The sequence below is a fragment of the Chromobacterium sp. ASV23 genome, from assembly GCF_016428945.1.
In the GTDB taxonomy this organism is placed as follows: Bacteria; Pseudomonadota; Gammaproteobacteria; order Burkholderiales; family Chromobacteriaceae; genus Chromobacterium; species Chromobacterium sinusclupearum.
Window position 1 is genome coordinate 1 of sequence record NZ_JAELTR010000019.1, and the last position, 57,671, is coordinate 57,671.

Here is a 57,671-nt window from a genome sequence, read left to right on the forward strand (position 1 = left end):
GCGCAGCCATGCTGGCGCTGGCCTATGCCATCATGTTCCTGCCGCTGGCTCTGGTCAGCGTGCGCAGCGCCTTGATGCAGGCGGAAAGCAAGCTGGAGGAACTGGCGCGCTCGCTGGGACTCAACTGGTGGCAGGCGCTGTGGCGCGTGGTGCTGCCGCTGGCCGCGCCGGGCCTGGGCGCCGCCGCCAGCCTGGTTTTCGTCTCCGTCATCACCGAATTGACCGCCACACTGCTGCTGGCGCCCATCGGCACCGAGACGCTGGCCACCCAGGTGTGGGCCGATACCGCAGCCCTGGCCTTCGCCGCCGCCGCGCCGTACGCCGCCATTCTGATCGTGCTGTCGCTGTTCTCCACCTGGCTGCTGATGTCCTGCCTGGGACGCGGCGCCGTGCTGGGCGCGCAGACGCAAGCTTGGAAATCACAGGAAACGCCGTCATGTCGGAATTGAAAATCGAAAAGCTGGGCAAACGCTTCGGCGAACACCGGGTACTGGACGACATCAACCTGACCGTCGAACAAGGCTCGCTGCTGGCGCTGCTGGGCCCGTCCGGCAGCGGCAAGACCACGCTGCTGCGCCTGCTGTGCGGCTTCGAACGCTGCGACGCCGGCAGCATCCGCATCGGCGGCCGGCTGGTCAGCAGCGCGCAGCTTCATCTGCCGCCCGAGAAGCGCCAGATCGGCTATGTGCCGCAGGAAGGCGCGTTGTTCCCGCATCTGTCGGTGGCGGACAACATCGTGTTCGGCCTGCCGCGCGCCGAGCGCCGCGAACGCCGCCGCGTGGCCGAGTTATTGGACATGGTGGGCCTGCCGGCCAACTTTGCCGAGCGCGCACCGCAACAGCTGTCCGGCGGCCAACAACAACGGGTGGCGCTGGCCCGCGCCCTGGCGCCCAAGCCGGCGCTGGTGCTGCTGGACGAACCGTTCTCCGCGCTGGATGCCGCGCTGCGCGCCGAAACCCGCCAGGCCGTGGCCGACGCGCTGGCCGCCAGCGGCACCACCGCGCTGATGGTGACGCACGATCAGGCTGAGGCCCTGACCATGGGCCGCCAGGTAGCGGTGCTATGGCAAGGCCGCCTGCTGCAAGTGGCCACGCCGCAAACGCTGTACCAGCGTCCGGCCAGCCCGGAACTGGCCGACTTCGTCGGCGACGCCGTGCTGCTGCCCGGCCGCGCCCAAGGCGGCGAAGCGCAGTGCGCGCTGGGCCGGCTGCCGCTGCTGGACGGCATGCCGCAAGGCGAAGTCAATGTGCTGCTGCGGCCGGAACAAATCCGCCTGCTGCCGCCCACCTCAACTGGCCACGCGCCGCAAGCCAGCGTGCTGGACGTCAGCTTCAGCGGCCACGATGCCTGCGTGCGGCTGGTATTGGAAAACGGCAGCCTACTGGCCGCCCGCGTGCCCGGCTACAGCTGCCCGCAACCGGGCCAAACCGTCGCGCTGCAAGTGGAAGGGGCCGTGGCCTGCTTCGCCGCGCCCGGTGGCTCAAGCAGCGCAGGCGGCAGCATCGCCGCCACCCGCCTGCAACACAGCCCGGCCTTGTTTCGGCAGGGACGTTGAGCGGTCCCCTCTCCTCCGCAACGAGGGAGAGGCTCCCCGCCTCCCCTCATACAGCGGCCAAGGCCGCTTGCAGCTCTTGCTTGTTAAGCGGCTTGCAGTAAGCAGGCGTGCCTGGTTCGAATCGCGCCCCTTCAGACAACACGCCTGCATCCACGACATCAAATCCAAATTGTTCATAAAGCATGGCTAGAAGCGCCTTATCGCTTTCAAGATCGCCAGCAACGGGTAGTGCGCGGCGCTTCGGTGTTCCGACAGGCTGGCCGTCATTTTCCAGATCATTCATTGGGATGGCGTTAAACGCCTTAACGATCCGTGCTTGCGGAAAATAGTTGGCAATCAACTCGCTCGAGCTTGTCTTCTTCAAGTCCAGCGCCTCAATGCATCCGTCCCGCTCGGGATAGTAGTTGCAGGCATCTACCACCAGCTTGTCAGCTAGCAATGAAGGCGGAAGGGTGTGATAGGCATACAGTGGCACTGCCAGTACAACCATGCTGCCAAACTGCGCAGCTTCTTCCACGGTACCCAGCGTGCAACCTGTGGAATAAGGCAGGCTAAACATAGACCTCGGACCGCGCGAGTTGCTGACCATCACCTCATGGCCGGCGTTGACCGCTAGTTTGGCTAAAGCCCGGCCAACCACGCCCGCACCAATGATTCCTATCTTCATGACGAGTACTCCATATGAAAGTGACATTTGGAGTATATTTACCCATTCCTGAGAGATAAATGGTCCAAAAATTGGATAACAAACAACTCAGAAGAGAGAATCATGGACAAGTTGACCAGCATGGCGGTCTTCGCTAAGTCTGCTGAACTGGGTTCATTCGCAGCAGCGGCGCAGGCGCTTGAAATGTCATCGCAAATGGTGGCAAAACACGTCGCGGCACTGGAAACCAGCCTGGGCATCACATTGCTCAACCGGACAACCAGACGACAAAGCCTGACCGATATCGGCCGCGCCTATTACGACCGCTGCAAAATGGTATTGGCCGAAGTCGATGCCGCCGACTCCCTCGCCCAGGAAATGCACTCCCAACCCAAGGGCTTATTACGCGTTAGCGCACCCATGACTTTTGGATCTTTCAGCCTGGCGCCCTTCGTCACACGCTATTTGGCTCGTTACCCGGAAGTGAAAATAGATTTGTCTCTCAGTGATCGCTATGTGGATCCGCTGGAGGATGGATACGAAATCCTGATACGCATAGGAGAGCTTGAGGACTCATCCCTGATCGCCCGTCCCCTGGCCCCATACAGACTGATTGCCTGCGCCGCGCCTTCCTATCTGGCTCGGCACGGGGCACCAGAGATACCGGCAGACTTGTCTCTTCACGATTGTCTTGCATATACCTACGGAGCTTCAACGATTCGCTGCCGCTGGATATTCACCCAGAACGACATGACTCATGAAATAGAAGTAAATGGACGCTTGCGCAGCGACAACTGGAAAGCGCTGCTGCATGCGGCCACCGAGGGCTTCGGTATTATCTTGGGGCCAGAGGATGTAATGGAGCCAGAAATAAAGGCTGGGCGATTAGTCCGCATCCTGCCGGACTATGTGGGTCCATCTCGTCCCATGCATGTGCTTTACCCGTCTCAACGGAAGCCAACGGCAAAAATACGCAGCTTCATTGAAGCACTGATAGACGAGTTCGGAACGGAATGCCTTGCTCGAGAACCATGATGCGTGGTTTGAATGGAGGTCCGGTCAAAACAAAACCCTCCCGGATGAGGAGGGCTTGCTCTGCTTGGGGCTGGCGGGATCAGTGCTGATGCCCGTGCTCGCCATGCACATGCTGGTGGGCGATTTCCTCGGCGGTGGCCTCGCGCACGTCCATCACTTTGAGGGCGAAGCGCAGGGTTTTGCCGCAGAGCGGATGGTTGCCGTCCAGCAATACGGTCGGGCCCTTGATCTTGGTGACGAAATAATAGCGCGGCTCGCCATCCGGACCCAGGCGTTGGATCTGTCCGCCTACCTTGATGCCGGGCGGGAAGTCGGCCTTGGGCATGGTGGTGACCAGGGCTTCGTCGCGCGCGCCGAAGGCGTCTTCGGTAGCAAGCTCCACCGTGGTTTGAAAGCCGGCTTCCTGGCCTTCCAGCGCGGCTTCCAGTTTGGGGAAGAGATTGTCGTAATCGCCGTGCAGGTAGGAAACCGGGTGTTTGCCATCGTCGTAAACCAGGCCCTGGCTGTCGGTGACTTTCATGCGCAGGGTGACGGCGGTGTTGGCGGTGATTTTCATGGCGGGAAATGGCAAAAAAATTGAAGCCGGAAGGTTGGCAGTTAAGCGAATCAGTGTCAACTGAATCGCCCCTGGCTTGCCAGATGCTTGTGTGCCAGCGCCCCATGCGAAAGCAGCCATTTTTGATGCGACACCAGCCCCTTTGCCAATCCGGCCACCTAACCTGGCCATGCTCTTCAAAGCCCGCGCCAAGGAAAACGACGGACCAACAGGCCCGCCGTCCTTTACCCGTCAAATAACGCAGGCCATCAGGCCAGCGCGTTCAAAACGCCGCCGGCGCCCGCGCCCCATGCCCGCTCACTGCCAGGACAAGGCCTCCACCCGGCCCACGCGGCTGCCGTCCTGGCTCACGCCGCGCCAGTAATCGGCCTGCACCTGCCGGCCTGGCTGATAGGTTTGCCAACTGCGGCCGTCGGTCGAGTACTGCAGCCGCGCGCCCGGCCATTCCGTGGTGACGGCATACGGCCCGCTGCCCGGCTGCACCGCCGGCATCGGCAGGCGGTATCGCACGCCGGCTTTTTCCAGCTTCGGCGCTTCGCGCCAGCCCAGCACGGCGGCAAACTGTTGCCAATCGGCGTTCAGCGCCGCCTTGTCCACCAGGTGGGTGACGCCCAGCTGGTAGGTTTCGCCGGCCTGGTATGGCCGCTCCCACGCCGCCTTGTGCCAGGCGCGCTCGGCCAGCGCCAGCATGCGCGGGTAGACGCGCTGCTCAAACTCGGCGTCGGTGCGCACGATCTCGCTCCACGCCTGTCCTTGCATGCCGGCAAAACGCGCCGGCGCGGCAGAGCTGGTCACGGCAAATGGCTTGCCCTGGCGATCCGGCATCACTTCGGCGTTCTGCGCCAGGTTGTCCGGCGCGAAGCTGAACACCTTGTAGCTGTCGGTATCGCGCGAGGCCCAGTAGTAGCCGTGTTCGCGCGGGTTCAGCTCGTAGGGGAAGTCGAAGTACAGATAGTCCGGCATCGCCAGCACGGTCTTGAATCCCCTGTTGGCCAAATCGCTGGCAGACTGCGCGGCGCCCCAATACAGGGTGTCCCATTCGGTGACCAGGGTATGCGCGGTGGCGAAGTCCGACGCGCCAGCCGCGCCGTGCACGCCATCCTGCCAGGCGCCCATGGCGGCGATGCCCTGGCCGGCCACGATGCCGCTGGCCTGGCGGGCGAACCTCAGCGGCAAGTCGTCCACGCTCTTGATCTGGCCGCTGCTGACAAGCGCCTGGCAGGCCGGCGAGCGGCCCCACGGCTTGTCCTGTTGCGCCATTTTTACCTTGCCCTTGCCCGGATCGCTGCCGCTGACATCCTGAAAACCGCCGCCCAACAGGATATTCTTGGCCTCGTCGCCGCCAAAGTGCCAGGTCTGTAGCGGCTGGCCGGCTTCGCGGTGCATGGCCGCCACCTCGGACACCAGCTTGCTGACGAAGCGCTGGCTGCCCGGCACGCAGGGGTTCAGGTAGGTGTGGCGGTCGTAAAACTGCACCGACAAGGTGTTCGATTGGTCTTGCGGGTCGAGCAGGCGGTATTCGCTGGCTGCCTGCGGCTGGCCTGCCGCCATCAGCTTGCGGTAACGCGCTTCCATGGACACCACGGCGGCGCGGGCGTGCGCGGGCATGTCGAATTCCGGGATCACCTCGATGAAATGCGCCTGGGCGTAGCGCACCAGATCGATGTAATCGGCGCGGGTCAGATAGCCGCCGCCAGACTGGTTGTCCGGGCCGGAACCAAGTTGCGGCAGCAGGCAGCGGGTTTCGCTCAAGTCATGGCAGCGCCGCGCGCCGACGTCGGTCAGCTCCGGCAGGCCCGGAATCTGCACGCGCCAGCCTTCGTCGTCGGACAGGTGCAGGTGCAGCTTGTTGAGCTTGTAGGCGGCCATCTGCTCGATCAGCCGCCGCACGGTGGCCGGCTGCTTGAAGTTGCGCGCCAGGTCCACCATCATGCCGCGATACGCATAGCGCGGCGCGTCCTCCACCGTCATCGCGGGGATGGCGCCGCCGCCTTGCGGCGCCAGGCCCAACAAGGTTTGCACGCCATAAAACACCCCGGCCGCATCATAACCTTCCACCGTGGCGCCCTGTTGGCCGATTGACAGGCGGTAACCGCCGGACACGGCGATGTCTGCCGGCAATTTGGTCCCGGCCACTCCCCCCGCCACCGGCGCCCCATTGGCGCGCAGCCCCAACTGCGCCGCGCGCTCTGCCAACGCCTGCCGCTGTGCAGGATCGAGCCCGGATAGATTCAGACTGAGCCCGCTCACCTGCACCTGGCCGCTGCCCGCTTGCTGCCGCATCACCGCGGGGATGGTGCGTTTTGCCACCTGCGCGGCAGACAGCGGCAACCCGCGCGGGGTAAAGGTGTGATAGCGCTGCTCCGGCGTGGCCAGCGGGCGCTGTTCGCCGGCCGGGTTCTTCCAGTTGTCGCCGGTCAGCGGCAGCAGGTAGCTGGCATCGTCGCTGCTGTCATGCTGCAGCAGGGCTGGCGGCTGGCCATCCACCACTACATAAGGCCGCGGCAGCACGTCGCTTTCCTGCAGCAGCCAGTATTCGTCTATCAGCGGCAGTTCCAGCTTCTGGCCGGCGGCCAGCCCCTGGAAGCCGGCCGTGGGCGTGAGCTGGTACAAGTCGCCAGTGATATGGCGGATGGCGAAGTCTGGCGAATCCAGCTTCAGAATGCGGCGGATGCTGTGCAGATACAGGCTCCATCCGCTGCCGGCCGGCACGGCTTCACCGCCACGGTTCTCCAGAATCAGCCGGCCCTTCAGGCAGGAGGCCCAGTCCGCGCCCAGGTCGGCGCAGGGCGCGCCGGCAGCTGCGCCCTTATTGGTATCCACCGCCATTTTCAGCGACAGGCTCTGCCCCAACGCCGCCGCATCCGGCGCCGACCAGGCGGCGGACGACAAGGCTGCCAGCACAGCCATGCTCAGTAATCGTTTCAGGTTCATCTTCCTCTCCTCCTCCACAGCCATGCGAAGCCGACCCATCCAGCAAGGGCTCGGCAGGAATCATTTCAGCGCCAGATGCCAGCGCCATTTGGTATTAGATTGGTATTATTGGTGACATGCAATAGGTATTAACAACGCGGCTTGATGCAAAACAAATTACCCATCGCCAGGAGCCCCCATATGCCTGGGCTTTCTGGCTCGACTCACAATTAATATTGATTCTCATTAATATTAAGTGCTAGCATGCGCCTGCTTCGACAGGACATCCGAATCCGCATTCGGCGCCGGTCCAGCCTTTGTCATCCACATCGCCGCTTACCATGAAAAAATCCCCCATCCTCGTTGATTTCAGCCTGCTCAGGCTCAATCCGCATTTCCGCTGCATCTTCATCGCCCGCCTGATCTCGGTGTTCGCCTTCGGCATCCTGATGGTGGCGGTGCCAGTGCAAATCCATCAGCTGACCGGCTCCCCGCTGCAGGTGGGCATGGCCATGGCGCTGGACGGCATCGGCATGTTCGCCGGCCTGATGTGCGGCGGCGTGCTGGCGGACCGCATGGACCGCCGCCGGCTGATTCTGCTAGGCCGCTCTTCCTGCGGCCTGGGCTTTTTGGCGCTGGCGGCCAATGGGTTTCTGGAGCAGCCGTCGCTGGCCGCGCTGTACGCGGTATCGGCTTGGGATGGTTTCTTCAGCGGCATAGGCATCACCTCGCTGATGGCGTCCATTCCGGCCATCGTCGGGCGGGAAAACCTGCCGGCGGCCGGCGCGCTGAGCATGCTGACCATGCGTCTGGGCGCGGTGCTGTCGCCGCTGCTGGGCGGCGCCGTCATCGCGGCCATCGGCGTCAACTGGAACTACCTGCTGGCCGGCCTCGGCACCTTGCTGACCCTGGTGCCGCTGACCCGTCTACCCAGCCTGCTGCCGCAAGGCGGCGAGCTCGCCCATCCCTTGCGCGCGCTGCGCGAAGGCTTCGGCTTTCTGCTGCAGGACAAGGTCGTCGGCGCGGTGGTGGCGGTGGGCACGCTGCAGGCTTTGCTGGCCTCGGTGCGGGTGCTGTATCCGTCGCTGGCGGAGGATGGCTACGGCAGCGGCGCTTTCGCCGTGGGCCTGATGTATGGAGCGGTGCCGCTGGGCGCCATGCTGGGCGCCTTCACCAGCGGCTGGGTGGCCGGCTTGCGCCGTCCCGGCGCCGCCATGCTGGCCGCCCTGCTGGCTTCCGCGCTGGCCCTGGCCTCGCTGGGCTGGATCCCTCACCTGGCAGCCGCGCTGGCGGCGCTGGCTGTAGTGGGCTACTTCGGCTCCATCGTCTCTTTGCTGCAGTTCACACTGGTGCAGGGCCGCACGCCGGACCACCTGCTGGGGCGCGTCAACAGCCTGTGGAACGCGCAGGACGTGACGGGCGACAGCCTGGGCGCTTTCGGCCTGGGCGCGCTGGCGCGGCTTTTGGCGCCGATGGCCGCCACCGCTGCGCTCGGCCTGAGCGCGGCGGCAGCCGGACTGGCGATGCTCGCCGGCTTTGGCCAACTGCGCCGGCTGCGGCATGGCGCGGGCAGCGAATCCCCGACGCCTAAAGCGGCTCCGCAACAGAGCTGATCCCAGCGTCGTTGCGTCCGGCGGCGCGCGATAGAAACCAGATTTCTGCACGCGCCGCCGCTTTATTGAGAATGATAATGCAAACAATTCCTATTTACATTAAGGTAGATTGGTGCGACAATACGTCAACCATTTGACATTGATTGCGCAAATATTCCGCTGGCCTCAATAAAACCTTGCCACAGCGCCGCGCCTGCCAAGTGGACAACCGTTCCGTGATGAACTCTGGGTTTAGACAATGAAAAACAATCGCCTCCCACGCCAGGGCTTCCGACTGGCGCTGCTCTCTGCTGCCGTCTGCAGCCTGCACCTCCCCGCCGCCTATGCTGCGGAAGCTGAATTGCCGACCGTAGTCGTCACCGCCACCGGTTACGAACAAAAGATCAAAGAAGCGCCCGCGAGCATTTCCGTGATTACGAGAGAGCAGCTGGAAAAGAAGCCTTACACCAATTTGACCGATGCCCTCAGTGATCTGGAAGGCATCAACATCAATGGTTCCGGCCCGGGCGACAAGGACATTTCCATCCGTGGCCTGCCCGGCGAATACACGCTGATCATGGTGGATGGCCGCCGCCAGAATACCCGCGAGACACGCAGCCGCGGCACCGGCGGCTTCCAGCAATTCCAGATTCCGCCGATGGAAGCGATTGAACGCATTGAAGTCGTGCGCGGTCCGATGTCTTCGTTGTATGGCTCCGACGCCATGGGCGGCGTGGTCAACATCATCACCCGCAAAGCGCCGAAGGAATGGCACGGTTCGATGACGCTGGGCGGCACCATCACCGAACACTCCAATGAAGGCAACACCGGCCAGAGCAGCTTCTGGGTGGGCGGCCCGCTGGTGAAGGATCTGCTGTCGCTGCAACTGTATGGCGCGCTGAATAATCAGGCAGAGGACAATATCTTCTACGCCAACAGCGGCGATGGCGGCAAAGTCGGCACACACTTGGGCGACATCAACGCCAAGCTGAGCTTTACCCCCAACAAGGATCACGAGATCACCTTCGAAGCCGGCCACAATGAGCTGCGTCAGACCACCACGCCCGGCAAGAGCGTTGGTCTCTATTTGAAGGGAACCACGCCGAATACCAAGGACGATTATTTTGACGTCCGCGACCACTGGAGCCTGAGCCACAACGGCAAGTACGGCAATATCCGCTCCAATCTGGCCCTGTATCAGGAAATCGAAAAACCCAGCCACAGCGTCAACAACGTCGATGACGGCAAAGGCCTGAAGCTGACCAATACCACGCTGGATGGGCAACTGACCTTCCTGTTTGATCGCCACACGTTCAAGGTAGGCAGCCAGGTCGGCCAGCAAGTCGGGGACAATATGGCCGCGCAGGAAGCACTGCTGCCCCCATTCAAATTCACCGGCACGCCCAACCCTAACAAGATTACCGTCAATACTTGGGCGTTATTCGCGGAAGACACTTACGACCTAACCGACACCCTGAAGCTGACCGGCGGCGGCCGTCTGGACCATCACAGCGTCTTCGGCAGCCACTTCACGCCGCGCCTGTACCTAGTGGATCAACTGAACGCCAACTGGACATTGAAAGGCGGCGTGGGCAAGGGCTTCAAGGCGCCGACCATCCGCCAGAGCACCGATGGCTACTGCATGCGCACCGGCAGCCAGGTGGAAACCGGCCTGCTGTGCGGCAACTCCAAGCTGAAGCCGGAAGAAAGCACCACTTACGAAGCCAGCCTGCACTTCGACGACAACCAAGGCTTGAACGCAAACGCCACCGCCTTCTTCAACCGCTTCCGCAACAAGGTGGTGAGCTACGGCACCGACCAATTCACCAACGAATTGATCGCCAAGGGCAATCCGGCTCGCATCTACGTATACGACAACGTGGACAACGTGGACATCCATGGCCTGGAGTTCTCCGGCAGCTGGGCGTTTGCGCCGCGCTGGACCGTGTCCGGCAACTACACCTACACCAAGTCCAAGCGCCACGGCGGCAAGGAAACCAGCTACTCCGGCCAATCGCTGGAAGGCATGCCGCTGGACAAAACCCCGGAACATGCCGGCAACGTCAAACTGGCTTGGAACCCGGTGGAAAAACTGGATGTGTACAGCCGCCTCAACTTTGAAGGCAAGCAGTACTACACCGGTTTCCGCAACGGCGCCAACGTCGTCCGCACCCGCGGCGGCTCCAGCACCTGGGATCTGGGCGGCACCTACCAGATCAACAAGACCTTCGACGTCAACTTCGCCGTGCTGAACGTGGGCGACCGCAAAGTCGCCATCGATGACCGCGCACGCGACAACGGCCTCAACGGCAACTGGATGGTCGACGAAGGCCGCCGCTATTGGCTGACCTTGACCGGCAAGTTCTAAACCCCGCCCTTCCCGTCCGCTTGGCTCAAGCAGACGGGAAGCCGCGCACGGCAGTTGCCGGACCCCATCGGTCCGCCAACTGCCTGTTCCCGTTTATGCAATAGGAGAAATCAAGATGCTGAGCAGCCGCGCTTCTTTGACCACCGCCCACGCCGACAAGGTGCTGTACAAGCTGTGCAAGCACTACGCGCTGAAAGTGCCGGTGGATTTCGACACCCATCGCGCCCACGTGCAGTTTCCCATCGGCACCTGCGACATCCTGCGCCAAGGCGACACGCTGGACATGGTGTGCGCGGCGGACGCGGCCGACAAGCTGGCCAAGATCGAATTCATCATGGACGAACACCTGGGCTTGATGGCCAAGCAGCCGGAACTCAAGCTCGACTGGCAGAAGTAAAGGATTCCCGATGACAACCCTATTCTCCCGCCTGCTGCTGGCCGCGCTGTTCGCCACAAGCGCGCTGACCGCCCAGGCCGCCGTCATCACCGACATCGCCGGCCGCAAAGTGGACGCGCCGGCCAAGACGCAGCGCATCCTGCTGGGCGAAGGCCGGCTGTTCTACGCGCTGGCGCTGCTGGAAGGCAAGCAGCCGCTGGCCCGCATTGCAGGTTGGCAAGGCGACTTCCGCCAACTGGACCCGCAGACCTACGCCCAGTACAAGAAACGCTTCCCCGAAATTGACCGCATCCCGCTGATAGGCGGCACCAGCGAGAACTCGGTCAGCGCCGAGAAAGTGCTGGCGCTGAAACCGGACATCGCCATCTTCAGCGTCTCCGGCCACGGCCCCGGCCTGAACAACCCCATCGTCAAACAGCTGCAAGCCGCTAAAGTGCCGGTGGTGTTTGTCGATTTCCGCAACGCGCCGCTGGAGCACACCGTGCCCAGCCTGCGCATCATGGGCCAGGCGCTGCAGCGCGAGGCCGAGGCGGAGCGCTTCATCCGCTTCTATCAAAGCAAAATGGACGCCATCCGCCACACCGTGGCTGCCATCCCGGCGCAGCAGAAGCCCAAGGTGTTTCTGGACCTGCGCGCCGGCGCCTTCCCCAATGTCACCAGCGCCGGCAAAGGCAGCCTGGGCGAGCTGGTGGATGCCGCAGGCGGCGTCAATATCGGCGACAAGCTGATTCCGGGCGCGGTGGGCGAAGTCAATATGGAGCACATCCTGGCCGCCAAACCGGACTGGTATATCGGCACCGGCAGCGCCGCGCCCGGCGACAAGGCCGGCATCCAGTTCGGCGCGGATATCGCGCCGGCCCAGGCGCGCGCCTCGCTGGCCGCCGCCGCCGCGCGCAAGCCGGTGGGCGCGCTGGCCGCCGTGCGCGAGGGCCGCACTTTCGGCGCCTGGCACCACTTCTACAACACGCCTTACCACATCGTGCTGCTGGAAGCCTTCGCCAAAACGCTGCAGCCGCAGCGCTTCGCCAAGCTGGACCCCGACGCCAGCTGGCAACAACTGCACCGCGACTTTCTGGCGATCCCGCCGCAGGGCACGTACTGGGCGAGGGGCGGCAAATGATGGAACACGCCATGGCGGCGCCCGCCGCCTCGGCCATCTCCGCCGACTACCGCCGGCGCTTGCTGCGCCGGCTGTTGCTGATCGCGTTTTTGATCGGGCTGATATTCGCCTCGCTGACGCTGGATGTCACCACCGGCGCCAGTGGCCTGCCGCTGGCCGAGTTCTGGCAAACGCTGCTTGAGCCGGCCACGGCTGATCCGTCCACCGCCGTCATCGTATGGGACATCCGCCTGCCCTACGCCCTGATCGCCGTCGCCGCCGGCCTGGCGCTGGGCCTGGCCGGCGCGGAGATGCAGACCGTGCTGCACAATCCGCTGGCCGACCCGTTCACGCTGGGCCTGCAGCCGGCGGCGGCGTTTGGCGCGGCGCTGGCCATTCTGCTGAACCTCAGCCTGCCCGGCGTGCCGGCGGCGTGGATGCTGCCGGCCAACGCCTTTGTCTTCGCCCTCGGCTCCGCGCTGCTGCTGGACGGCGTGGCGCGTGTGGCGCGGATGGCCGCCAGCGGCGTGCTTCTGTTCGGCATCGCGCTGTTCTTCAGCTTCAACGCCCTGGTTTCGCTGCTGCAGTTCGTTTCCACCGCCGACGCGCTGCAAGACCTGGTGTTCTGGCTGATGGGCAGCCTGTCGCGCGCCGACTGGCCCAAGCTGGGGCTGCTGTTCGGCGCTTTCGCGCTGATTCTGCCGTGGTCCATGGCCAACGCCTGGCGACTCACCGCGCTGCGGCTGGGAGAGGACCGCGCCGCCAGCTTCGGCATAGACGTGCGCCGGCTGCGCCTGGCGTCCTTGCTGCGCGCCAGCCTGCTCACCGCGCTGGCGGTGGCCTTCGTCGGCACCATAGGCTTCATCGGCCTGATCGCGCCGCACATCGCGCGGCGGCTGGTGGGCGAGGATCATCGCTTCTATCTGCCGGTCAGCGCGCTGACCGGGGCGGCCATCCTGTCGCTGGCCTCCTGTGTCACCAAGAATCTGATCCCCGGCGTCATCGTGCCGGTGGGCATCGTTACCTCGCTGGTGGGCATTCCCTTCTTCATCGCCATCGTGCTGCGCAACGGAGGTCGGACATGAGCGGGCATCTGTCGCTGGAAAACCTGTCGGTGAGCTACGGCAAACACCGGGTGATAGACAAGCTCAGCGTGCCCAGCCTGGCAGCCGGCGAAGTCGCCGCCCTGCTCGGCCCCAACGGCAGCGGCAAATCCACGCTGCTGCGCGCGCTGGCAGGCCTGCAGGCTTGCGACGGCGCGGTGCGGCTGGGCGATAGGCCATTGAACCACCGCCACGGCGAGGCCGCCTATCTGCCGCAAACGCTGCCGCCCTGCGTGCATCTGACGGTGTTCGAGTCCTTGATGGTGGCTGGCCAGGCCACGGCTGCGGGTCTGTTTCGCCGCCATGGCGACGACGAGGTGGTGGCGCTGCTGGAGTCCTTGGGCATCGCCCACCTGGCGCGCCATTATCTGGACCAACTGTCTGGCGGCCAGCGCCAGCTGGTGGGCATCGCCCAGGCCTTGATCCGCGAACCGGCGGTGCTGCTGCTGGACGAGCCGCTATCGGCGCTGGACCTGAACTACCAGTTCCACGTCATGGACCTGCTGCGCCGCGAAACCCGCCGCCGCGGCATGGTGACAGTGATCGTGCTGCACGACCTCAACGCCGCGCTGCGCCATACCGACCGTGTGCTGATGCTGAAAGGCGGCCAGTTGCTGGCCAATGGCCGGCCGGAGCAGGTCATCGATGCCGCCACGCTGCGCGCGGTCTACGGCGTGACAGGACGCGTGGAGCGCTGCCCGCAAGGCGTGCCGCATATTCTGGTGGATGGATTGGCAGGCCGCGCCGGCTAAGGCGCCTGCTCGCCGCGGCCCGCCGGCCGCGGCAGTCATCGCCGTAAATTTTGCAGATTTCCGCATAGTTAATTGCAATTGATACTCAATCGCATTTATTATGCGGCATCATCATTCCGCAAGCCGCCTGCGCGGCTCATCCAGCAGCACATCATGAACCCGACACCGTCCCGCCTCCCCGTCAGCGCCGCCCAGCACGGCATCTGGATGGGCCAGCAACTGGCAGCGCACAATCCATCCTACTGGACCGCAGAAGCGATAGAACTGCGCGGCCCTCTCCTTGCCGAGGCGCTGCTCGAATCCGCGGCGGAAGTGCTTGCGCACTGCCCGGCGCTGAACATGCAGTTCCACTTCGACGGCGAATCGCTGTGGCAACAGCCGCATGCGGAACGGTTTTCTCCCCCTGGCCTGCATGACCTGAGCGGCGCGGACCATCCGCGCGCGGCCGCCGATGCCTGGATGCGCGAGTCCCTGTCCCGCCCCTGGCAAACCGATTCCGAACGCCCGTTCCGCGCGGCGCTGCTGAAACTCGGCCCTCGCCATCACCTGTGGTATCTGCAAACGCACCACATCGCGCTGGACGGCTACGGCTACGGCCTGCTGGCCAAGGCGATCGCTGCGCGCTACAGCGCGCGGGCATCCGGCCAAGCCATGCCTCCCCTGCCCGACTGGTCGCTGCAAAAAGTGCTGGCGGAAGACCAGGCCTATCGGGCATCGACGGATCGGGACCATGACCGCGCCTTCTGGCAACAGCGGCAAGGCCATCTTCCGGCCGCGGTAACGCTCGCGCCGCCGCAGGCGCTGGCCGATCATGTCGCCAAGGCCGGCGGCATGGTGGACGCGCGGCAGATCGCCAGCTGGCAGCTTGCCGCCAAGACATGCGGCGCCAATTGGGGAGGCTGGCTGCTGGCCGCGGTTGCCGCCTGGCTGGCGGAACACACCGGCCGCCGCGACATCACCCTGGGCCTGCCGGTGATGAACCGCATCGGTTCCGCCGCGCTGGACATCCCCTGCATGGCGATGAATATCGCCCCGTTCAGCCTGCGGCTGACGCCAGGCGACACGCTGGCGGAACTGGTGCGCCAGTCGGAAGATGGCCTGCGCGCCATCCGCCCCCGCCAGCGCTACCGCTACGAATGGCTGCGCGGCGACCTGGGCAGGCTGGCCGGCAATGACCGGCTGTTCGGCCCCGTCGTCAATCTGATGCCGTTCGACCGCCGCGCGCCGTTCGCCGGGCTGGAGGCCCGCATCCTGCCGATCAGCGCCGGGCCGGTGGAGGATCTGTCCATCAACCTCAGCCTGCTGAATACAGAATGGCGTTTCAGCCTGGAGGCCAATCCGCGCGCTTATCCGCCAGAGCGGCTGCAAGCGCTGTGGCAATCGCTGCTGCACTGGCTGGACAAACTGGCCCAAACGGAACCCGCCACGCCGCTGGCCGAGCTGCTGCCCCATCTGCCGCCCTTGTCCGTGCTGCACGGCCCCGCGCTGGCGCGCCCGCCGCAGGACGTCATGACCCGCCTGGCCGAGCAAGCCGCCAGCCAGCCGGATGCGGCGGCGCTGGTCTGCGGACCGCAAACACTGAGCTATAGCCACTTGCTGGCCAGAGTCCAGGCCCTGGCCGGTCAATTGCGCGCCCAGGGCCTGCAGGACGGCGAGCGCGTGGCGATTCTGCTGCCGCGCGGCGTCGATGCGATCGTCGCCATTCTGGCCACGCTATGGGCCGGCGGCTGCTATGTCCCGCTGGACCCGCACGGCCCGCCGGCGCGCCTGCAAATGGTATTGGACGATGCCGCGCCCAAGCTGGCGCTGACCTGGCAGTGCTGGGCGGCGCAGCTGGGCGGCATCGCCACCCTATGCCTGGACGAGGCCTTGCCTTTCGCGCCATCGCAGATGCGCGCCATGCCCGCGGCGGCGCATCTGCCCGCCTACCTGCTGTACACCTCCGGCTCCACAGGCAAGCCCAACGGCGTGCTGGTAGGCCGCGGCGCCTTGGCGCATTTCGTCTCCAGCGCCGGCCAGTTCTACCGGTTTGCCCAGGGCGAACGCATGCTGCAGTTCGCGCCGCTGCATTTTGACGCCAGCGTGGAGGAAATTTTCCTCGCGCTATGCCATGGCGGCACCTTGCAGGTGCGCGACGAGGCCATGCTGGAGTCCATGCAGGCCTTTGTCGATGCCGTATCCGGGCTGGGCATTGACGTACTGGACCTGCCCACCGCCTTCTGGCATGAGCTGGCCTATGCGCTGACGCCGCAGCTGGCCGAGCAGCTGTCCGGCGTGCGCCTGGTCATCATCGGCGGCGAAGCCGCCCTGCCCGAGCGCGCCAGCCGCTGGCGCGAGCTGCTGCCAAATTGTGTCCTGCTGAACAGCTACGGCCCGACCGAGGCATCCATCATCGCCACCGGCGCCATTCTGTCCGGCCCCGGCGCGGCATGGGACGGTTCGGACAGCCTGCCCATCGGCCTGCCCCGCCCCGGCGTGGACGCCGTCATTGTGGACGAGACATTGCGCCCGGTTCCGGCGGGCGAGGCCGGCGAACTGTGCCTGCTGGGCGAGGCCTTGGCGCTGGGCTATCTGCACCGGCCGGAATTGACCGCGCGCCGCTTCGTTGAACTGAGCGCCCTGCCCGGTTCGCCGCGCGCCTACCGCACCGGAGATCGAGTCGCCTGGCGCGATGGCCAGCTCCGCTTCCTGGGCCGCTTGGACCAGGAGCTGAAGATCAGCGGCCTGCGCATCGATCCGGCCGAGGTAGAAAACGCGCTGCTGGCCCATCCCTCGGTGCGGGAAGCCGCGGTGATCGGCCTGCCGCGGGCCGGCGGCGGCTACACGCTGGCCGCCTTCCTGAGCGGGGAGGAGCAAGCCGATGCGGCAGCGCTGCGCCACGCGTTGGCGGATGTCCTGCCCGCCGCCGCCATCCCTGACCGCTGGCACTGGCTGCAGCAACTGCCGCGCAACGTCAACGGCAAAATAGACCGCAAACAGCTGGCCCTGCTGGCCGATGACGCGCCCGCCGCTTCGGCGGACGCCGGCGATGCCACGCCGCTGCAGCAAAAGATCATGGCCGTCTGGCAGCAGGTGCTGGGCGCTATGCCGGACAGCCTCCATGCCAATTTCTTCGCCATGGGCGGCAAATCGCTGCAGGCCATTCAGGCCGCCAACCGGCTGAGCCGCGAGCTGGAGCGCGAAGTCCCCGTTTCCGCCTTGTTCACCCATCACACCGTCAGCGCGCTGGCGCAAGCGCTGTCCGCCCCGGCGGCGCACCGGCCGCCCGCGCAAGACAGTGACCCGTTCGGCCCCTTGCTGACCATACAGCCTGGCGCGCAGCCGGCGCTGTTCTGCCTGCATCCGGCGGAAGGACTGTCCTGGTGCTATCTCGGCCTGGCGCGCCACCTGCCCGGCGTAGCCATCTACGGCCTGCAGGCAGCGGGCATCCGCGGCGAGACGCCGGACAGCTTCGCAGCCATGGTGGATGGTTATATAAAGCAAATCCGCGCCATTCAGCCGCGCGGACCGTACCGGCTGCTCGGCTGGTCGCTGGGCGGCGCGCTGGTTCAGGCCATGGCCGCCGCGCTGCAACAAGCCGGCGAAACCATAGAACTCTTGGCGCTGATGGACAGCTACCCGGTCACACGCTGGCAAGGCCGTCCCGCCCCCACCCTGCGCGACGCGCTGGTGACGGTGCTCAGCGTCAACGGCGAACTCGATGTCGGTCCCGATGGCCACCCCCTGGACAACGAGGCCATCTACCAGCGGCTGCTGCGCCCCGGCAGCCCGCTGGCGCCGCTGGGCCGCGCCGCGCTGGAGAAACTCGCCCTGGCGTCGTGGCAAGGCATGCAGCACTTCCGCGCCAGCCAAACGCCGCGCTACCACGGCGACATGCTGTTGTTCCGCGCCAGCCATCATCCTGCGGATGGACCGCAGGCAGCCGACTGGGAGCCCTACCTGAACGGCCGGCTGGAGGTGATGGAGCTGGACTGCGATCACATCGGCATGAGCGATCCGCAACCCATGCGGCGGATCGGGGAAGCGCTGGCCAGGCGGCTGATAACGGGGTAATGCTTGCCGGGCAATGCCCGGCGCAAAGCAATACTCCACCCGCCATCTAGTTTTCGGAAAAACAAATCTCATACCAAATGAATTAAGCAGCATTTTTACTGTTGACTTAGTCCAGCTTTGGCGATAACTTTGAACGATAATTATTATCATTATCAACTGGAGCCTGCCATGAGCAAGCCATCCGTGATGACCAGCCAGACCGACGATGTTTTCTATTTTCTGTCCGCCCATCGCAGCCTGAAGGCCGCCGGCATCCATAGCCGCCTGAGCGTTCCGGCGAAAGACCGTCACTTCCAGACCGCCGTTACCCAAGCCTTCGCCCGCGCCCGCGCCGCCGGCATCGACCAGCCGGTGCTGATGGGCGCCATTCCCTTCGACATGGACCAGCCGTCCGAGCTGTTCATCCCGTCCTGCCATGGCTTTTTCGACCGCGCAGAACGGCTTGAGGCCGCCTCCCGCCGCGCGGCCGCCGCCGGTCAGGCCGTCAGCGCGCGCAGCATGCCGGACGAACCGGGCTTCAAGTCCGCCGTCAGCCAGGCCATCGCCCGCTTCCGCCATGGCGATATCCGCAAAGCCGTGTTGTCCCGCGTCTACGAGGTGGAGTTTGCCGAGCCGTTGGCGGCCGACAAGATATTCGATGCCTTGTGCCGACAGAACCCGCACGGTTACCAATTCCAGCTGCCATTGGCCGATGGCGGCCATCTGGTCGGCGTCAGCCCGGAATTGCTGCTGCGCAAGCACGGCGCCAGCGTCCACACCTTCCCGCTGGCCGGCTCTGCCAAACGCCAGGCGGATGCCCATGCCGATCAGGCCGCAGGCGACGCCTTGTTGCAATCGGCCAAGGATCATTACGAACACAGCCTGGTGATCGAGGACATCCGCAGCGTGCTGGCGCCGCACTGCGTGGAATTGTCCATCCCCGATGCACCGTCCCTGCTCAGCACCCGCGCGATGTGGCATCTGGGCACGCCCATAGAAGGCCGACTGGCCGACCCCGCCATGACGGCGCTGAAGCTGGCTTGCCTGCTGCATCCCACGCCGGCCATCTGCGGCTTCCCCACGGTCGCCGCGCGCGAGCTGATCGGCCAGATCGAGCCGTTCCAGCGCGGCGTGTTCAGCGGCATGGTGGGCTGGTGCGACGAGGAAGGCAATGGCGAGTGGGCGGTCACCATACGCTGCGCCACGGTGGCCAAGAACCGCGCCCGCCTGTTCGCCGGCGCCGGCATTGTGGAGGCCTCCACTCCGGAAGCGGAATGGGCGGAAACCCAGGCCAAGCTGGGCACCATGTTGGCCGCCTTCGGACTCACCGGCATGGAGGCGCTGGCATGAGCATCGCCTTCACCCCATGGCCGCAAGCGCTGGCCGCCCGTTATCGCGCCGCAGGCTGGTGGACCGACCTGCCGATGACCGAGATGCTGCAGCGGCAATGCCGCGAGCGTCCGCAGGCACCAGCCATCCTGTGCGCCGAACGCGCAATCAGCTACGCCGAACTGGACCGCCAGTCCGATAACCTTGCCGCCTGGCTGCATCGGCAAGGCCTGCGCCGCCACGACACCGCGCTGGTGCAGCTGCCCAATGTGGCCGAGTTCTACATCGTGCTGTTCGCCCTGTTCAAGCTGGGCGTGGCACCGGTCAACGCGTTGTTCAGCCACCAGAAGCTGGAACTGTCCGCCTACGCGCGGCAGATCCAGCCGAAACTGCTGATCGCGGACCGCAGCCATGGCCTGTTTCACGACGACGCGATATTGCACGAGCTGCGCGCGATGGCGCCGGATCTGCGCCTGCACTTGTTCGCCCACGACACGCTGGAAGCCGTGCTGCGAGAGGATGCCGCGCTGCCGGACCATGCCGGCCCCAGCGCCGCAGACGAAGTGGCCTTCTTCCAGCTGTCCGGCGGCAGCACCGGCACCCCCAAGCTGATTCCGCGCACCCACAACGATTACTTCTACAGCGTGCGCCGCAGCGCCGAAATCTGCGAACTCGGCCCGCACACCCACTTCCTGTGCGCGCTGCCGGCGCCGCACAACTTCCCGCTCAGTTCGCCCGGCGCGCTGGGCGTATTCCACGCTGGCGGCGCCGTGGTGCTGGCGGCCAGCCCGGAACCGCTGGCCTGCTTCGAGCTGATCGAAAAACATCAGGTGAACATCGCCGCGCTGGTGCCGCCGGCCGTGGCGCTGTGGCTGCAAGCCGCGCCTGGGCGAGAGGCCCAGCTGAAAAGCCTGAAACTGCTGCAAGTGGGCGGCGCCAGCTTTGCCGAGTCCATGGCGCGCCAGGTGCCGGCCGTGTTGGGTTGCCGGCTGCAGCAGGTCTTCGGCATGGCCGAGGGCCTGGTCAATTACACCCGGCTGGACGACGGCGACGACATCGTCTTTACCTGCCAGGGCCGGCCGATGAGCGACGGCGACGAGGTGAAAGTGGTGGACGAGGCCGGCCATGCCGTGCCCGTCGGCACGCCCGGCATGCTCGCCACCCGCGGCCCGTACACCTTCCGCGGCTACTACCAGGCGCCTGAGCACAATGCCCGCGTATTCGACAACGAAGGCTTCTACTACTCCGGCGACATGGTGGTGGCCGACGAAAACGGCTATCTGCGCGTGGTGGGCCGGGTAAAAGACCAGATCAACCGCGGCGGCGAAAAAATCGCGGCGGAGGAAATCGAACACCTGCTGCTGCAACACCCGCAAGTGGCGCAGGCCGCGCTGGTGGCCATGCCGGACAGCATGCTGGGCGAAAAGAGCTGCGCTTTCATCGTGCCGCGCGACGATGGCCTACGCGCGGTGGCCCTGCGCCGCTTCCTGCGCGAAATCGGCGTGGCCGATTACAAGCTGCCGGATCGTTTCGAGCTGACCGCAGCCCTGCCGCTGACCCACGTCGGCAAAATAGACAAACAAACGCTGCGCGCCCAGTTGGCCGCCGCAGCCGGAGCCTGAACCCATGAGCATCCCCAAACTCAACACCTACCCCTTGCCGCAAGCCGCCGACTTTCCTGCCAACAAAACCGCCTGGCAAGTCGACCCCGCCCGAGCGGCGCTGCTGATCCACGATATGCAGCGCTATTTCCTGGCCTTCTACGGCGAGGACAGCCCGCTGATGCAGGAGCTGACCGCCCGCATCGCCGCGCTGCGCGACTGGGCCGACCGCCACGGCGTGCCGGTGGTCTACACCGCGCAGCCGACGGAACAAAAACCGGAAGACCGCGCGCTGCTGAATGATATGTGGGGCCCCGGCCTCACCACCGCCGATCCGGCCTTGCAAGCGGTGACGCCGCTGATCGCCCCGCGGCCGCAGGACACCGTGCTGGTCAAATGGCGCTACAGCGCCCTCCAGCGCAGCGATCTGCAGCAAAGGATGAAGGATTGGGGCCGCGACCAGCTGGTGATCTGCGGCGTCTACGCCCACATCGGCTGCATGATGACCGCCTGCGACGCCTTCATGCGCGACATCCAGGCCTTCCTGGTTGGCGACGCGGTGGCGGACTTCAGCGAGGACGAGCACAAGATGGCGCTGCGCTATGTGGCGACCCGCTGCGGATCGGTCATCGCCGCCTCCTCTCTGACGGAGGGAGGGCAGGAAGCATTTACTCGCGATTGGCTGAAAGCCCAGGTGCTGACCGTGCTGGCCGATGGCGACGACAGCCTGGCCGCGGACGACAACCTGCTGGACTACGGCCTGGACTCCATCCGCCTGATGGAGCTGGTGGGCAAGTGGCAAGCGCAGGGTCTCGACATCGGTTTTGAAGACCTGGCCCGCGTGACGACGCTGAACGGCTGGTGGGCGGCCATCGCCGCCAAGCTGCCGCAGGAGGCATGAGCATGCGCGGGTTCGATTTCAGCGGCCAATGCGTGTGGGTGACCGGCGCGGCCCAGGGCATAGGCCGCGAAGTGGCCAAGCGTTTCGTCGAAGCCGGCGCGCGCGTCATCGCGCTGGATCGGCAGTTTGAACAGCAGGCCGCCCGCGACGACGCGCTGCGGGAGCTGCCGCTGGACATCCGCGACGCCGGGGCCGTATCCGCGCTGTGCCGCCAGATGGCCGAAGAGGACGCCCTGCCGGACGTGCTGGTGAACGCCGCCGGCGTGCTGCGCCTGGGCGGACTGGACACGCTTTCGCTGGACGACTGGCAGCAATGCCTGGACGTCAACGTCAGCGGACCGTTCTACCTGATGCGCGCGCTGCTGCCGCATTTCAAGGCGCGACGCGCCGGAGCCATCGTCAACGTGGCGTCCAACGCCGCCCACGTGCCGCGCCTGGACATGGCCGCCTACGGCGCGTCCAAGGCCGCCATGGCGAGCCTGAGCCACAACGCGGCGCTGGAGCTGGCGCCGTACGGCGTGCGTTGCAATGTGGTGTCGCCCGGCTCCACCGACACGCCGATGCTGCGCGGCATGTGGCAGGACGACAGCGGGGCTGCCCGCACCATCGCCGGCAAGCCGGAAGCGTTCCGGCTGGGCATTCCGCTGGGCAAGCTGGCCACCCCGGCCGACGTGGCCGGTGCCGTGCTGTTCCTGGCTTCCGATCTGGCCGGCCACATCACCATGCAGGACGTGGTGGTAGATGGCGGCGCGACGCTGGCGGCCTGACATGAACGCGACAAGGCGCAACCCTATCCTTGCCCTGAACCGTGGCAAGCCCGCGCCGTCCTGTCGCACACGTCCCCATCCGGGGCGGCCGCCATATGCGCCGCCCCTGCCGCAAACAACGGAGCGCATCCGCTGACGGTTTGCGGATCGCTTCGCGGAGAAGACCCATGACTACCCTCGCCTGGCAAGACAGCCCTTTGCGCGCTGCCGGCCACACCCCCTCCCTGCCGCCGGCCAGCCAGGCCGACTACCGCGCCATGCCCAGCCCGGCCGAACTGCTGCGCAGCCTGCCGCAAAGCGCGCGCGCGGCGCAATCGGTGAATGCCGGCCGCGCCGCCGTGAAACGCGTGCTCTCCGGACAAGACCCGCGCTGGCTGGTGGTGATCGGCCCCTGCTCGATACACGACCCGCGCGCCGGCCTGGACTACGCCTCGCGGCTGGCCGAACTGGCGGCGGAGCTGGACGACACCTTGCTGATCGTCATGCGCGCCTATTTCGAAAAGCCGCGCACCAGCGTGGGTTGGAAAGGCCTGATCAACGACCCGTATCTGGACGACAGCTGCTGCATGGACGAGGGCATGCACATCGCCCGGCGCTTCCTGCTGGCCGCTGCAGAACGGGGCCTGCCGCTGGCCGGCGAGGCCCTGGACCCGCTGTCGCCGCTATACCTGGCCGACCTGTACAGCTGGACCGCCATCGGCGCCCGCACCACGGAATCGCAAATCCACCGCGAACTGGCCTCGGCGCTGGACAGCGCGGTGGGCTTCAAGAACAGCACCGACGGCACCCTGGACGCGGCGCTCAACGCCATCGTCTCCGCCAGCAGCCCGCACGCCTTCCTGGGCATGGACCACGCCGGTCAAGTCGCAGTGGTGAACAGCCGCGGCAATCCACATGGCCATCTGGTGCTGCGCGGCGGCGGCGGCCGGCCCAACTACGACTCGGTCAGCATCGCGCTGGCCGAACAGGCGCTGAAAAAGCGCGATATCCCGCCGGTGATCATGGTGGACTGCGCCCACGGCAACTCCTGGAAAAACCACGCCTTGCAGCCCATGGTGCTGGCCGACGCGGTCTCCCAGATCGTCCACGGCAACCGCAGCATCCGCGCCTTCATGCTGGAGAGCTTCATCGAAGGCGGCAACCAGCCGATACCGGCCGACCTGTCCCAGCTGCGCTACGGCTGCTCCATCACCGATCCCTGCGTGGACTGGGACACCACGGCGCGCATCTTGCGCGAGGCGCGCGCCAAGCTGCGGCCGCTGATGGGAAATTGAACCTACCCGAAGCGCGGGTTGGCCAATCAGGCCATACCCGCGATCCATCAGCCAAGCCCGCGCCCCAATACCCGTCCCATCCGCACGCGTCCAACCACGCCCCATCGCCAGCCTGCATCTTGCACGCGGGCAAGGCCAAAGGCCTGCCCGCCCTACAGGGCTGATGGATTTTATAGATCGAATTGGAATATTGAGGGGATGGGTTTTGTATTCATTTCGTTATATGGATCAATGACTTATGGCGAGATTGTATCACGTGGCTTGCAAGCACTCATGACGGAACGCTAATTTCGCGACAGTGGGACTACGCCGGGGGCCAGCGGCTGGATGGCAAAGTCCTGCGCATGCACGCGTGGAGAAGCGTCATTCCGCAATAGCAAGGCCAGCGCCGCCTCTCTGTCAGAAGTATCCCCATACATGACCCAAGCCAACCCACCCCACAAAATCTTACTAAAAATGGGGATTATTTAGATTAGATTCAGCGATACGTTTTTCATAAGCTGCTCTCTCCCCATCAATCTTATTGATAACCTGCTGCATGAGACTATCTCGACTAAGCTCTCCACTCAAATCATTTCGAAGGGGCATTCCTGCATGCTTTCTCAGCCTCTTGGCAACTGCTGAAACATGGAGTCCTAATTCCGCATAATCACGCTGTCTAGCCCAAAAAAACTCACCATAGTCCGGTGGATCATCAAACTCCAATATTCCGGCAAGCCTATTTTCGATACTCGCATGTTTATCTGGAATTTGAAGGATATCGAACATTAAACTTTCCGGCAGAACTTTCCATTCAACCTCAATTTCGAGAGGAAGAAAAGTCGGCTCCCTCACAGTTACTTCATGGCAGCCATCAGCGCCTGCAGGTCGACCATATGCAGTGCCATCATCCAAGGCCACGCTCAAACATCCATTCGCAAAACGGTCCAAATGTGAAACTACCAATATCGACAAATATGATCTCTCTCGTTTCTCCTTCCTGCGATTGCTCCACCCCTCCATAACTGCGATACAGATATTATTAAGCAACACACCTAGAATACCCGTCCCTCCGCCAATAAGGGCTGCAATATGTGCATCATTCACCAGGGTGCCTCCTTTGAAAAAAATCTTTCACTCGCCCATAGCGTAGCCTGTCTCAATTGGCATAAGCAAGCCTCTCATACGAATTGACCAAGCAAATCATACTTAGCCGTACAGCCAAACGAATGGCACAAAACAAAACCCCCGCCAAGGCGGGGGTTTTGTTTTCTTCCCTACCATCCACAAAGGATAGTCGGCAAGCGGGTTACTGCGTCTTCAGACCGAAGGAATCAGCGGTCGCCTGGGCGGTTTTCGCTTCTTCTTCCAGCAGGGCCTTGATGGACAGGCGGATGCGGCCGCGGTCGTCCATTTCGATGGCCTTGACCTTCACCACTTGGCCTTCCTTCAGGTGATCGGACACATTCTTGATGCGCTCGTTGGCGATCTGCGAGATGTGAACCAGACCATCCTTGCCCGGCAGGATGGAGACGATGGCGCCGACGTTGTTGTCGAGGATCTTGACCACGGTGCCTTCGTACACCTTGCCCACTTCCACTTCAACGGTGATCTCTTCGATGCGCTTCTTGGCCGCTTCCGCGCCCTCGTTGCTGACCGAAGCGATGGTGATGGTGCCGTCTTCCTCGATATTGATCTCGCAACCGGTATCCTTGGTGATGGCGCGGATGGTTTCGCCGCCCTTGCCGATCACTTCGCGGATTTTCTCCGGGTTGATCTTCATCACGTACAGGCGCGGCGCATGGGCGGACAGCTCTTGCGGGCCGTCCACGGCTTCCTTCATCAGGCCCAGGATGTGCAGACGGCCTTCCTTGGCCTGGTCCAGCGCAACCTGCATGATTTCCTTGGTGATGCCCTGGATCTTGATGTCCATCTGCAGCGCGGTGATGCCTTCGGCGGTGCCGGCTACCTTGAAGTCCATGTCGCCCAAGTGATCTTCATCGCCCAGGATGTCGGTCAGCACGGCGAAGCGGTTGCCTTCCAGGATCAGGCCCATGGCGATACCGGCCACGTGCGCCTTCAGCGGCACGCCGGCGGACAGCAGCGACAGGCAGCCGCCACAGACGGAAGCCATCGAGGAGGAGCCGTTGGATTCGGTGATTTCCGAAACCACGCGCATGGAGTAGCCGAACTCGGTTTCCGGCGGCAGCACAGCGACCAGCGCGCGCTTGGCCAGACGGCCGTGGCCGATTTCGCGGCGCTTCGGCGGGCCCATGCGGCCAGCTTCGCCGGTGGAGTACGGCGGGAAGTTGTAGTGCAGCATGAAGCGTTCAGTGTATTCGCCGGCCAACGCGTCGATGATCTGCTCGTCCTGCTTGGTGCCCAGCGTAGCCACAACCAGCGCCTGGGTTTCGCCGCGGGTGAACAGGGCGGAACCGTGGGTGCGCGGCAGCAGGTTGTTGCGGATGCTGATCGGGCGCACGGTGCGGGTATCGCGGCCGTCGATGCGCGGCTCGCCTGCCAAGATCTGGCCGCGTACGATTTCCGCTTCCAGGCCCTTGAAGACGCCCTTGATTTCGTTGGCTTTCAGCGTGTCGGTGTCTTCGTTGATCAGCGCGGCCTTGACGGCATCCCAGGCTTCGTTGATGGCAACGGTGCGAGCTTGCTTCTGACGCAGACGGAAGGCTTCGGCCAGCTTGTCGCCGGCGATGCCGCGGATCTGGGCGATCAGCGCTTCGTCCTTGGCCGGAGCGGCCCAGTCGAACATGACCGGATTGACTTCGTCGGCCAGCTCGTTGATGGCCTTGATCGCGGCTTGCATTTGCTCGTGGCCGAACACCACGCCGCCCAGCATCACGGCTTCGGACAGTTCCTTGGCTTCGGATTCCACCATCAGCACGGCGCGTTGGGTACCGGCCACCACCAGGTCCATCTGCGAGGTTTGCAGTTCGGACTTGGTCGGGTTCAGCACGTATTCGCCGTTGATGTAACCGACGCGGGCGGCGCCGATCGGGCCGGCGAACGGCAGACCGGAGATGGCCAGGGCGGCGGAAGCGCCGATCATCGCCGGGATGTCGGAATCCACTTCCGGATTCAGCGACAGCACGGTGGCGACGATCTGCACGTCATGGTAGAAGCCTTCCGGGAACAGCGGGCGGATCGGACGGTCGATCAGGCGGCTGGTCAGCACTTCCTTCTCGGACTGCTTGCCTTCGCGCTTGAAGAAGCCGCCCGGGATCTTGCCGGCGGCGTAGGTGCGCTCCAGGTAGTCCACGGTCAGCGGGAAGAAATCTTGGCCCGGCTTGACGGACTTGCCGCCCACCACGTTGACCATCACGACGGTGTCGTCAACGGTGACGACGACGGAACCGGACGCCTGGCGGGCGATTTCACCGGTTTCCAGGGTGACGGTTTGACGGCCGAACTGGAAGGTTTTGGTGATCTTATTGAACACGAGGGTTTCCCTATATCTTGGTTCGATTGTAAAAATCGCGAGCCGGAAAAAAACAACGGGAACCCCTAAAAATTCGGACCTGCGGCTAGATCTGAATTTGTAGAGGCTCCCCCCGTTGTCACGACAATTGAAACTCGCGAAGCTGTCGGTGTGAAAAAGTCGCAGCAAGCTGCGACTTTTTCAGAACCGGATACCGATTACTTGCGCAGGCCCAGGCGGGCGATCAGCGCGCGGTAAGCATCAGCGTCAGTGCCCTTCAGGTAGTCCAGCAGACGGCGGCGACGGCTAACCAGCTTCAGCAGACCACGACGGCTGTGGTGGTCCTTGGTGTTGGCTTTGAAGTGCGGGGTCAGGTCGTTGATGCGTGCGGTCAGCAGGGCAACCTGCACTTCGGACGAACCAGTGTCGCCTTCAGCGCGTTGGAAGCTTTTAACGATTTCTGCTTTTTGAGCGGCGGTCATTGCCATTTGGATTACTCCAGTTTCAGTAGGGGGTTTGAAAACCCGACAAGTGCGGCGAGCCGGAAAACCCAACCCATTCCACACTCCGGTAAGCGGCGGATCAGGCCTCGGCCTGGTTCGCCAGGAGCCGGATCGGGTGCAAGCGGCCATCGCCGCGAGCCTCGCCCAGCCCCACGAATTTCCGTGTCACCTGATGGTAAACCCGGAAACGCTGCATTTTCTCACACTTTTGTTCAAAACGCACGGGTTGGCCGTGCATAAACTTGCCGATCTCGCCATCGGGCAGCTCGACCTGTGGAAAGTGCGCAACCAGCACGTCGGCCGGCAGCAGCTTCGCCTCGCGCGCCGGCATGTCCAGCGGCTCCAGCGCGGCCAATGGATGCGACTGGTCCAGCGTGAAACCGCCGGTCGCGGTGCGGCGCAGCGCGGTCAGATGCGCGCCGCAACCGAGCGCCTCGCCGATATCGCAACCCAAGGTGCGGATATAGGTGCCCTTGGTGCACAGCACGTCGATCTCGGCCGATACGCCGTCGAACGACAACAGCTCCAGCTTGCGGATGGTGACCTGGCGCGCCTCGCGCGGCACCTCGATGCCGGCGCGGGCATATTCGTACAGCGGCTTGCCCTGATGCTTCAGCGCGGAATACATCGGCGGCACCTGGCTGATTTCGCCGCGAAAGCGTTCCAGCACGGCTTCGAGCTGCTCGCGGCTGAAGTTCGCCGGCAGCTCGGACACCACCTCGCCCTCCACGTCGCCGGTGGTGGTCACCACGCCGAACTTGACCGTCGCGCGGTAGCCCTTGTCGGCATCCAGCAAGTAGGACGAAAACTTGGTGGCCTCGCCCAGGCACACCGGCAGCAGGCCGGTGGCCAGCGGGTCCAGCACGCCGGTGTGGCCTGCCTTGGCGGCGTTCAGCAGCCAGCGCGCCTTCTGCAGCGCGTTGTTGCTGGAGATGTCGTAGGGCTTGTCGATCAGCAGCACGCCATCGATGTGGCGGCGGTTGCTGCGTGGCTTGCTCATTCGGCCTTGCCCTCGCCCGGCTCGCCGTCGGCGACATCGCCGAACTTCTCCGCGTCTTCGCGCGCCACCTGGTTGATCAGGCTGGTCAGGTGCATGCCGCGCTCGACCGAGTCGTCATACACGAAGTGCAGCTGCGGAATGCTGAAAATCTTGATCGCGCGGCCCAGCTCGTTGCGCAGGTAGCCGGCGGAGCTGTCCAGCGCCTCCTGAGTCGCTTCGCGGGTGGTATCCACCATCACGGTGTAATACACCTTGGCGTGCGAGTAGTCGCGGGTCACCTCCACCTGGGTGATGGTGATCCAGCCGGCGCGCGGATCCTTCAGTCCCTTGCGGGTCAGCTCGGCCAGCTCGCGCTGGATTTGCTCGGCGATGCGGTCCGAGCGGGAAAAACCTTTTTTGGCTTTGGCCATGATAATTCCAATCGTTACCTTGCGATTCACAGAACCGCTTTAGCCACGAAAACCACGGAAAACACGAAACACAATCACGAGACCGATACTCAGAACGGTGCGCCAGCGCGTTCACTCCAAGCCAGTCTTGTCACTGCTGCCCTCGGGCTGGTTTGTTCGTGTTTTTCGTGGGTTTCGTGGCACAAACATGAAAAAGGCGAGCGCCCGCCGACCTTTCGGTCAGACCGGCGCCCGCCCTTGGCGTCTCAATTACAGAGAGCGCGCAACTTCGACGATTTCGAACGCTTCCAGTTGGTCGCCTTCCTGGATGTCGTTGAAGTTCTTCAGCATCAGGCCGCATTCGTAGCCTTGCTTCACTTCCTTCACGTCGTCCTTGAAGCGCTTCAGCGATTCCAGTTCGCCGGTGTGCACCACCACGTGGTTGCGGATCAGACGGACCGAAGCGGAGCGCTTGATCATGCCGTCGGTCACCATACAACCCGCGATATTGCCCACCTTGGAAACCGAGATCACCTGACGGATTTCGACCGTACCCAGGATCTGTTCCTTCTTCTCCGGCGCCAGCATGCCGGACAGCGCGGCCTTCACCTCGTCCACCGCATCATAGATGATGTTGTAGTAACGGATGTCGACGCCCTCGTTCTCCGCCAGCTTCCGCGCGGCGGAATCGGCACGGGTGTTGAAGCCGATAATGATGGCCTTGGAGGCGATCGCCAGGTTGACGTCGGATTCGCTGATGCCGCCCACGCCAGAGTGCAGGATGGCCACGCGAACTTCTTCGGTGGACAGCTTCTGCAGGCTGCCGGCCAGCGCTTCGTACGAACCTTGCACGTCCGCCTTGATGATGATGGACAGGGTTTGCACCTCGCCTTCGGACATCTGGGCGAACATGTTCTCCAGCTTGGCGGCTTGCTGCTTGGCCAGACGCACGTCGCGGAACTTGCCGGCACGGAACAGGGCGATTTCACGCGCCTTCTTCTCGTCGGCCAGCGCCATGGCGTCTTCGCCAGCCAGCGGCACGTCGGACAGGCCCAGGATTTCCACCGGGATGGCCGGACCGGCCGATTCGATGGCCTTGCCGTTTTCGTCCATCATGGCGCGGACGCGGCCAAATGCCGTGCCAGCCAGAACCACATCGCCCTTGCGCAGCGTGCCGGACTGAACCAGCAGGGTGGCGACCGGACCGCGGCCCTTGTCGAGGCGGGCCTCGACGATGATGCCCTTGGCCAGGGTTTCCACCGGCGCCTTCAACTCCAGCACTTCGGCCTGCAGCAGGATGGCTTCCAGCAGCGCATCGATGTTCAGGCCCATCTTGGCCGACACTTCGACGAACTGAGTATCGCCGCCCCAGTCTTCCGGCACCACTTCGTGCGATACCAGTTCCTGACGGATACGTTCCGGGTTAGCGCCCTGCTTGTCGATCTTGTTGACCGCCACCACCATCGGCACCTTGGCCGCCTTGGCGTGGTGAATCGCTTCGATCGTCTGCGGCATCACGCCGTCGTCGGCCGCCACCACCAGCACCACGATGTCCGTAGCCTTGGCGCCGCGGGCACGCATCGCGGTAAACGCTTCGTGACCCGGGGTATCCAGGAAGGTGATCATGCCGCGCGGGGTTTCCACGTGGTAAGCGCCGATGTGCTGGGTAATGCCGCCGGCTTCGCCCGCCGCCACTTTGGCGCGACGGATGTAGTCCAGCAGCGAGGTCTTGCCGTGGTCCACGTGGCCCATCACGGTCACCACCGGGGAGCGCGGCTTTTCCACCACTTCGACGGTCTCGCCGCCGGTCACTTCCAGGTAGGCTTCCGGATCGTCCGCTTGAGCGGCCTTGCCGATGTGGCCCATTTCTTCCACCACGATCAACGCGGTTTCCTGATCCAGCACCTGGTTGATGGTGACCATCATGCCCATCTTCATCAGGGTCTTGATCACTTCAACCGCCTTCACGGCCATCCGGTGGGCCAGTTCGGCCACGGTGATGGTTTCCGGCACCAGAACTTCATGCACGATGGGTTCGGTCGGCGCCTGGAAGGCGTGCTGGTTGTTCTGCTTGTTCTTGCCTTTGCCGCCGCGCGACTTCCAGTCGTTGCCGGCGTCGCCGCCCTTGGTCTTCAGACCGCGGCCGCCCTTCTTGCCTTCATCCCAACGATCGCCGCCCTTCTTGTTGCCGCCGCCCTTCTTGGCATCCGGACGACCGGCAACCGTCGCCGGCACGGTCGGGGCGCCAGGTGCGCCGGCTACGCCAGGACGCGGGCCCCGGTTATCGCCAGCCGGGCGCGGACCACGGTTGTCGCCAGCCGGACGCGGGCCGCGATCGCCGGCGCCTGCCGGACGCGGGCCACGGTCGCCAGCGCCTGCCGGGCGCGGACCGCGATCGCCGGTACCTGCCGGACGCGGGCCACGATCGCCGGCGCCAGCCGGGCGCGGGCCACGGTTGTCTCGGTTATCGTTGCCGCGCGGACCGCGGTTGTCGCCAGCCGGGGCCGGACGACGCTCGTCGCGGCGCTCTTCGCGCGGCGGTTCGACGACCGGAGCGGGCGCCGGAGCCGGTTGCGAAGCCGCCAGCTTGGCAGCCTGGCGACGTTCCTCGCGCTCGATCTTTTCGCGCATCAGCGCTTCCTGACGGGCGCGGAACGCGGCCTGACGCTTCTCTTCGGCTTCACGCGCGGCGATTTCTTCCGGCGACAGGATGGAGGCGACTGTGCGCGGAGCCGGCGCGGCGGCCGGCTTCGGCTCGGGCTTCGGTTCCGGCTTGGCTTCCACCTTGGGCTCCGGCTTCGGCTCGGGCTTGGCTTCCGGCTTCACCTCGACCTTGGGCTCCGGCTTCGGCTCGGGCTTGGCTTCCGCAGGCTTGGCGGCCGGAGCGGGAGCCGGTTCGGCCGGCTTCGGCGCTTCGGCGCGCGGCGCTTCTTCCGGACGCGCCACCACGCGCTTCTTGCGGGTTTCCACAGTCACGGTGCCGCCGTCGGCTTTTTTCACCTCGGAGGTGGACTTGCGGGTCAGCGTAATGCCGCCGTCCTCGCGCGCGCCATGCGCACGCTTCAGATAGTCCAGGAGCTGGGACTTGTCTTGCGCCGACAGGGTGTCTTCCGGCGAGCGCTTGCTCACGCCGGCCGCCTTCAGCTGTTCCAGCAGGCGTTCCGGCGAGAGATTCATCTCACTGGCAAATTGTTTTACATTCGTCAAAACCATTCGTCTTCCCAAATTCCGTAAATACTTCCCGAGAAAGCCTTACTGGTTGAACCAGTGTTCGCGCGCCTTCATGATGATTGCGCGTGCAGCTTCCGCTTCCATACCGGTCATGTCCACCAGATCGTCAACAGCCAAGTCGGCCAGATCGTCGCGGGTGTTCACGCCGCCTGCGGCCAGCTTGCGAACCAGCTCGGCATCCAGGCCTTCCATGTCCTTCAGGTCATCCGATACGTTTTCGACCTGCTCTTCGGACGCAATGGCCTGAGTCAGGAGCGCATCACGGGCGCGGCTGCGCAGCTCGCCCACCAGCTCCTCGTTGAAGCCTTCGATTTCCAGCATTTCTTCCAGCGGCACGTAGGCCACTTCTTCCAGCGCGGCAAAGCCTTCGTTCACCAGCTTGGCTGCGATGTCTTCTTCCACGCCCAGCGCGCTGACGAACAGCTGGCGCAGCGCGGCGTCCTCGGCCTGGTGCTTCTCTTCGGCCTCGGTCACGGTCATGATGTTCAGGTACCAGCCGGTCAGCTCCGCAGCGAGCTTGACGTTCTGGCCGCTACGGCCGATGGCCAGCGCCAGTTGGTCTTCCTCAACGATCACATCCATGCTGTGATTGTCTTCATCCACCATGATGCGGCTGACTTCAGCCGGCGACAGCGCGTTGATGACGAACTGAGCCGGCTCCGGCGCCCACAGCACGATGTCCACGCGCTCGCCCGCCAGTTCCTGCGTCACCGCCTGAACGCGGGAACCGCGCATGCCGATGCAGGTGCCTTGCGGATCGATGCGGGCGTCGTTGGCCTTGACGGCGATCTTGGCGCGCATGCCGGCATCGCGCACCGCGGCGCGGATTTCCAGCATGCCTTCATCGATCTCCGGCACTTCCAGCTCAAACAGCTTGACCAGGAAATCCGGCGAGGTGCGGGACAGGATCAGTTGCGGGCCGCGGCCCTGGCGGTCGATGCGCAGCAGGAAAGCCTTGACGCGGTCGCCCACGCGCAGGTTTTCCTTCGGAATCATCTGATCGCGAGGCAGCACGGCTTCCAGCTTGCCGCATTCGACGATGGCATTGCCGCGTTCGATGCGCTTGATGGTGCCGATCACCAGGTGCTCGCGGCGCTGCAGGAATTCGTTCAGCAGCTGTTCGCGCTCGGCGTCGCGGATGCGCTGCAGGATGACCTGCTTGGCGGTCTGCGCGCCGATGCGGCCGAATTCCACCGCTTCCATCGGTTCTTCAATATAGGCGCCCAGCTCTACGCGCGGATCGCGCTCGCGAGCATCGACCAGGCCGATTTCCTTGCTTTCGGATTCCAGCAGCTCATCTTCCACCACCAGCCAGCGGCGGAAGGTCTGGTACTGACCGGTGTGGCGATCGATTTCGACGCGCACATCCATCTCGTCATCGGTAAACTTTTTCTTGGTTGCCGAGGCAAGCGCCATCTCAAGGGCGGAAAACACCACATCCTTGCTGACATTCTTTTCGCTCGCCAGGGCATCCACCAGCAACAAAATCTCGCGACTCATGCATTCCTCTCCGAATTTTGTCCTTTAGCGCGGGCTATCGCCGTCCAGGCATCAAAACTCAGGCTCGAGACGAGCCTTGTCGATGTTGGCGAACGGAATCACCACGATGCGGCCATCCACATCCAGCTTCACGGAGCCGTCTTCGACCCCGGCAAGACGACCGGTAAATTTCTTCTGCTGCTCGATCGGCATCCGCGTCTTGATCTTGGCGAGCTGACCGGCGAAACGGACGAAATCGGCTTCCTTCTTCAAAGGACGATCCAGGCCCGGCGAAGAGACTTCCAGTCGCTCGTAGTCCACGTTCTCGACCATGAACAGTCGAGTCAGGTGATTGCTCACCAACACGCAGTCTTCCACGGTGATGCCACCGGGCTTGTCGAGAAATACGCGAAAACCGCCACCCGGGGTCATTTCAAAATCGACCAACTCGTAGCCGAAACCCTGCAGGGTGTTTTCCAGCAGCAAACGAACATCCATTGCTTTTTCCACAAATAAAAAATGGGCGAAACGCCCATCCCTAACCGCTGCGATTGTAACCTATTTCCGCAAAAAAGAAAACCTAAGCGCCCGGCCGCGTTCTTTGTCTGTCGGCGGCCATTTTCCGCCGAAAAGCGCGCGCCACAAACGCCAGCCGCTCCAGTCCTTCGCTGCCAGGGCATTTTGGCCGCGCGCCGGCAAAAGCCAGCCATGGGGAGCGGACTCTGGGGCCGCCATGCCTTGTGGCCGGGCCCGGCCTGCAAAGACTCCCCCGCATCCCAAGCCGCGCTGCGCAGAAAATGATCGCAAACCACCCATAAGCCCGACCAGCGCCCCACCCCAGCCCGGCTCCATGCCAGACAATTTTTGCGAGAGTTTTTCAGTTACGGTACATTACCGCGAATCAAACATCAGTTTGAGCCCAGCGGCCAGCTTCACGGGCCGCGAAGACAACGATTAAAAAAACAGCGACTCGCTAAAACCGGATCGCCGCCGGCGCGCGCTGGCGCGATGCTCGCTAAAACCCGCACGACGGAGAAACCCGGATTTATGGATAAGGTGTGGCTTAAAAACTACCAGGCTGGGGTTGCCCACGAGATCGATATCAATCAGTTCCAGTCGGTCATCGAGGTGTTCGACCGCAGCGTCAAGAAGTTCGGCGACCGCCCGGCCATGGCCTGCATGGACAAGGTGCTCAGCTATTCGGAGCTGGATGCGCTCAGCGGCCAGTTCGCCTCCTTCCTGCAGCACAAGCTCGGCGTGAAGAAGGGCGATCGCGTGGCGATCATGATGCCCAATCTGCTGCAATATCCCATTTCCGTCTTCGGCACCATGCGCGCCGGCGGGGTGGTGGTCAACGTCAATCCGCTGTACACCCCGCGCGAGCTGGAACACCAGCTGAAAGACGCCGGCGCCGAAACCATCGTCATCCTGGAAAACTTCGCCAACGTGCTGGAACAGGTGCTGCCGCGCACCCAGGTCAAGAACGTGGTGATCGCCACCATCGGCGACATGTTCGGCTTCCCCAAGCGCCAGCTGGCCAACTTCGTGGTGCGCAAGGTCAAGAAGATGGTGCCGCCATGGCACATCCCCGGCCACATCGGCTTCAACGACGCGCTGGCCGCCGGCCGCGCCAAGCCGTATGACAAGGTGACGCTGACGCACGACGACATCGCCTTCCTGCAGTACACCGGCGGCACCACCGGCGTGGCCAAGGGCGCCGAGCTGCTGCACAAGAACATCGTCGCCAACATGCTGCAGGCCAGCGCCTGGGTCTCCACCCTGGTGCGCGAAGGCCAGGAAGTCATCGTCACCGCGCTGCCGCTGTACCATATCTTCTCGCTGACCGCGAACCTGATGGTGTTCACCGAGCTGGGCGCGCTGAACGTGCTGATCCCGAACCCGCGCGACATCCCCGGCTTCATCAAGGAACTGCGCAAATACCCGATCACCTGCATCACCGGCGTCAACACCCTGTTCAACGCGCTGCTCAACAATCCGGAATTCGCCAAGCTGGACTTCTCCACCTGGCGGCTGACGCTGGGTGGCGGCATGGCGGTGCAAAAAGCGGTGGCCGACAAGTGGAAGGCCGTCACCGGCGTCACCTTGGCCGAGGCCTACGGCCTGACTGAAACCAGCCCGGCCGCCTGCATCAACCCAATGGACCTGCAGGCCTACAACGGCACCATCGGCCTGCCGGTGCCGTCGACGGAAATCGAAATCCGCGATGCCGAGGGCAAGCCGGTGCCGCAGGGCGAACAGGGTGAGCTGTGCATCCGCGGTCCGCAGGTGATGCGCGGCTACTGGAAGCGCCCGGACGAAACCGCCAAGGTGCTGGGACCGGACGGCTTCCTCGCCACCGGCGATATGGCGATGATCACGCCGGAAGGCTTCGTCAAATTGGTGGACCGCAAGAAGGACATGATTCTGGTGTCCGGCTTCAACGTCTACCCGAACGAGATCGAAGACGTGGTGGCAGGACATCCGGGCGTGCTGGAAGTGGCCTGCATCGGCGTGCCGGACGACAAATCCGGCGAAGTGGTCAAGGTGTTCGTGGTGAAGAAGGACCCGGCGCTGACCGACAAGGACATCATCCACTACTGCCGCGAGAACCTGACCGGCTACAAAGTGCCCAAGCTGGTGGAATTCCGCCAGGAACTGCCGAAAACCAACGTCGGCAAGATTCTGCGCCGCGCCTTGCGCGATCAGGAAACCGCCAAACAAGCCTGATCCCATCCGACCGCATCCGCAAGCCGCCCTCCCCGGGCGGCTTTTGTTTTGCCTCGAACAAACACAAGACCGGCCGCGGCAACTACACTATAGTGGCCTACCCAGATACGCCGTACAGGAAGCGATTCATGCTGATGTTGCCGTTTTTCAAGCTGATGGCCGAAAAAAAGGCCAGCGATCTGTTCATGACCAGCGCGGCGCCGCCGATGCTGAAAGTGGCCGGCGAATTGCAGCCGGTCAACGACAAGCCGTTGACGGCTGAAATGGTCAAACAGCTGGCCTACAGCCTGATGAGCGAACAGGACATCGCCGAGTTCGAGCGCGAGCGCGAAATGAACCTGGGCCATCCCATCACCGGCCTGGGCAGCTTCCGCATCAATATTTTCTGGCAGCGCGGCTCGGTCAGCATGGTGGTGCGCTACATCATGCCCAATATCCCGTCGCTGGAAAGCCTGCAATTGCCGGCCAAGCTGGGCGAGCTGATCCAGCAGAAGCGCGGCCTGATTCTGGTGGTGGGCGCCACCGGCTCCGGCAAGAGCTCGACCGTGGCGGCCATGCTGCAAATGCGCAACCAGAACATGAAGGGCCACATCCTCACCATCGAGGACCCGATCGAGTTTCTGCACCGCCACGAGCAATCCATCGTCAACCAGCGCGAAGTCGGCTTCGACACGCTGTCTTACGAACGCGCGCTGAAAAACGCCATGCGCGAGGCGCCGGACGTGCTGATGATAGGCGAGATCCGCGACGCGGAAACCCTGACCCACGCCATCAACTACGCCCAGTCCGGCCATCTGTGCATCTCCACGCTGCACGGCAACAACAGCTACCACATGCTGAACCGCGTGATCAATTTCTTCCCGCCGGAAAGCCGCCACTCGCTGCTGCTGGATCTGTCCGCCTCGCTGCGCGCGGTGGTGTCGCAGCGACTGGTGGCCACGGCCGACGGCAGCCGCGCGCCGGCCATCGAACTTCTGATCAATACCCCACACATAGCAGAGTTGATTCGCACCGGCGAGATGGACAAAATCAAGGAAGCCATCGAAAGCAGCATGAGCGATGGCGCGCAAACCTTCGAGCAGGCGCTGTACCAGCTGTACCGGGACGGCCGCATCACGCTGGAAGAGGCGCTGAAAAACGCCGATTCGCCAACCAATCTGTACTGGCTGGTCAATCAATCCAAAGAAAGCGGCAAAGACAAATCTGGCCCCGCCAGCGCGGCCAGCTTCGACAGCATCAAACTGGACTTGTAAACCCACCCGATGATTACCCTCTACGGCATTCCCAACTGCAATACCGTGAAGAAGGCCCGCCAATGGCTGGCCGACAACGGCATCGACTACATTTTCCACGACTTCAAGAAACAGGGCATAGACGCCGCGCACCTGCAGGCCTGGACCGCCCAGGTGCCGCTGGCCAAGCTGGTGAACCGCCAGGGCACCACCTGGCGCGCGCTGCCGGACGACAGCAAGGCGGCCGCGGACGAAACCGCCGGCGCCATCGCGCTGATGCTGGACAAGCCGTCCGTGATCAAGCGCCCGGTGCTGGAATGGGACGGCAAAGTCGGCGTCGGTTTCTCCGAGGCCGACTGGGCGGAGCGCTTCGGCAAATGAGCGCGACGCTGGATTTGACTCGCGAACTGATCCGCCGCGATTCCGTCACCCCGCGCGACGAAGGCTGCCAGGCGCTGATGATAGGCCGGCTGGAAGCCATAGGCTTCAAGGTGGAGAAGATGCGCCACGGCGACGTGGACAACTTCTGGGCGCGCAAGGGCGACGCCGGCCCGTTGTTCTGCTTCGCCGGCCATACCGACGTGGTGCCCACCGGCCCGCTGGACAAGTGGGACAGCCCGCCGTTCGAGCCGACCGTGCGAAACGGCCTGCTCTACGGCCGCGGCGCGGCGGACATGAAAGCCTCGCTGGCCGCCTTCGTCACCGCCTGCGAACGCTTCGTCGCCGAGCATCCGGACCACAAGGGCTCGCTGGCGCTGTTGATCACCTCCGACGAGGAAGGCGTGGCGACCGATGGCACGGTGAAAGTGGTGGATGCGCTGGAAGCGCGCGGCGAAACCATAGATTACTGCATCGTCGGCGAGCCCACCTCCGAACAGCGCCTGGGCGACACCATCAAGAACGGCCGCCGCGGCTCGCTGTCCGGCCGGCTGATCGTGCACGGCATCCAGGGCCACATCGCCTATCCGCAATTGGCGAAGAACCCCATCCATCTGCTGGCCCCGGCGCTGGCCGAGCTGGCCGCCACGCGCTGGGACGAGGGCAACGCCTTCTTCCCGCCCACCAGCTGGCAGGTGTCGAACATCCAGGCCGGCACCGGCGCCACCAACGTCATTCCCGGCCACTGCGAGCTGCTGTTCAACTTCCGCTTCTCGCCGGAAAGCTCGGCGGACAATCTGAAGGAACGCGTGTATCGGATCCTGGACCGGCACGGCTTGGCTTATGAACTGCACTGGCAGCTGTCCGGCCAGCCCTTCATCACGCCGCCGGGCGCCTTGACCGAGGCGCTGAGCCAGGCCATCGCCGACGTGGCCGATGCCAAGGCCGAACTGTCCACCACCGGCGGCACCTCGGACGGCCGCTTCATCAAGCGCATCGCGCGCGAGCTGGTGGAGTTCGGCCCGATCAACGCCACCATCCACAAGCTCAACGAGTGCGTGGCGGTGGACGATATCGAACCGCTGGCGGATATCTACCGCCGCACGCTGGAGGGCCTGCTGCTGGATTGACCTTGCGCCTTCCGCATCCTGAAACGCCGCCTACAAGCGGCGTTTTGTTTGCCATGCAGACCGCGCCATGAGCAGCGCGCCAAGCGGCTATGCTGAAACCTAGCCGGAGCCGGTGGCGCAAGCGTGCAGATTCACGTCCCCGCGGTGAATGCAAGATACTTCAGTCCACGCTAATATTGGCCGATCATGGAAATAGAAATCGCAAAAATCTTCGTCGCCCTGCTGGTTCTGGTGAATCCGCTCGGCGCCATCCCCATCTTCATCAGCCTGACGCCCAACGCCAGCCAGGAAGAAAGACAGAAAGTCGCCAAGACCACCGCCATCGCGGTAGCCGTGGTGATGTGCCTGTTCGCCATCGTCGGCCAGACGCTGCTGCGCTTTCTGGGCATCAGCATAGGCTCGTTCCAGGTCGGCGGCGGCATTCTGCTGATGCTGATCGCCATCGCGCTGATGAACGCCAAGCCCGGCCCGACCAAAACCACCAAGCAGGAGCGCGAGGAAGCCGGCCACAAGACCAATATCGCCGTGGTGCCGATGGCCATCCCGCTGATGACCGGCCCCGGCACCATCTCCACCGTCATCATCTACGCCACCACCGCCCATTCCTGGGTGCAGGTGGTCTATCTGCTGATCAGCAGCCTGCTGGTGGCGCTGACCTGCTTTGGCGCGCTGACGCTGGCCACCCCGCTGACCCGCTTGCTGGGCCAGACCGGCATCAATATCGTCAATCGCGTGATGGGCATGCTGCTGGCCGCCGTATCGGTGGAAATCATCGTCGATGGCCTGTACCGGCTGTTTCCGCAACTGACTCGCTAAAAGACACTGGCCTGCCCGCCCAGGCCATTGCTTATACCGTCCGCGACGAGGCCAGCAGCATCTTCACCCCGGCCCAGCCAAAAGCCGCCGCGAGAATGGCCTGGAAGCAACGCCTCACCTTCAGATAACCCTCGCGCGCCGCCGCTGTCGAAAAAAGCAGCGCATAGACGAAGAACACCAGCACGGCGATGCCGCCGCAAACCCATACCGCGTGGAAGGCCTGCTCGCCGCCGCCCTCGCGCGGCAACGCCAGCGTGACGATGGACATCCACACCAAGATGGCTTTGGGATTGGTCATGTGCATGGCAGCGCCTTTGAGCAGCCAACGCCAAGCGCCATTCTTTTCCGGCTCCGCAGCAGCGGGGGCCGCCCAATCCGCAACCGCTGCCTGCCTGGCCGACAGAAACGCCAGGTACAGCAGATAAACGCCTCCCGCCAGCTTCATCGCCATCATCAGCCACCAGGCCTCACGCATGATCCCAGCCAGCCCGCAGGCTGCCAGCAGCCCCCAGAATTGCGACCCCAACACCACGCCAAGCGCCATCGCCAGCGCGCGCAGCCGCCCGTGGCTCATCGCCGCGCCCATGATCGCCAGATTGCTGGGGCCGGGGCTTGCCGCGCCGACCGCATACAGGGTGGCCGCCGCGACCAAACCCTCATTCAGGACATAAGCGCCCACATCTCCCCCACACATTAACAATGCCAAAAGCATTACCCAACTCCGCGCGCCAAGCAATACTGCGAGACTTCAACAAAAAGACAGAGCGGGCTGACAGTTGGCATCTGTATATATTTTTCCGACTGATTCTGTTCATTGTGTGTACTGATTTCCAGCAGTAAAACATGGTTATTCCTCATAGCCTGGTGGCAGCCATGTCCAAGCCCGAAATACAGCCGGTTCCAATCAAAATCCACCCCAGACTCACCAGCGGCCGCTTCAACAACCTGCGCGTCGGCATGGTCCTGCTCACGCAACTGGTATTCTTCGGCGTGCCCTGGCTGCAATGGAACGGCCGCCAGGCTGTGCACTTCAACCTGGCGGAGCATCACTTCCTGATCTTCGGCATCAGTCTATGGCCGCAGGATTTCATCTATCTGGCGGCGCTACTGGTGGTGTCGGCGCTAGGGCTGTTCCTGTGGACCACGCTGGCCGGCCGGCTATGGTGCGGTTACAGCTGCCCGCAAACTGTATACACCCAGATCATGATATGGATAGAACGGCTGGTGCAGGGCGACCACCTGGCCCGCCGCAAGCTGGACGCGGCGCCGATGAGCGCCGGCAAATTCTTCAAGAAAGGCGCCACCCAGCTACTGATGGGGGCGTTTTCGCTGTGGACCGGCCTGACCTTCGTCGGCTACTTCACGCCGATACGCGAACTGGCCACGCTGCAGGTGGGCCCGTGGGACCTATTCTGGACGCTGTTCTACGCCGGCTTCACCTGGCTGCTGGCCGGGGTGCTGCGCGAGAAGGTCTGTCTGCACATGTGCCCATACGCGCGCTTCCAAGGCGCGATGTTCGACGACCACACCCTGATCATCTCCTACGACGAACGGCGCGGCGAACCGCGCGGCAAACAGCAGGCCAAGAGCGAAAACGCGGTTAAAGGCTGCGTGGACTGCGGCATCTGCGTGCAGGTCTGCCCCACCGGCATCGACATCCGCAACGGCCTGCAATATGAATGCATAGGCTGCGCCGCCTGCATCGACGCCTGCGACCAGGTGATGGACAAGCTCAAGTCGCCGCGCGGGCTGATCCGCTACACCAGCGCCCAGGCGCTGCAGGGCAAACCCGCGCCGGCCAAGTCGCTGCACAGGCCGCGCATCGCAGTGTATTCCTGTCTGCTCGCCGGCATCATCGTGGCCTCCACCACCGCGCTGGCGCTGAAGAAGCCGTTCAAGGTGGACGTGCTGCGCGACCGCGCCAGCCTGGTGGAGCAGAGCGACGACGGCATGCTGCAGAACCGCTACAACCTCAGGCTGATCAACACCACCGAACAGCCGCAGCGCTATAGCGTGACGGTGGAGGGCTTGCCCAGCATCCGCATGGAGCGCCCCGAGCAAGTCTTCGACGTCAAGCCGGCGCACACCGAAACCGTGGTAGTGCGCGTGCAGGCCAATCCCGAGCACGCCAGCCGCGGCGCCCACCCTATCCACTTCGTGATACGCTCGCTGAACGATGACGTCACCGTCAAGGAAAAATCCAGCTTCATCGGCGAATAAACCGGCAGGAAAAGTGCATGAACAAAACCGGCCAACTGAGCCAACGCTTCCGTCACGCCATCGAACAGGGCCACCTGCGCGCCGGAGACCGCATGCCCTCGCTGCGCAAGGTGTGCCAGGATCACAAGATCAGCATCACTACCGCCCAGCGCGCCTATGCCGAACTGGAACGGCTGGGGCTGATTGCGTCCCTGCCGCGCTCCGGCTTCCGCGTGCTGGCGCGCGCCGCGCCCAGCCGGCTGACGATGGACGGCGATGGCAGCGACGTCCGCATCGAGCACCTGACCGCCGCGCTGCCCATGCCCTGGGGCTGTCCCTACATCAATCCGGCGCTGATCAACACCACGCCGCTTAACCGCGCCCTGGCCCGCGCGCTGGGCGACTACCGCTACGCGCTGACCGGCCAGACTAGCACCGGCTATGAAGGGCTGCGCCGGGAACTGGCGCTGCGCTATCTGGCGCAGGGCGTGGAGCTGGACGGCGAGGAGCTGCTGGTGACCTGCGGCGCGATGGAGGCGCTGAATCTGGCGATACGCGCGGTCGCCCGGCTGGCCGGCAACGCGGCGATGCTGGTGCTGACGCCGGCCTTTCCGGCGCTGTTCGACCTGCTGGAACAACTGGGCATTGCCGCCCACACCCTGGCCACGCCGCCAGGCCAGGCCTTGGACCTGGAGCGGCTGGATCAGTTGATCGTCCAGCACCGCCCTGCCGCCATCCTGGCGATGGCCAATTTCCAGCACCCCACCGGCCTGACGATGAGCGACGCCGACAAGCAGGCGCTGTTGACCCTGGCGGACCGCCACCGCGTGCCCATCATCGAGGACGACACCTACCGCGAGCTGTACTTCGGCGAAAACGCCCCATTGCCGCTGAAAGCCTATGACCGCAACGGCAGCGTACTGCACTGCGCCTCGTTCAGCAAATCGCTGGCGCCGGGCTACCGCGTCGGCTGGATCGCCGCCGGGCGCTACCGCGACAGCATCGTCGGCCTGAAGTTATGCAGCTCCTTGTCCACGCCGCTGCCCAGCCAGCTGGCCCTGGCGCGGCTGCTGGCCGGCGGCCAGCACGAGGACATGCTCAGCCTGCTGCGCGGCCGGCTGCAAGCCAACTGGCACGCCTTGAGCCAACAACTGGCCGCCCAATTGCCAAACGGCAGCCGCCTGGTCACGCCGCAAGGCGGTTATTTCCTTTGGCTGGAACTGCCGCCGGGCATGGACTGCCGCCGCCTGCTGCCGCAGGCGATGCAGATGGGCATTCACTACGCGCCCGGTTCGCTGTTCTTCCGCGACAGCGAGCCCAGGCAGCATGCGCTGCGGCTTAACTTCAGCTATTACGACCCATTGCAGCAGCGCGAAGGCGCGGCTACCCTGGCGGCGCTGCTCTCCGCCTGAGCCGCTTTGCCGCCGCCGGAAAATTCGCCAAGCCTGCCTGTCAGCAGCTATCTCTAAAGCATGAGCCTAGCTTATGCAAAGCTGCTTGCCGGGGGCGAGAATGAACCGACGCCATTTTCTGAGACAAACCGCCTGGCTATCGGGCTGCGCGCTGCTGGGCGGTTGTCTGTCCGATGGCCGTTCCACCCCTGCTTCCAATCCACCGCCGCCCGCTGCGGCCATTCGGCCTGCCAGGCTGCAGGCCGCCGGCTGGCGCATGCCGGACGAGGGCGAGCCGCACGCCGCCACCTGGATGGCCTTCGGCGCCCAGGCCGCGATCTGGAGAGATCGCCTGCTGCAGCCCGCTCAACGCAATCTGGCGCAAATCGCCCGCGTCATCGCCCAGTTCGAGCCGGTGCGCATGCTGACGCCGGCAGCCAGCCTGGAGCGGGCGCGGCGGCTCTGCGGGGACGGGGTGCAACTGATCGCCCAGCCGCTGGACGACATTTGGATGCGCGATACCGGGCCGGTATTCGTGCATGACGCCCAGGGCCAGCTGGCCGGCGCCGGCTTCAATTTCAACGGCTGGGGCGGCAAGCAGGAATACGGCTGGGACCGTGCCGTGGCGTCCGCCATCTGCGAACGCGCCCGTGTCCCGCTGCTGAAGAGTTCGCTGGTGCTGGAAGGCGGCGCGCTGGAGGTGGATGGCGACGGCACGGCCATCATCACGGAAAGCTGCGTGCTGAATCCCAACCGCAATCGCGGCGTGGACAAAGCCGCCTGCGAGGCCGAGCTGAAACGGCTGCTGGGCGTGGACAAGGTGATCTGGCTGCCCGGGATCGCCGGCCGCGACATCACCGACGGCCATACCGATTTCTACGCCCGCTTCGCCCGCCCCGGCGTGGTGATCGCCGGCGTGGACAGCGACCCGTCCTCGTTCGACCACGCGGTCACGCAACGCCATCTGGCCATTTTGCGCCGGGCTACAGACGCCAAGGGCCGCCGCCTGCAAGTGGTGACCTTGCGCGGCCCGGACAAGGTCAGGCCCACCTACGACAGCAAGTCCTTCGCCGCCGGCTACGTCAACTTTTACGTCTGCAACGGCGCGGTGATCGCGCCGCAGTTTGGCGACGACGATGCCGACGGCAACTGCCGCGACATCCTGCGCGAGCAATTTCCGGGCAGAGAGATCGTGCAGCTGAACATAGACGCGATCGCCGCCGGCGGCGGCGGCATCCACTGCGTCACCCAGCAGCAGCCGGCGTGAAGACGCGCTCCATCGTCATTGCAGCGATGCCTCAACAACCCTTGATGCAAAGGGCGGTCCGCATTCGCTCAGGACTGGACAACTAACCTTCAGGACTTCTGCTCAACTTGGCTACCTTCTTTGGCAACTGACCAGAGCCTATCACGGACCATTTCTTCCAGTTCGTTAATCAAGCTCTTGCCCTCGTTGAGAAGCTTATTTGTAAATTCGAAGCGGTCGTAGGATGCACCGTACTCTGGAACTTTGTGCTTACGAATACGCTCCTCATATTCGACGTTGCTTGAGCAGATCATGTAATTGATGGTGCGAAATTTTTCAGTGAAACCAGCTGGAAAGAAAATGCTCACCGCATCAATCTGCTGTTGACACTCGCGCCATTTATTTTGGCATTCAATTAGTCGTTGCCACTCCGACCACTTCCAATACTCGTCGTTGCGAGCTTCGCCAGTCAGAGCATGTAACTCTTTGCGTTGCCACTCTTCCATTCCTCGCTTCGACAAATACCGTTCAAGTTCTTCAGCATTCATGAGGGCGACGTTAACTGTCATTGATGCGACTGTTCCAGATGACATATCGTACGCAGCTCTCAGTAAGTGCCAAGACTCGGATAGTGCTGTGAACTCGTTGTCGTATAACTTCTTGGCTCTGTGTATTTCCCGGTCGATCGTTGACTGGACAATTCGAATGGCGTGATCCTGCTCCGATTTTAGGTTTTGCAGCCGCTCGGCAAACTTTCCTTCAAGCCATTTACCTCCCAGCCATTTGAATAGACCAAAGGCCGTGGCGGCGATAGACACAACCGATATGCCAAGAAATCCAGCATATTGAAGCGCCAATGAAATTAACCTGTTGTAATCCATTACGGTATATCGTTTTGCTATATGAGGATTGGGGAGACTTTTTCCCGAGATTTGTCGGAAACGGCTAAATTGCAATGCCTACAATTGCATATCATGTAAATTTTCACCTGAAATGTCAGGAGCCAATGCCCAGATTCTGGCGCGCCGAAATTATGCCGTCAAGATTGCAATCTTAAGATCATCCACGATAGATACCAGCATGCTTCTTACAGGACACCTAACATAGCGAAACTAATACCCTACCAGAAACTGCAAGAAACCCGCGCCTGTTGGATAAGCTTCGAATCTGTGTTCAGAGTCATTATTACAGCTTACGAACCGAGCAGACGCATGTTGTCTGGTTTCACCGCTGCATCCTGCATACTCTCGCGGCAGGCCAAGCGCACGAAACGAGGCGGAGGCGCGGCGCGCACTTGCTCCTGCAGCCCGCCACCGCCAGGCACAAAAACGCCTTCCGGCCCATAGGGCGGGAAGGCGTGGGCGCTAGGTCGGTACGCTTAGACGTGCAACAACAGGAAGCGCCGCTCCCACGGGCTGATCACGTCGAAGTACTCGCGGTACTCGGCTTCCTTGATCGCCGCGTAGGTTTCGACGAAATGCTCGCCGAACAACTCGGCCAGCGGCTTGCAGCGCAGCAGCATGTCGATGGCGTCGTCCAGGTGGCGAGGCAGCTGGTGCGGCTGTTCGTAGGCGCTGCCGGACAGCGGGTCGGACGGCTGCAGCTGCTCGCGCATGCCCAGGTAGCCGCAGGCCAGGCTGGCCGCCATCGCCAGGTACGGATTGACGTCCACTCCGGCCAGGCGGTTTTCCACGCGCCGCGCTTCCGGGCCGGAGTGCGGCACGCGCAGGCCGCAGGTGCGGTTGTCGTAGCCCCAGCTCAGGTTGATGGGCGCCGAGGTGTAGCGGCTGAGGCGGCGGTAGGAGTTCACATACGGCGCGAAAAAGGGCATGGCAGCCGGCAGGTACTTTTGCAGGCCGCCGATGAAGTGCAGGAAGGCCGGCGACGGTTCGCCATTGTCCTGGCTGAAGATGTTGCGGCCGCTGGCCAAGTCCACCACGCTCTGGTGCATGTGCATGGCGCTGCCGGGCTGGCCCTGCATGGGCTTGGCCATGAAGGTGGCGTACATATTGTTGCGGATGGCCACTTCGCGCACGGTGCGCTTGAACAGGAAAACCTGGTCGGCCAGCTGCAAGGGGTCGCCGTGATCGAGGTTGATCTCCATCTGGGCGGTGCCCATCTCGTGGATCAAGGTGTCCAGCGCCAGGCCCTGGGCCTCGCACCAGTCATACATCACGTCGAAGATGTCGTCGTATTCGTTGACGGCGTCGATGGAAAAGCTCTGCATGCCGGCTTCGGTGCGGCGAGTGCGGCCCACCGGCGGGCGCAGCGGCAGGTCTTCGTCGGGCTGGATCTCCACTAGGTAGAACTCCATCTCCGGCGCGATCACCGCCTTCCAGCCCTTGTCCTCGTACAGTTTGAGAATGCGCTTGAGCACATTGCGCGGCGCCAGGTCCACCGCCTGGCCGTCAAAGCTGTAGCAGTCGTGGATGATCTGCGCCGTCGGCTCGCGGTTCCACGGCACCGGGCGCAGCGTGCTGGCGTCCGGGATCAGCTTCATGTCGGGATCGGCCACGGAGGTGAAATCGCGGTCCGGGTAATCGCCGGTCACCGTCATCGACAGCACGGCCTCCGGCAGGCGCAGCCCCTCGGCGGGGTTGTATTTGTGGCGCGGCACGATCTTGCCGCGGGCGAGGCCGGTCATGTCCGGAATCAGACACTCCACCTCGGTGATATGGTGTTCGTCAAGCCATTGATTGATGGTATGGGCACTGTCCATAAAGCCTCTGTTACGTGTGCGCGCCCGAACTGCTGAGCAGTTGGGCCGGATGGGCCAGCGTGTGTCGCCTGCCTGCCTGAAGCAGGAACAGGGTGCGCTCGGCCAGTTGCGGCGGCTTGGCCGCCTTTGAAAAAATGGTGGAAGACCGGCCTTGCCGGTGGCGCTGCTGCAAAATGATCCCCCTTTCGTGATAAAGATTTGGCAAATTTCGCGTTCAAGATTTTGAACGTTTCTCCATCCTAGCCAGCCCTTTTGGCTGCCTGCAACGGGCAAGACGTTTCTTTTGGTCAATCATGGTCAACAATAGGACAAACAACGCAACAGGACGGCGGCGTGAAAGTGAATTAGAATTAAACGATATGAATACCGATGCCCATGCCAACCAGGCCGTTCCCTCACCCAATCCCCGCAAACCTCGTCGCTGGCTGCGCTGGCTGGCGTTAGCCGTTGCCTTGCTGCTGGCCTTCTGGGCCTTTTTGGGCCTGGCCGCGCCGCATTTACTGCAGCAGGCCGCGTCGGACTGGGCCCGCAAGCATGGCCGGCAGCTGGCCATCGCCGAGGTTCGCATCGTGCCCTGGAGCATGGAGCTGACCCTGAACGGCGTCGCCCTTCGCGAAGCCGACGGCCGCCCCTTGTTCATGGCGCGCCGCCTGTACCTGAATGCCGACCTGTACGCGCTGCTTCTGGGCCGCTGGCAAGCCAGCGAATTCACGCTGGATACGCCGCAGCTGTGGCTGGAGCGCGACGCCCAAGGCAAGTGGAACTGGGAAAAGCTGGCGGCGGATATCTCTGGACCAGCCAGACTGGACAGCGGTTCCACACCGGAGAAACTGCCCCGGCTGAAAATCGACGCGATCAACCTGCGCGGCGGCCAGATCCGCGTCAGCGACCATGAAGTCGGCCAGGCCGAACGCTTCCGGCTGATGCCGATCAATCTGAGCCTGAGCAACCTGTCCACGCTGGCGGAAAACGGCCGCTACGCGCTGCATGCGGAGCTGGAAGGCGGCGGCCGCTTCGACTGGCGCGGCAGCATGCAGCTGCAGCCGCTGCAATCGAGCGGAGAGGCGCACATAGGCAGCCTGCCCTTGGCCACCGCCTGGGACTACGTCCATCCCTACTTCGCCGTCGACAAGCCGGAAGGCGCGCTGACCGTGGACGCGCGCTACCAGCTCGACCTGAGCGGAAAAACGCCTGAGCTGACGGTATCGTCACTGAACGCCAGCCTGCAGCGCTTGAAGCTGAAAGGACCGGGAGGCAGCGCGCTGGAGCTGCCTGAGCTGAAAGTGGAAGGCGGCGCGCTGGATCTGTCCCACGCCCTGCTAACCGTGGACCGCATCGAACTGAACGGCGGCCAGGTCAGCGCCGGCCGCAACGCGGCGGGCCAGTTGAACTGGCTGCAGGCATTGCGGCTGCCGCCTGCGGCGCCGGCCAAGCCCAGCAAGGTCTCGCCCTGGCTGGTCAAGGTGGAGAGCATACGCCTCAACAACTGGCATGCTGCCTGGACCGACCAGACCTTCATCCAGCCGCTGAAACTGGAAACCGACATCCCGCGCCTGCAGACCAAGCTGAGCCTGGACCCGGAGCATGGCATGCGGCTGGAAAACGCCGGGCTGCAGCTGGCCGACCTGCAACTGAGCAGCGGCGGCGTATCGTGGCTGAGCCTGCCCCGCGCCGAGCTGTCGCCGACGCGGATAGACCTGAAACAACGCCAGCTCGAGCCGGGCGACCTCGCGCTGAACGGCCTGCAACTGACGCTGCAGCGCGAACGCGACGGCAAGCTGCAGTTGCAGAAGCTGCTGGCGCAGCGGGGGCAAGCTTCCGCTAAACCGTCGGCAAACGGCCCGGCGTGGGCGCTGCCCTACCCCGATATCGAACTGCAAAACGGCAGTCTGCGCTGGCGCGATCTCAGCCTGCCCAAACCGCTGGAATACCGCCTGGAAAAGCTGAACGGCGAGCTGGAAGTCAACGATGACGACAAGCTGTCGCTGGACCTGTCCGCCCGCGCCGGCAGCGGCGGACTGAGCGCCAAGCTCGATATCGATCCAGCCAAGCCCGCCGCGCGCGGCAGCATCAAACTGGATGCCCTGCCGTTGGCGCCGCTGGCCCCGTATGGCCTGACCGGCACCCCGCTGAAGCTGTCCGGCGGCGCCGCCAGCGCCGACCTCAAGCTGGACGCCGCCTCCGCCGCCAGATGGCAGCTGTCCGGCCAGCTCCGGCTGGCCAAGATGACGCTGCAGGAGCCGGGCGAGCCGCTGCCCTTGCTGGGCTGGAACAGCCTGAGCCTGAGCCAGCTGCAGGCCCAGGGCATGCCGCTGAAAGTCAGCATCAACGACGTGCGGCTGGATCAGCCGCGAGCCCGGCTGATCCTGGACCCGCAGCGCCGCCTGAACTGGCAGCAAATCTTCGCCGGCAGGCCCGGCGGCAAGCCGGCATCGGCGCCATCCGCGCCGCTGCCGCAGGTCGACGTGCACAGCATCCATGTGCAGAACGGCGCGGTGGAGTTCGCCGACCACGGCATGACCCCGGACTTCGCCACCCACATGCATCACCTGCGCGGCAGCATTCAGAACCTGTCCACCCGCGCCGGCGGCCGCGGCCGCATCACGCTGGACGGCGCGGTGGATCAGTACGGCGAGGTCAAGGTGCGCGGCGCGCTGTCGCCGATGTCGCCCACCGACAACACCGACATCGTGCTGGACTTCCACAACCTGGCGCTGAACAACCTCAATCCGTACTCGATGAATTTTGCCGGCTGGCAGGTCAAGGACGGCAAGCTGTCGCTGGAATTGCGCTACCTGCTGGACCACCGCCAGCTCAAGGGCGAGAACCGCATCATGATCGACTCCATCCAGCTGGGCGAGGAGCTGAAGGGCGACAAAGGCCCGCACCTGCCGCTGCGGCTGGCCGTGGCGCTGCTGGAAGACAGCAACGGCCGCATCGATCTGGACCTGCCGGTGGCCGGCAGCCTGGACGATCCGCAGTTCAGCTACGGCCAGGTGATCTGGAAAGCCTTCGTCAACATCGTCACCAAGGTGGCCACCGCGCCGTTCCGCGCCCTGGGCGCGCTGCTGGGCGGAGAAGGCTTCGACGACATCCGCTTCGTCGCCGGCGAGGCCCATGTCAGCCCGCCGGAGCGCGAAAAGCTGGACAAGGTGGCGGCCTTGATGGCCAAGCGGCCCAAGATGCAGATCGCCATCGCCGGCGGCTACGCGCCGGACGCGGACAGCAAACAGCTGGCGCGCGCCCGCGTCGACTCGGCGGTGCTGGCCGCCGCCGGCCATCCGCCGCTGGACGACGAGCCGCTGCCGGTGCTGGACCTGAAGGACGCGCAGACGCAATCGGCCATCAAGACCGTGTACGGCCGCCTCATCGGCCGGATGAAGCTGCTGGGCCATGTGCTGAAGCCGGGCGGTCCGTCCGGCGAGGCGCTGGCCAAGCAGCTGCGCGATGAAATGCTGGCCGCCCAGCAAGTCAGCCAGGCCGATCTCGTCAAGCTGGCGAGCCAGCGCGCGGACAACGCCCGCAAGGTGATGCTGCGCCACCAGCCGGAGCTGGCGGATCGCATCGCGCTGGATGCGCCGCAAAAGACATCGGCCAACCGCGACGGCGTGGAACTGGCGGTCAAAATCACCGCGAAATAGCGACGCGGCGTTGCGGCTGCGGTACAATCGCAGCCGGCACACAACACAATAGCTTGCGTTTCAACACCGGACGGCGTAACAACATATAGTGTGCTACGCCGTTTTTCATGCCCACGCAGCCATGCCGTCGTCGTCGAACACCGTTTCAGAAGGATGAGCGTTCCATGCAGCAGGAAAACATCGCCGCCATGGCGGAGCAGGACATCTCGCGCGAGGTGTTGCTGGAGAAATACGCCAAGAACGGCGAACAAAGCGTCAGCGAAGTCCGCCACCGTGTCGCCCGCGCGCTGGCCGCGCTGGAAAAAGACCCGGCCCGTTTCGAGCCGCTGTTTTTCGAGGCGCTGGACAAGGGCTTCATCCCGGGCGGCCGCATCAACTCCGCCGCCGGCACCGAACTCTCCGCCACGCTGATCAACTGCTTCGTGCAGCCGGTGGGCGACTCCGTCTCCGAAACCGAGCGCGGCAAGGTAGGCATCTACCAGGCGCTGCTGCAGGCGGCCGAAACCATGCGCCGCGGCGGCGGCGTGGGCTACAACTTCTCGCGCATCCGCCCCAAGGGCGCGCACGTGAAGGGCACCAATAGCCGCGCTTCCGGCCCGGTGTCGTACATGCGCGTGTTCGACCGCAGCTGCGAGACCGTGGAATCGGCCGGCGCCCGCCGCGGCGCGCAGATGGGCGTGCTGGATATCAGCCATCCGGACGTGGAAGACTTCATCCACGCCAAGGACCAGGGCGACCTGCGCAACTTCAATATCTCGGTCGGCGTGTCCGACGACTTCATGCGCGCGGTGGAAGCGGACGGCGACTGGCAGCTGACCCACGCGGTGCCGCCGAACTCCGACGCTTTCCCGGACAGCTTCCAGCGCGAAGACGGCCTGTGGGTGTACCGCACCGTGCGCGCCCGCGAGCTGTGGCGGCAGATCATGGCCTCCACTTACGACCATGCCGAGCCGGGCGTGCTGTTCATGACCCGCATCAACCAGGACAACAATCTGTCCTATTGCGAAGTCATCGAATCCACCAACCCCTGCGGCGAACAGCCGCTGCCGGACTACGGCTGCTGCGACCTCGGCTCGATCAACCTCACCCGCCACGTGCGCGCGCCGTTCGGCGAGCAGGCCAGCTTCGACTTCAAGTCGTTCGAGAAAGTGGTGCGGATGGCCATCCGCATGCTGGACAACGTGTTGGACCTGACGGTCTGGCCCTTGCCGGAACAGCAGCGCGAGGCGATGAACAAGCGCCGCGTCGGCCTGGGCTTCACCGGCCTGGGCGACGCGCTGATCATGCTGAAGATACGCTACGACAGCGAAGAAGGCCGCCGCTTCGCCGCCCGCATCGCCGAAACCATGCGCGACGCGGCCTATGACGCGTCGGTGGACCTGGCCATCGAGAAAGGCGCCTTCCCGCTGTTCGACGCCGAGAAGTACCTGGCCGCGCCGCACTGCGCCAGCCGGCTGCCGGAGAAGATCCAGGCGCGCATCCGCAAGCACGGCATCCGCAATTCGCACCTGCTGTCCATCGCGCCCACCGGCACCATCTCGCTGGCCTTCGCCGACAATGCCTCCAACGGCATCGAGCCGCCGTTCTCGTGGTTCTACACCCGCAAAAAGCGGATGGCGGACAACACGCAGCAGGAATACCTGGTGGAAGACCACGCCTACCGCGTGTGGCGCATGCAGGGCGGCGACACCGCCAAACTGCCGGATTACTTCGTCTCCGCGCTGGAGATGAGCGCCTTGGACCATATGCGCATGGTGGCCGCCGTGGCGCCGTATGTGGACACCGCCATCTCCAAAACCGTCAACGTGCCGGCCGACTATCCGTTCGAGGACTTCGAGAGCCTGTACCTGGAAGCCTGGCGCGCGGGCCTGAAGGGCATCACCACCTACCGGCCCAACAATGTGCTGGGTTCGGTGCTGTCGGTGGAGCCGGCGCAATCCGCCGCCGCGCCGCAAGACCTGTCCGGCGCCGCCAGCGACCCGGACCGCCGCGTCACGCTGAACACCGCCCCCACGCCGGCCCTGTCCAGCCTGAAATGGCCGAACCGCCCCAAGCTGAAGGAAGGCAACCCGTCCTGGACCTTCATGGTGGAAGGCGATGCCGGCGATTTCGCCGTGGTGGTGGGCCATATGGAAAACGGCCGCGCCACGCCGTTTGAATGCTGGGTCAACGCCACCGACGAACAGCGCGGCCTGTCCGCCATCGCCAAGACCCTGTCGATGGACATGCGCTGCCGCGACCGCGCCTGGCTGGCCGCCAAGCTGGACGCGCTGTCGCGCACCAATGGCGACAAGCGCTACCGCTTCGCGCTGGGCGACAAGACCATACACGCCACCTCGGCCGCCGCCGCGCTGGGCCAGGTGGTGCGCCACCGCGTGGAGCAATTGGGCGCGCTGACGCTGGAAGCCGGCGAAGCCACGCCGGTGATGGACGCCCTGTTCGCGCGCAAGGAGCCGAAGTCCGGCAGCGACGGCACCATGAGCTGGTCGGTGGATGTGGTGAACCCGCAAACCGGCGACGACTTCGTGCTGTTCGTCAAAGAACTGGTGCTGCCCAATGGCAAGCGCCGCCCGTACTCGGTATGGCTGGCGGGCGCGTATCCGCGCGAACTGGACGGCCTGTGCAAGATGCTGTCGCTCGACATGCGGGTGATCGACCCGGCCTGGATCGGCCTGAAGCTGCGCAAGCTATTGAACTACGCCGAGCCGCAAGGCGACTTCTTCGCCCGCATCCCGGGCATGGAAAAATCGCAAAGCTGGCCGTCCACCGTCGCCTACCTGGCGCGGCTGATCATCCACCGCTACGCCATGCTGGGCGTGCTGACCGAAGAAGGCGTGCCGGTGGAGGAAATGGGCGTGATGGTGCCGGAACAGAGCGACCTGTTCGCCCTGGAAGCGCCATCCATGCTCAAGCCGCTGGCCGGCAAGGCCTGCCCGGAATGCGGCAACCACGCCTTGATCAAGAAGGACGGTTGCGAGTTCTGCACCGCCTGCGGCCATGTGGGGGCCTGCGGCTAAGTCAGGCTCCATCTTTCAAGCAGGCCCCGCGTCGATATGGCCCGGGGCCTTTTTGCCGCCCGCTCGCGCCGGCTGCCGCGCCGCCTCGGCGACCAGGCCGCGCAGCCATTGCAGCGCCGGGTCCCTATCCTTGACCGCGTGCCAGAACATCGATAATTCAAACTCCGGCGGCGGCAGCGGCAAGGGATGGGCATGCAGATTCTGGCAATCGGCCCAATGATGGGCCAATGCCGAAGGCACGCTGGCCAGCGCCTCCACTTCGCGTAGCAGGCTGGGCAAGGCGCTGAATTGCTGGGTGGTGTACTGTACCCGCCGCTGCAGTCCTTGTTCCGCCAGCAATTGATCGATGCCGCTCTGGAAGACGCCGCGGTAGGTGACCAATAGGTGGGGATGCGCGATGTAGTCTGACAGCGACAGCCCACCCTCAAACCGCAGCCGCGCGGCGTGGTGCACGCAACTGAAACCCATCTTTGCCAGCGGCTGGCTGCGCATCCATCCCGGCTCCGCCCGCAGCGTGGCGATGCCCAGCTCCATTTCATGCCGCTCCAGCATGGCCGCGGCCTGAAAGGGGTCGGTAGCCTTGACCGCAATCCGCATCCCCGGCGCCTGGCGGCGCAATTCGGCGAACACCCCCGGCATCAGCCAGACTTCCACCCAATCCGGCATCGCCAGCGTGAAAGTGCGCTCGGCGCGGGCCGGATCGAAACGTTCGGACTGGAACAACGCCGCCTGCACCCCTTGCAGCGCCGGCAGCAACTCGGCCTCCAGCCGCAAGGCGCGCGGTGTCGGCTCCATGCCGGCCGCGGTGCGCACCAGCAGCTCGTCGTCGAACAGGCTGCGCAGCCGCGCCAGCGCGCCGCTCATCGCCGGCTGCCCCAGGTACAGCTGCTCGGCCGCGCGCGAGACGCTGCGCTCGCGCATCAACACCAGAAAAGCCACCAACAGATTGAGATCGACCCCCCTGAAATCTCTTTCGCTGATAGTCATTATCTTTCCAATCGATTTGAACGATATGACTGCGTATTGGAACATGCAGGCAAGCCCAACGGCAAATCGCCGCGGACATACCAGACAGGAGCCATCATGAAAGTCAGCCGAAAAATGCAAACCCTCGCCGCCAGCCTGGCGCTGGCTACCGCCGCCACCGCGCTGCTGCCCGCCTCCCCCAGCTACGCGGCGGCGCCGCAAGTTCGCGCCCAGGCGCCCGGCTATTACCGGATGATGCTGGGCCAGTTCGAGGTCACCGCCGTCTCGGACGGCACGGTGAAAGTCCCGCTGGACAAGCTGCTCAACGGAGAGGAACCGCAACAGATCCGCCGCCTGCTGGAAGACGGCTTCCAGAAGCCGGACCAGACGGAAACCTCGATCAACACCTTCCTGATCAATACCGGCGGCAAACTGCTGCTGGTGGACAGCGGCGCCGGCAAGCTGTTCGGCGCCAATGTAGCCGGCCGTCTGCAGCAAAACCTGCGCGCCGCCGGCTACCGTCCCGAAGACATAGACGCGGTGCTGCTCACCCATGTCCACCTCGACCATTCCGGCGGCCTCTCCATGGCCGGCAAGCGCTTATTCCCCAACGCCGACATTTATCTGAGCCAGAAAGAAGCCGATTTCTGGCTGAATCCAGCCAACAAGGCCAAGGTGGGCGGGCCGCGCCCGTCCGGTTTCGACCAGCGCAAGGGGTTCGACCAAGCGCAGGCTTCGCTGGCGCCCTATCTGGCGGCCGGAAAAGTGAAAACCTTCGAACCCGGCGTCGAACTGTTCCCCGGCATCCGCGCCATCGCCACCCCCGGCCACACCCCGGGCCATGTCTTCTACGAAGCGAGCAGCGACGGCGCCCGCATACAGTTCTGGGGCGACGCCGTGCACGCCCAGCAGGCGCAGTTCGCGCACCCGGAGATCGCCATCGATTTCGACGTCGACTCGGCAAGCGCCATCGAACAGCGGCACAAGGCCTTTGCCGATGCCGCTGCCCACGGCTACTGGGTGGCCGCCGCGCACATCTCCTTCCCCGGCATCGGCCATGTGCGCAACGACACCCGCGCTTTTGCCTGGGAACCGGCCAATTACAGCCTGGAACGACTCAACTGAAGCCTGGCGGCGAAAAGGCCCTGGAAGTCTTCCAGGGCCTTTCGTCGGGAGCAAGGCCAGGTTCAACGGCTAGAGCAAATGCAGTTGATGTAGGAGCCGCCCTGCAGCATATTGATCAGTCCCACGCTGTATTGCGGGTCGAGCGCCAGGCTGCCGTCTGAGCATCCGGGCATGCCATGTTCGCGGACATAGTCCTGCGCGACGTAATCCGCGCCGTGCATGGCCAGATTGCGCTCGCGCATATGGGTGTTGCGGGTTCCCATGCCATCCAGCCGGAGCGACAGGCCGTAGCTCCCGAAAAAGGTATCGGAGGCGCGGCATACGCCCAGGCACGTCGCATTGGAGCCGGGCTCGTCGGAAAACTCGCTGACAAGCAGCCGATTGGCGTCGGGATTGCTGCCGCCTCCATGCGCCACCAGAAAACGCTGGACGGACCCCTCCAGCGTATCGAAGACAAAAAAACGAGGCTCAGTCGACGGCAGACCATAGTCCACCACCGCCCAATACAAGAGGCTGGCGCGCGGATAGCGTTCCCGCTGCACCGCCAGCATATCCAGCACCGCGGCATCGGGCAGCGCCTCCTGGCGGCATAGCCGCAACAATGTTGCCTCCAGTTCGTCCACCCTCGCCCCCCGCGGTTTCGTCGTTGCGGCCTGTTTGATGATTCGCCTGTCCATTCGTTTTTCATTCTAGCCCCAGGCCTACACCTGGCAAGCGCAGGGACGATAGTAAAAACCGCAAACTCCGCCAGCCGCGAACAGTCCAAGCTCGACGCCGCCGGCATGCTTGTCTACAGTAGGCGGCAGGCTCAGGATGGGCCGCCATTGAACGATGAGGATTGCGATGAAAGCTTTTGGCAAGAAACCGGACGGCGCGCGGCTGGAGCGGATGCGCGCCTCGCCCATGTGGGCCGGCGACGGCTTCCGCAACATCTATCCCATAGCGCCCGGCCTGCGCGATCCGAATGTGAAAATGCCGTCGCTGAAGGACTTTCTGTGCGGCGGCGAGCGGCGCGTGCCGACCGGGCCGCTGCCCACGCTGGACCCGAGGCATGCCTGGCGCAAACCGCCCGAATCCGGCCTGCGCGCCACCTGGCTGGGCCACTCCAACGTGCTGATCGAAATCGACGGGCTGCGCCTGCTGACCGACC

General features: G+C 64.1%; 44 protein-coding genes (1 of these 44 running past the window's edge). 27 read left to right on the forward strand and 17 right to left on the reverse strand.

Annotated elements, in window-relative coordinates; translation table 11 throughout:
* Positions 1–449: ABC transporter permease subunit (locus JHD59_RS10005; RefSeq protein WP_199154113.1), on the forward strand; the 449-nt coding region annotated here is incomplete at its 5' end.
* A complete protein-coding gene (locus JHD59_RS10010; RefSeq protein ID WP_103321048.1) occupies positions 437–1,555 on the forward strand; it encodes an ABC transporter ATP-binding protein in 1,119 nt (372 codons plus the stop codon). The genes JHD59_RS10005 and JHD59_RS10010, both read left to right, overlap by 13 nt.
* A 46-nt stretch (positions 1,556–1,601) precedes the next feature.
* Here JHD59_RS10010 and JHD59_RS10015 read toward each other — a convergent pair whose 3' ends face one another.
* Positions 1,602–2,222: an NADPH-dependent F420 reductase gene (locus JHD59_RS10015; protein ID WP_103321049.1), complete on the reverse strand. Its 621-nt coding sequence runs from the start codon at positions 2,220–2,222 to the stop codon at positions 1,602–1,604.
* A gap of 102 nt (positions 2,223–2,324) precedes the next feature.
* Here JHD59_RS10015 and JHD59_RS10020 point away from each other — a divergent pair, with 102 nt between their 5' ends.
* Entirely contained in the window at positions 2,325–3,236 is a 912-nt protein-coding gene (locus JHD59_RS10020) for a LysR family transcriptional regulator (RefSeq protein WP_199154114.1), read from the forward strand.
* 79 nt (positions 3,237–3,315) lie between these two features.
* On the opposite strand, the gene JHD59_RS10025 is transcribed toward JHD59_RS10020, so the two are convergent.
* The gene (locus JHD59_RS10025) at positions 3,316–3,792 is read right to left on the reverse strand and encodes a peptidylprolyl isomerase (RefSeq protein WP_199154115.1); all 477 of its coding nucleotides are present in this window, start codon (positions 3,790–3,792) and stop codon (positions 3,316–3,318) included.
* 297 nt (positions 3,793–4,089) lie between these two features.
* Entirely contained in the window at positions 4,090–6,726 is a 2,637-nt protein-coding gene (locus tag JHD59_RS10030) for a family 20 glycosylhydrolase (protein ID WP_199154116.1), read from the reverse strand.
* A gap of 320 nt (positions 6,727–7,046) precedes the next feature.
* On the opposite strand from JHD59_RS10030, the gene entS reads away from it, so the two are divergent.
* The 12 genes from entS to JHD59_RS10090 all read left to right on the forward strand — a co-directional run bounded on the left by entS (position 7,047) and on the right by JHD59_RS10090 (position 23,920).
* Positions 7,047–8,318 (forward strand): enterobactin transporter EntS, encoded by a 1,272-nt coding sequence (gene entS / locus JHD59_RS10035; RefSeq protein WP_199154117.1) that lies wholly within the window; start codon positions 7,047–7,049, stop codon positions 8,316–8,318.
* Between the two features lie 238 nt (positions 8,319–8,556).
* Positions 8,557–10,665 carry a TonB-dependent receptor gene (locus tag JHD59_RS10040; protein ID WP_199154118.1) on the forward strand — a complete coding sequence of 703 codons (2,109 nt, stop codon included), beginning with the start codon at positions 8,557–8,559 and terminating at the stop codon, positions 10,663–10,665.
* Between the two features lie 115 nt (positions 10,666–10,780).
* Entirely contained in the window at positions 10,781–11,062 is a 282-nt protein-coding gene (locus JHD59_RS10045) for a DUF2218 domain-containing protein (protein WP_199154119.1), read from the forward strand.
* Between the two features lie 10 nt (positions 11,063–11,072).
* Positions 11,073–12,182: an ABC transporter substrate-binding protein gene (locus tag JHD59_RS10050; protein WP_103317026.1), complete on the forward strand. Its 1,110-nt coding sequence runs from the start codon at positions 11,073–11,075 to the stop codon at positions 12,180–12,182.
* Positions 12,179–13,246 (forward strand): iron ABC transporter permease, encoded by a 1,068-nt coding sequence (locus tag JHD59_RS10055; protein ID WP_233163984.1) that lies wholly within the window; start codon positions 12,179–12,181, stop codon positions 13,244–13,246. Before JHD59_RS10050 ends, JHD59_RS10055 begins: the two co-directional genes overlap by 4 nt.
* A complete protein-coding gene (locus tag JHD59_RS10060) occupies positions 13,243–14,016 on the forward strand; it encodes an ABC transporter ATP-binding protein (RefSeq protein ID WP_199154120.1) in 774 nt (257 codons plus the stop codon). The genes JHD59_RS10055 and JHD59_RS10060 overlap by 4 nt, the downstream gene beginning before the upstream one ends.
* Positions 14,017–14,169: 153 nt before the next feature.
* Positions 14,170–18,069 carry a non-ribosomal peptide synthetase gene (locus tag JHD59_RS10065; protein ID WP_199154121.1) on the forward strand — a complete coding sequence of 1,300 codons (3,900 nt, stop codon included), beginning with the start codon at positions 14,170–14,172 and terminating at the stop codon, positions 18,067–18,069.
* A 168-nt stretch (positions 18,070–18,237) separates the two neighbouring features.
* Positions 18,238–19,398, forward strand: a complete 1,161-nt coding sequence (locus JHD59_RS10070) for an isochorismate synthase MenF (RefSeq protein WP_199154122.1) — start codon at positions 18,238–18,240, stop codon at positions 19,396–19,398.
* On the forward strand, positions 19,395–20,999 hold the full coding sequence (locus JHD59_RS10075; protein ID WP_199154123.1) for a (2,3-dihydroxybenzoyl)adenylate synthase: 1,605 nt from the start codon (positions 19,395–19,397) through the stop codon (positions 20,997–20,999). Before JHD59_RS10070 ends, JHD59_RS10075 begins: the two co-directional genes overlap by 4 nt.
* A gap of 4 nt (positions 21,000–21,003) precedes the next feature.
* Positions 21,004–21,879, forward strand: coding sequence for an isochorismatase (locus tag JHD59_RS10080; RefSeq protein ID WP_199154124.1), 876 nt, complete (start codon positions 21,004–21,006; stop codon positions 21,877–21,879).
* Positions 21,880–21,881: 2 nt separating this feature from the next.
* The gene (gene dhbA, locus JHD59_RS10085) at positions 21,882–22,646 is read left to right on the forward strand and encodes a 2,3-dihydro-2,3-dihydroxybenzoate dehydrogenase (RefSeq protein ID WP_199154125.1); all 765 of its coding nucleotides are present in this window, start codon (positions 21,882–21,884) and stop codon (positions 22,644–22,646) included.
* A 167-nt stretch (positions 22,647–22,813) separates the two neighbouring features.
* Positions 22,814–23,920: a 3-deoxy-7-phosphoheptulonate synthase gene (locus JHD59_RS10090; RefSeq protein WP_199154126.1), complete on the forward strand. Its 1,107-nt coding sequence runs from the start codon at positions 22,814–22,816 to the stop codon at positions 23,918–23,920.
* A gap of 450 nt (positions 23,921–24,370) precedes the next feature.
* Here the strand turns inward: JHD59_RS10090 and JHD59_RS10095 are convergent, their stop codons facing one another.
* The 8 genes from JHD59_RS10095 to rimP all read right to left on the reverse strand — a co-directional run bounded on the left by JHD59_RS10095 (position 24,371) and on the right by rimP (position 34,432).
* A complete protein-coding gene (locus tag JHD59_RS10095; protein WP_199154127.1) occupies positions 24,371–25,006 on the reverse strand; it encodes a hypothetical protein in 636 nt (211 codons plus the stop codon).
* 202 nt (positions 25,007–25,208) lie between these two features.
* Entirely contained in the window at positions 25,209–27,353 is a 2,145-nt protein-coding gene (gene pnp, locus JHD59_RS10100; protein ID WP_199154128.1) for a polyribonucleotide nucleotidyltransferase, read from the reverse strand.
* Positions 27,354–27,550: 197 nt separating this feature from the next.
* Positions 27,551–27,820 (reverse strand): 30S ribosomal protein S15, encoded by a 270-nt coding sequence (rpsO, locus tag JHD59_RS10105; RefSeq protein WP_043625892.1) that lies wholly within the window; start codon positions 27,818–27,820, stop codon positions 27,551–27,553.
* A gap of 94 nt (positions 27,821–27,914) precedes the next feature.
* On the reverse strand, positions 27,915–28,835 hold the full coding sequence (gene truB / locus JHD59_RS10110) for a tRNA pseudouridine(55) synthase TruB (RefSeq protein WP_199154129.1): 921 nt from the start codon (positions 28,833–28,835) through the stop codon (positions 27,915–27,917).
* On the reverse strand, positions 28,832–29,245 hold the full coding sequence (gene rbfA / locus JHD59_RS10115; protein ID WP_199154130.1) for a 30S ribosome-binding factor RbfA: 414 nt from the start codon (positions 29,243–29,245) through the stop codon (positions 28,832–28,834). Before rbfA ends, truB begins: the two co-directional genes overlap by 4 nt.
* A gap of 249 nt (positions 29,246–29,494) precedes the next feature.
* Positions 29,495–32,437: a translation initiation factor IF-2 gene (gene infB / locus JHD59_RS10120; protein WP_103317050.1), complete on the reverse strand. Its 2,943-nt coding sequence runs from the start codon at positions 32,435–32,437 to the stop codon at positions 29,495–29,497.
* Between the two features lie 39 nt (positions 32,438–32,476).
* Positions 32,477–33,955, reverse strand: a complete 1,479-nt coding sequence (gene nusA / locus JHD59_RS10125) for a transcription termination factor NusA (protein WP_103317052.1) — start codon at positions 33,953–33,955, stop codon at positions 32,477–32,479.
* Positions 33,956–34,006: 51 nt separating this feature from the next.
* The gene (gene rimP, locus JHD59_RS10130; RefSeq protein WP_043625877.1) at positions 34,007–34,432 is read right to left on the reverse strand and encodes a ribosome maturation factor RimP; all 426 of its coding nucleotides are present in this window, start codon (positions 34,430–34,432) and stop codon (positions 34,007–34,009) included.
* 549 nt (positions 34,433–34,981) lie between these two features.
* Between rimP and JHD59_RS10135 the strand changes: the two genes are divergently transcribed.
* From JHD59_RS10135 to JHD59_RS10155, 5 genes are all read left to right on the forward strand, one after another.
* Complete coding sequence (locus JHD59_RS10135; protein WP_199154131.1) at positions 34,982–36,661, forward strand: long-chain-fatty-acid--CoA ligase; 1,680 nt, start codon at positions 34,982–34,984, stop codon at positions 36,659–36,661.
* Positions 36,662–36,789: 128 nt separating this feature from the next.
* Positions 36,790–37,914, forward strand: a complete 1,125-nt coding sequence (locus JHD59_RS10140; protein ID WP_199154132.1) for a PilT/PilU family type 4a pilus ATPase — start codon at positions 36,790–36,792, stop codon at positions 37,912–37,914.
* 9 nt (positions 37,915–37,923) lie between these two features.
* Entirely contained in the window at positions 37,924–38,274 is a 351-nt protein-coding gene (locus JHD59_RS10145) for an ArsC family reductase (RefSeq protein WP_199154133.1), read from the forward strand.
* Entirely contained in the window at positions 38,271–39,401 is a 1,131-nt protein-coding gene (gene dapE / locus JHD59_RS10150; protein WP_199154134.1) for a succinyl-diaminopimelate desuccinylase, read from the forward strand. The genes JHD59_RS10145 and dapE overlap by 4 nt, the downstream gene beginning before the upstream one ends.
* Before the next feature lie 186 nt (positions 39,402–39,587).
* A complete protein-coding gene (locus JHD59_RS10155) occupies positions 39,588–40,217 on the forward strand; it encodes a MarC family protein (protein ID WP_199154135.1) in 630 nt (209 codons plus the stop codon).
* Between the two features lie 31 nt (positions 40,218–40,248).
* On the opposite strand, the gene JHD59_RS10160 is transcribed toward JHD59_RS10155, so the two are convergent.
* A complete protein-coding gene (locus tag JHD59_RS10160; protein WP_199154136.1) occupies positions 40,249–40,911 on the reverse strand; it encodes a LysE family translocator in 663 nt (220 codons plus the stop codon).
* Between the two features lie 149 nt (positions 40,912–41,060).
* Here JHD59_RS10160 and ccoG point away from each other — a divergent pair, with 149 nt between their 5' ends.
* The 3 genes from ccoG (at position 41,061) to JHD59_RS10175 (ending at position 45,074) form a co-directional block, all read left to right on the forward strand.
* Entirely contained in the window at positions 41,061–42,437 is a 1,377-nt protein-coding gene (gene ccoG, locus JHD59_RS10165) for a cytochrome c oxidase accessory protein CcoG (protein ID WP_199154137.1), read from the forward strand.
* A 17-nt stretch (positions 42,438–42,454) separates the two neighbouring features.
* Positions 42,455–43,828 carry a PLP-dependent aminotransferase family protein gene (locus JHD59_RS10170; RefSeq protein ID WP_103317067.1) on the forward strand — a complete coding sequence of 458 codons (1,374 nt, stop codon included), beginning with the start codon at positions 42,455–42,457 and terminating at the stop codon, positions 43,826–43,828.
* 100 nt (positions 43,829–43,928) lie between these two features.
* Positions 43,929–45,074 carry an agmatine/peptidylarginine deiminase gene (locus tag JHD59_RS10175; RefSeq protein ID WP_233163985.1) on the forward strand — a complete coding sequence of 382 codons (1,146 nt, stop codon included), beginning with the start codon at positions 43,929–43,931 and terminating at the stop codon, positions 45,072–45,074.
* Positions 45,075–45,163: 89 nt separating this feature from the next.
* Here JHD59_RS10175 and JHD59_RS10180 read toward each other — a convergent pair whose 3' ends face one another.
* The 3 genes from JHD59_RS10180 to JHD59_RS10190 all read right to left on the reverse strand — a co-directional run bounded on the left by JHD59_RS10180 (position 45,164) and on the right by JHD59_RS10190 (position 47,944).
* Positions 45,164–45,934: a hypothetical protein gene (locus JHD59_RS10180; protein WP_199154138.1), complete on the reverse strand. Its 771-nt coding sequence runs from the start codon at positions 45,932–45,934 to the stop codon at positions 45,164–45,166.
* A gap of 497 nt (positions 45,935–46,431) precedes the next feature.
* A complete protein-coding gene (locus tag JHD59_RS10185) occupies positions 46,432–47,772 on the reverse strand; it encodes a glutamine synthetase family protein (protein WP_199154139.1) in 1,341 nt (446 codons plus the stop codon).
* Positions 47,773–47,782: 10 nt separating this feature from the next.
* Positions 47,783–47,944, reverse strand: coding sequence for a hypothetical protein (locus tag JHD59_RS10190; RefSeq protein ID WP_158248666.1), 162 nt, complete (start codon positions 47,942–47,944; stop codon positions 47,783–47,785).
* Positions 47,945–48,131: 187 nt separating this feature from the next.
* On the opposite strand from JHD59_RS10190, the gene JHD59_RS10195 reads away from it, so the two are divergent.
* Positions 48,132–51,413, forward strand: coding sequence for a DUF748 domain-containing protein (locus JHD59_RS10195; RefSeq protein ID WP_199154140.1), 3,282 nt, complete (start codon positions 48,132–48,134; stop codon positions 51,411–51,413).
* A gap of 164 nt (positions 51,414–51,577) precedes the next feature.
* A complete protein-coding gene (locus JHD59_RS10200; protein WP_199154141.1) occupies positions 51,578–54,430 on the forward strand; it encodes an adenosylcobalamin-dependent ribonucleoside-diphosphate reductase in 2,853 nt (950 codons plus the stop codon).
* Between the two features lie 15 nt (positions 54,431–54,445).
* Here JHD59_RS10200 and JHD59_RS10205 read toward each other — a convergent pair whose 3' ends face one another.
* Positions 54,446–55,417 (reverse strand): LysR family transcriptional regulator, encoded by a 972-nt coding sequence (locus JHD59_RS10205; protein ID WP_199154142.1) that lies wholly within the window; start codon positions 55,415–55,417, stop codon positions 54,446–54,448.
* Positions 55,418–55,513: 96 nt separating this feature from the next.
* Here JHD59_RS10205 and JHD59_RS10210 point away from each other — a divergent pair, with 96 nt between their 5' ends.
* Positions 55,514–56,521, forward strand: coding sequence for an MBL fold metallo-hydrolase (locus JHD59_RS10210; protein ID WP_199154143.1), 1,008 nt, complete (start codon positions 55,514–55,516; stop codon positions 56,519–56,521).
* A gap of 62 nt (positions 56,522–56,583) precedes the next feature.
* On the opposite strand, the gene JHD59_RS10215 is transcribed toward JHD59_RS10210, so the two are convergent.
* Entirely contained in the window at positions 56,584–57,198 is a 615-nt protein-coding gene (locus JHD59_RS10215; RefSeq protein ID WP_199154144.1) for a murein L,D-transpeptidase catalytic domain-containing protein, read from the reverse strand.
* A gap of 166 nt (positions 57,199–57,364) precedes the next feature.
* Here JHD59_RS10215 and JHD59_RS10220 point away from each other — a divergent pair, with 166 nt between their 5' ends.
* Positions 57,365–57,671, forward strand: partial view of an MBL fold metallo-hydrolase gene (locus tag JHD59_RS10220; protein ID WP_233163986.1) — the 5' end (the start) only. Its footprint extends 818 nt past the window's final position; the window shows 307 of its 1,125 coding nt (coding positions 1–307); it begins with the start codon at positions 57,365–57,367; the stop codon falls past the right edge of the window.

Coding starts and splice junctions, on each gene's coding strand:
- JHD59_RS10025 (WP_199154115.1), bottom strand. CDS start 3,792: ATGAAAATCACCGCCAACACCGCCGTCACCCTGCGCATGAAAGTCACC.
- rpsO (WP_043625892.1), bottom strand. CDS start 27,820: ATGGCAATGACCGCCGCTCAAAAAGCAGAAATCGTTAAAAGCTTCCAA.
- JHD59_RS10170 (WP_103317067.1), top strand. CDS start 42,455: ATGAACAAAACCGGCCAACTGAGCCAACGCTTCCGTCACGCCATCGAA.
- JHD59_RS10055 (WP_233163984.1), top strand. CDS start 12,179: ATGATGGAACACGCCATGGCGGCGCCCGCCGCCTCGGCCATCTCCGCC.
- JHD59_RS10210 (WP_199154143.1), top strand. CDS start 55,514: ATGAAAGTCAGCCGAAAAATGCAAACCCTCGCCGCCAGCCTGGCGCTG.
- JHD59_RS10160 (WP_199154136.1), bottom strand. CDS start 40,911: ATGTGTGGGGGAGATGTGGGCGCTTATGTCCTGAATGAGGGTTTGGTC.
- JHD59_RS10185 (WP_199154139.1), bottom strand. CDS start 47,772: ATGGACAGTGCCCATACCATCAATCAATGGCTTGACGAACACCATATC.
- JHD59_RS10080 (WP_199154124.1), top strand. CDS start 21,004: ATGAGCATCCCCAAACTCAACACCTACCCCTTGCCGCAAGCCGCCGAC.
- JHD59_RS10050 (WP_103317026.1), top strand. CDS start 11,073: ATGACAACCCTATTCTCCCGCCTGCTGCTGGCCGCGCTGTTCGCCACA.
- ccoG (WP_199154137.1), top strand. CDS start 41,061: ATGGTTATTCCTCATAGCCTGGTGGCAGCCATGTCCAAGCCCGAAATA.
- rimP (WP_043625877.1), bottom strand. CDS start 34,432: ATGGATGTTCGTTTGCTGCTGGAAAACACCCTGCAGGGTTTCGGCTAC.
- dapE (WP_199154134.1), top strand. CDS start 38,271: ATGAGCGCGACGCTGGATTTGACTCGCGAACTGATCCGCCGCGATTCC.
- JHD59_RS10020 (WP_199154114.1), top strand. CDS start 2,325: ATGGACAAGTTGACCAGCATGGCGGTCTTCGCTAAGTCTGCTGAACTG.
- JHD59_RS10135 (WP_199154131.1), top strand. CDS start 34,982: ATGGATAAGGTGTGGCTTAAAAACTACCAGGCTGGGGTTGCCCACGAG.
- JHD59_RS10090 (WP_199154126.1), top strand. CDS start 22,814: ATGACTACCCTCGCCTGGCAAGACAGCCCTTTGCGCGCTGCCGGCCAC.
- truB (WP_199154129.1), bottom strand. CDS start 28,835: ATGAGCAAGCCACGCAGCAACCGCCGCCACATCGATGGCGTGCTGCTG.
- JHD59_RS10070 (WP_199154122.1), top strand. CDS start 18,238: ATGAGCAAGCCATCCGTGATGACCAGCCAGACCGACGATGTTTTCTAT.
- infB (WP_103317050.1), bottom strand. CDS start 32,437: ATGGTTTTGACGAATGTAAAACAATTTGCCAGTGAGATGAATCTCTCG.
- JHD59_RS10010 (WP_103321048.1), top strand. CDS start 437: ATGTCGGAATTGAAAATCGAAAAGCTGGGCAAACGCTTCGGCGAACAC.
- JHD59_RS10060 (WP_199154120.1), top strand. CDS start 13,243: ATGAGCGGGCATCTGTCGCTGGAAAACCTGTCGGTGAGCTACGGCAAA.
- JHD59_RS10145 (WP_199154133.1), top strand. CDS start 37,924: ATGATTACCCTCTACGGCATTCCCAACTGCAATACCGTGAAGAAGGCC.
- JHD59_RS10045 (WP_199154119.1), top strand. CDS start 10,781: ATGCTGAGCAGCCGCGCTTCTTTGACCACCGCCCACGCCGACAAGGTG.
- JHD59_RS10075 (WP_199154123.1), top strand. CDS start 19,395: ATGAGCATCGCCTTCACCCCATGGCCGCAAGCGCTGGCCGCCCGTTAT.
- JHD59_RS10205 (WP_199154142.1), bottom strand. CDS start 55,417: ATGACTATCAGCGAAAGAGATTTCAGGGGGGTCGATCTCAATCTGTTG.
- JHD59_RS10030 (WP_199154116.1), bottom strand. CDS start 6,726: ATGAACCTGAAACGATTACTGAGCATGGCTGTGCTGGCAGCCTTGTCG.
- nusA (WP_103317052.1), bottom strand. CDS start 33,955: ATGAGTCGCGAGATTTTGTTGCTGGTGGATGCCCTGGCGAGCGAAAAG.
- JHD59_RS10015 (WP_103321049.1), bottom strand. CDS start 2,222: ATGAAGATAGGAATCATTGGTGCGGGCGTGGTTGGCCGGGCTTTAGCC.
- JHD59_RS10180 (WP_199154138.1), bottom strand. CDS start 45,934: ATGGATTACAACAGGTTAATTTCATTGGCGCTTCAATATGCTGGATTT.
- JHD59_RS10175 (WP_233163985.1), top strand. CDS start 43,929: ATGAACCGACGCCATTTTCTGAGACAAACCGCCTGGCTATCGGGCTGC.
- JHD59_RS10155 (WP_199154135.1), top strand. CDS start 39,588: ATGGAAATAGAAATCGCAAAAATCTTCGTCGCCCTGCTGGTTCTGGTG.
- JHD59_RS10040 (WP_199154118.1), top strand. CDS start 8,557: ATGAAAAACAATCGCCTCCCACGCCAGGGCTTCCGACTGGCGCTGCTC.
- dhbA (WP_199154125.1), top strand. CDS start 21,882: ATGCGCGGGTTCGATTTCAGCGGCCAATGCGTGTGGGTGACCGGCGCG.
- entS (WP_199154117.1), top strand. CDS start 7,047: ATGAAAAAATCCCCCATCCTCGTTGATTTCAGCCTGCTCAGGCTCAAT.
- JHD59_RS10200 (WP_199154141.1), top strand. CDS start 51,578: ATGCAGCAGGAAAACATCGCCGCCATGGCGGAGCAGGACATCTCGCGC.
- JHD59_RS10215 (WP_199154144.1), bottom strand. CDS start 57,198: ATGGACAGGCGAATCATCAAACAGGCCGCAACGACGAAACCGCGGGGG.
- JHD59_RS10065 (WP_199154121.1), top strand. CDS start 14,170: ATGAACCCGACACCGTCCCGCCTCCCCGTCAGCGCCGCCCAGCACGGC.
- JHD59_RS10140 (WP_199154132.1), top strand. CDS start 36,790: ATGCTGATGTTGCCGTTTTTCAAGCTGATGGCCGAAAAAAAGGCCAGC.
- rbfA (WP_199154130.1), bottom strand. CDS start 29,245: ATGGCCAAAGCCAAAAAAGGTTTTTCCCGCTCGGACCGCATCGCCGAG.
- JHD59_RS10195 (WP_199154140.1), top strand. CDS start 48,132: ATGAATACCGATGCCCATGCCAACCAGGCCGTTCCCTCACCCAATCCC.